Below are 57,671 nucleotides of genomic sequence, written 5' to 3'. Positions count from 1 at the left end.
AAATTGTGAGAACCACAAATAAGTCCAAAATATGCTAAAACCAAATATATATTTTCCCAAATCGTGAAAGTGATCCACAGTCACATATTCAAAATATCCCAAGGTCTTGAAGTAGTGCAACAACAATACTGTCAAAGCCAACATAGATACCAACCAACTAGCCGTTACATACCATGCATACAATGTGCTATACCAATGGGCATCTACTGACATAATCCACAACCAAACCAATGCAGCAGAAGTAAATCCACCGATAGGTAAAAATCCAGCTGACCATTTTTTCAATTTCTGATGGGTTATTCGGCTAAATGTTGTCTGTCCATCTTCAGAGATAGAAAGTGCTCTTATTTTACGTGCAAAGAAATACCATACACCGACAATACCCAAAGTCAACACCGTATATACTCCAGCATTTAAAAACCCAGATTTACCTTGCAATAAAGTATCTGATGCCAAAGATGCAGCATCATTCCAATGATATAGATGATGAAATCCTCCAAACAAACCAACTATAATAATGGCCATTAAAATTAATCCCACTATTAAAAATTGAGTGTATGCTTCCCAAAGTCTTTTAAATACCGTTTGCCAGCCAGAATAGGCTATAAATTTAGCGCAAAGTATAAACAATGCGATAAAAGATATCCCGGTAAAAAATACACTATTAATTAAAAAATTAGACCAAAACCTTGGACGATATGCATCGTCTATAAAGAAGGTGATGATTAAACACAGCAAACCAACGCCCATAAATCCAAATAGTACAGATTTCTGTTTACTCGATATTTCAAATTGCTTCATTATCCTATCTCTTTTTAAAAGCTCTAATTTTATTAATGTGTTCCGTGTTCACTGTGACTGTCTTCATGTTCATCTTCCATAACCACTGATGCAGTCGCCGAATGACTCGCTACCATTTTAGCAGTTTGCGCTTCATTGGGCATAAATGTATTTTTAGTAGGTGAATACTCCAATTTTGCTTCTTTTGCTTGCAAAGAACGGATATAATGTATTACATCCCAACGCTCTTTATAAGACAATTTATCAGCGTAAGAACCCATGGCATTTTTACCATACTCTATGGCGTAATAAAATACACCAGCAGTTGTATCCACAAATTTGGCATCGATTAAATTGGCCGGTGCAACAGGGTATTTACCACCGTCGTCTCTTACCAAATAACCCAATCCATCGGCTTTGTCACCGTGACACAATGCACAGTAAACCGTGTATAAATTTTTACCTATTACTAAAGCTTCATCGGTAATTGGAAAAGGATTTGTTCTGATAGAAGCTATTGCTTCCAATCTACCCTCTTCTGAATTTTCATATTCGGATGGAACTGAACCATTCTCTTCTATATCCATCACAGTAGATGCCATTGCATCACTATACTTTCCGTCTTTCATCGCAAACTGACCGAAAGGAATTGTTCCTTTAACAGGTTCTCTAGGAACCGCCAATTTATAGTAATCTTGGTGATCTCCCCAAGTATTGTAATAATAGTAATCGTCTAGGTTAGCCTCATATGCTATAGAGTGAAACATATCTGGCATATATTCGCTTCCTGGATTATTATCCTTCGCAGGACTACAGCTTTGAAGCAAACCAAGTCCCAACAGGAATAGACTTAATGTATATATTTGAACTAACTTTTTCATCTATATAGTTTTCATTTGTATTTCATCGGCTCCTGTATTCTCCAAGAAAGCCTTGAATTTATTTATTTCATCTTCGGAAGCATTCCCCGCATCAAAGGCAATTGCAAATTTATCATCTGTCAATCGATCGTGTAATACAGGATTGGTTACACCAGGTCCCATACCGTTGATAGCATAATAAGTAATTACCATACCAATAGAGGCAAATAATACTGTCAATTCAAAGGTAATAGGGATAAATGCAGGTACTGACCAGTATGGTTTCCCCCCAAATATCATCGGCCAATCCTTAGTAAAGATCCAAGACATCCCCAAAAAGGCTGTCAATGTACCCACCAAACCGAAACAGAATCCAGCAATATGAAGACGCGATTCTTCAATACCCAACAATGGATCCAATCCATGGATAGGAAATGGTGAAACGACATCGTAAACATCAAGATGCTGACCTTTGGCCTCCTTTAAGGCCTGAAGTACAATTTCTTCGTCATTGTACAAACCAAATAATATACTTTTGTTCGTTGTTTCCATCCCGTATTAATTAATGCTGTTTTACTTTATTGTCTATTGCCTTTTGATAGTGCTTCTCATGTTCTTCAATATATTGATCCCCTGAAGATTTCAATATAGATTTCACCTCTGCAATTGCAACCACTGGAGCAATTCGAGTGAACAACAAATAAAAAGTAAAGAAGATACCAAAGGTGCCTAAATAAATTCCTATCTCCACCCATGTAGGCGTATAATAACTCCAACTTGAAGGCAAATAATCTCTAGCTAGTGTAGTTGCAATAATTACAAAACGCTCAAACCACATACCGATATTCACGAAGATAGACATCACGAATGTCACAAAAATACTTCGACGCATCTTCTTAAACCAGAATATCTGTGGAGACAAAACATTACATGTCATCATCGCAAAATATGCCCACCAATAAACACCAAATGCTCTATTCAGGAAGGCGAATTGCTCGTATACATATCCTGAATACCAAGCGATAAATAACTCAGTTAAATATGCCACACCTACCATAGTACCGGTCAACAAGATTACCTTGTTCATAGATTCTATGTGTTGTAAGGTGATATAATCTTCCAATTTCAATACTTTTCTAGTGATCAACATCAAGGTCTGCACCATGGCGAAACCAGAGAAGATGGCACCAGCCACAAAGTATGGAGGGAATATCGTTGTATGCCAACCAGGAATAACTGAAGTGGCAAAGTCAAAGGATACAATAGTGTGTACTGAAAGTACTAGCGGTGTAGCCAATCCAGCCAAGATCAATGAAAGAGATTCAAATCTAGACCAGTGTTTTGCCGATCCTGTCCAACCAAATGAAAGGAAATTGTAAAATTTCTTACGCAATCCACTTGCTCTGTCTCTCAAAGTTGCAAAATCTGGGACCAAACCAGTATACCAAAACAATAACGAAACTGTAAAGTATGTACTAATGGCAAATAAATCCCACAACAACGGTGAATTAAAGTTTACCCACAATGGACCCCTTGTATTCGGTACTGGGAAGAAAAAGAAAATAACCCACATTCTACCCACGTGTATACCTGGGAACAAGGCGGCACAGATTACCGCAAATATGGTCATGGCCTCAGCGGCTCTATTTACACCAGTACGCCATTTTTGTCTAAACAACAACAAGATGGCTGAAATCAGGGTACCTGCATGACCGATACCTACCCACCATACAAAGTTGGTGATATCCCATCCCCATCCAATGGTTCTATTCAAATTCCAAGACCCTATCCCAAACCAGATAGTCCACAAGATCGAAAAAACACCGAAGCCCAATAGTGTTACGGCTACGATAAAAGCGAATACCCAAGTTAAACTGGGCGCCCTTTCCGATGGGGCACAAATATCTTCCGTAATATCGTGGTAAGATTTTCGACCCGTTATTAAGGGTTCGCGTATGGGTGATACAACTGCACTCATAGTATTATATTCTCAAAATTTATGATTCAATTATTTCTTGCTCAGCAGGTTTATTTAAAACCTTCATTTTATATCCTATCGAAGATCTAGTGTTGACTTCTTCTAAAGCGTAATATGTCAATGGACTTTCCAACAACTCTGACAATTCAGAAGATTTATCATTCATATCTCCGAAAACAATAGCTCCAGTCGGACAAGCCGTTTGACAGGCCGTCTTAATTTCACCATCTTTCAAAGCTCTATTTTCAACTTTAGCCTTCAATTTTCCTTCCTGTATACGCTGTACACACATGCTACATTTTTCTATAACCCCTCTTGATCTAACCGTCACATCTGGATTTAGAACCATTCTCACCAAGTTGTCGGTGTAGAAAGAATCTTCTTCTCCAAATGGATTGTTCTCGTTCACTGGGAATAAATCCGCAGTAGTATAATCCAACCAGTTAAATCTACGTACTTTATAAGGACAGTTATTGGCACAATATCTAGTACCTACACATCTGTTGTAAGCCATTTGATTCAATCCTTCTGAACTGTGATTGGTAGCTGCAACCGGACATACATTCTCACATGGTGCATTGTCACAGTGCTGACACATCATAGGTTGATACACTACATTGGGATTCTCAGCATCTCCAAAGTAATATCTATCTATACGCATCCAAGTCATCTCATGATGTCTATGAACCTCTTCTTTACCAACTATTGGCACATTGTTTTCCGCTACACAAGCTACTTGACAAGCAGAACAACCAATACAAGAAGTTAAATCAACCGACATCCCCCAGTGATGACCTTGTTTGTATTGATAATCGTGATCGGGATATAGTGTTTGCTCATTTAAGTGTTGAGCATGTTCTCTTTCTTTTACTAAATGTTCTACATTTTCTTCCAATTCACTGATGGTCGATTGACGAATGATCGTCCTATCGGTCAATGAACCTTGAAAACCATTGAAGAAATGCATCATTGACTTTTCATCGACATTGATGGTTTTGCCCCCATCAGTTGCATCTTCTCCTCTTACACCCATGGTATGGTGATATTGAACGATGGCAAATTCTTCATCTTTACCATTGGCCTTGCTCACACTTACACCGGGCACATAATATTGTATGTTTCCTTCACCATCAACTGGCAATTGGCTATAGAAATTTTTTCCTACATCTAAACCAGCTTGACCACAAACTTCACGTCCGTATCCCAAAGCTGTAGATACTGTATTTCCTTGTTGTCCAAACTGTTGAACTGTAGGCAATTGAACCGAAGCATCTTTAACTGACACTTCAACCATACTACCATCCTCTTCCAAGTCATTGAATACCTCAAAATGATTGCTACCATCCCAGTGCAAAGGCACTTGTAAAGTATTGTCCCATACTACTCTAGTAATAGGATCTGGCATTTCTTGTAACCAAGGATTATTCGCAAATACTCCATTACCAACACCCATAGATTCAAACAACTTCAATTCTACTTCCTCACTGCTCGGACTAGTAATTTTACCGACTAAGCTTCCCTGAACCGAAGTAGAAACGGATTCCATTTGGCCATTAGTTAAGCTAAATCCATCGTGTACACTATTCTCCCAGAATGATCTGAAAGTATTATAGGTTTGTTGTTTTGGAAACAAATCAGTTTTCCAAGTATCTTTTATAAAACTATAATAAGCTCTTTCGTCTCCTTTTTTAGCATTTTGGATAGCTGAAGCTATTGAATGATTTGCCCACACCAACAATGATTCGGCGGCGCTTCGAGTATCAAACAATCGCTCAATGGTAGGTTGTACTATAGCTAGAAGCCCTTCATTGGGTTGCAAATCACCCCAAGCCTCTAAGTAGTGATCTACTGGAGCCACATAACCAGAACTTTGTGCAGTCTCGTTTATTCTATTACTACAAGAAACTACCAAAGAAACACTGGCCAATGCAGATTGAATTTCTTTACCAAATGGTGTATCGTATACCGGATTGGCATCATCTAAGAAGATAACCGCATCAACCTTATTACCAGCCAATTCGTTTTTGAAATCTTGAATGTCTTTATCTACACCTTGTTTTACATATATAGGTTGGTTTGGTTTTACCGTTTTCCCTATATTCTGTAAACTCTGATTGATTCTATTGATTAATTGCTGCTCTGTAGTATTATTAGAATCAGAAACAACAATTGATGTTTTTGAACTTTTTAATTCTTGTGCTATTCTCTTCAATTTAGCTTCCGCTTTGGGATTGCTAAAACTTCCACCCACTGACACCTTAGGTCCTGCACTCAAGAAATTGTATATGGTGGCTATGGCCATACCTTGCTCTGAAGGTCGAATTAATACTTTTTCATCTGCATTAGAACCGGTCAGAGACATATGTGATTCAACCATGACGAGTTTATTCATCTTGGCACCACTTACTTTGGATATTTTTCTATTTTTATAAATTTCATTGGCAAATTGTACTGGAGAAATCCAAGTACCCAAAACATCTGCTCCGAAACTTAGAATATAGTCGGCTTTAGAGAAATCATATCCAGGAATTACTTTCGCCCCGAAATCCTTTTCACTAGCCAACAAAATAGCAGATGAAGAGATTGGATCATAAGTAACCACCTTAGCTGCAGGATAAGTTGCTTGAAATTCCGCCAACGCTTTTTTATAAGAAGGACTTATGATGGAATTGGTTACAACACGGATATTTTTACTCCCTTTCAATTTTTGTACAACCTCTTTATCCAAATCACTCCAAGTAAGATTTGTCCAATCTTCTCCCGACTTTTTCTTAGGCTGTTGGTATCTACTTCTATCATATAAATCCAACACAGAAGCTTGAACTCTAGCACTGGTTCCACCTCCACAGAAAGTGGAAAGGGCATTCCCTTCTATTTTAATGGGTCTACCTTCTCTGGTTTTTACCAAGACTGGGCAGTAATACCCACCTTGAAAAAACGAAGATGCATAGTAAGTGGCAACACCAGGCACAATAGCATCGGGTTTGGTTACATAAGGAATAGCCTTACGAACCGGAGTCTCACAACTTGCTGCTACAGCTGCTGCACCGACACTAAATCCTACATACTTTAAAAAATCTCTTCTACTGGCACTTTGCACGGGAGTCTGTTGACCACCTTCTTTGCTCAATTCGTTTAAAATTGGAAGATTAAAAAACTCATTTTCTTTTTTCTCTACAAAAGATTCTGAATTCTTTATGTCTTCAGTACCATTCCAAATTTGACCTTTATTCTTTAGACTCATAGTTTGAGTGAATTTAAATTTATTCTTTGGACTATATAATTATGATAAAGCCTAATATATTAATAATGACATTTTTGACACTCAGTACCGCCTATGTCTTCCACGGTAACTCCTCCCCTTGTTCCTGCTTTGATTTCTTCATGATAATGGGTGTACACTTTATAGTACTCATTATTGAAATCAACTTGTGTTTCTCTGTGACAATTGATACACCATCCCATTGACAATGGTGAATGCTGTTTTACAACTTCCATTTCCTCAATGGCTCCATGACAAGTTTGACATGCTACTCCACCAGCCGACACGTGCTGTTCGTGACTAAAATACACGTGATCAGGCAAATTGTGAATTCTCACCCACGGAATAGCGCCTTGTACATTTGGCTTCACATCGGTAGTCAATGAAGACACGATATCATTCCACTGTTGCTGAACCAATTTCTCACCTTTAGAGTCCATACTTCCTTGATCGGCTACGTATTGATCTTCGATCCACGCTGTAAATATAGCCTTCACACTATCTTGAGACAAGTCTTCGTAATCTTCGATATATGCATCTTTCAATGGATCATAACCAATAGAAGCGTAAATTTTTGTAATCTCTGCAGTTCCGTATGTAGAACCTTTACGGATTGCTTTATGACAATTCATACATGTACTTGTGGCAGGGATGACAGAATGCTTACTTCTACGAGCTCCATCGTGACAGTACTGACAATCGATTTTATGCAAACCAGCATGAGTTTCATGTGAAAACTTAATAGGTTGTTCAGGTTGGTAATCTTGCTGTCTATTTAAATCAACAGCACGATTCACGGTAAAATAACTTCCGCATATAATAATAGCAAGTACATATAAACCTATGGCCGACTTACTAGTAAATAATTCTTTCAACGTTGACTTTTGGTAATCCACACCATCTTGTGACGCTTCAACCTCTCTCAGTTTACCCAATATATTCCAAAGGATAAAGACCAATATCAACAATACGAATACTACACCAAAAACCAAATACGTTCTATTGACTCCACTACCACTACTCGCAGTTTCAGCGCCAGCGGCTGCGGCAGCTCCAGCTGGAGGTCCTCCAATCGCACCGCTATACACACCGTCAATATAAGCAAAAATTGATTCAATGTCCGACTCCGTCAAGTTGGGATTCGGTGTCATTACCGTGGGCTTATAGGCATTCCAAAGCTCAACAGCTCTTGGATGACCATTAGCGATCAACTCTTGTGAGTTGCGCACCCAGGCATACAAATCTTCTCTTGGAAATTCACTCCAAGCTTCAATACTAGGCCCCAATGCAGGTCCAGTCAAATCACTTTTCATGTCTTTGTTATGGCATGAATTACAATTTGCCCGAAACAGCTTCTGCCCCAATTGAATATCAACATCCTGCGCAGTAGAAGTCATAGCCCCTAAAAGCAAAAACATGAACACTCCTAAAATATATCTGAATGGCTTAAACATTCTCATATGGCTTTAAATAATTTCTTAAATGTTTTTAACGCTTGGTCAAAGTTTCACAAAAGTACAATTAACTCTATTTTTCACAAACACTCTAGCAAATTCATATTCTATTTAGATTATTTCTAATTAAATAGCCACTTTCGCTTTAATATGTGGATGAAAACGATAGTCTTCTAGTTGAAAATCGTCATAGGTAAATTCAAAAATTGATTTTACCTCTGGATTGATTTTCATCTTAGGTAAACCATATGGTTCTCTTCCCAATTGCAATTTTGCTTGCTCTATATGATTATTATATAAATGTACATCCCCAAAGGTGTGTACAAACTCTCCCAATTTCAAATTTGTTACCTGCGCCATCATCATAGTCAACAATGCATACGATGCAATATTAAATGGCACCCCTAAAAAAACATCAGCGGACCGTTGGTACAATTGACAAGACAATTTGCCATCGGCAACATAAAATTGAAACAAACAATGACATGGACTCAATGCCATTTCTTCCAATTCACCTACGTTCCATGCATTCACCACCAGCCGTCTCGAGTCCGGTTGCTGGTTTATCATATCCACCACTTGAGCAATCTGATCAATTACCGCACCTGTTGGACTAACCCATCTCCTCCATTGCTTACCATAAACTGGTCCTAAATCACCGTTTTCATCTGCCCATTCATTCCATATACGCACCCCATTGTCCTGCAGATATTTTACATTGGTATCTCCTTTTAAAAACCACAATAGTTCATGTATCACAGACTTTAAATGGATTTTCTTTGTAGTAAGTAAGGGGAAACCCTCGTTTAAATCAAAACGAATCTGATGTCCAAACACACTCGAAGTACCAGTACCAGTACGGTCTGATTTTGAGGATCCATGTTGCATAACATGGGACAATAAATCGAGATATTGTTTCATAATGGGGGCAAAGATAATATATATTAATTCCAAAATATGTACATATTGTTAAATAAAATCCAACAATTTTCATTCTATTTTTAAACCAGCTAATTATGTGGAGGTTAGGAGAAAAAAAATTATTAAAATAACTATTTAAAGACATTTATATATTTCAAAATTCAAAATAAAAAGCTGGATAGATGTCATATATATATAAACATAAAATCACAAAAGCCATTACATATATTTCATGACATTCCATATCAATCCGATCTTTTAAATAGATTAAATATCTTTTTGTATTCACTATCATCTTTCCTTCAAGATTTGCACCTGCCTTATTGGTATACAATAGTTCACTCGTATCACTTTCCACAATATTCATAGAATAAATTCGAATACATTGCGATATAGAGGAAAAGATTAGCTTACATCAAAACGATAGTATATATATAACCTTCTAACTTAATGATTTTTGTTGCGTTACAATAAATAATTTTACGGCATTTGAACATTTGAGATATCTGCATTAATATTCTGATTGGAAAACACAAAAACACAAAATAAGTCTAATCTATCTTTGCAATCGATTAGGCAATTTTTATTGATTTTCAAAAATCTTACTGATATTTACCTCTACAAGCAGGGAAATCAAATAAAATTCATTAATATGTTGCCCTAGCTTAAAATTGAACAGATCGGTATGGAGTTACCGAATAAATAACCTTAAAAATTGAAATAAAACAACGATGAAAAAAATTTTATTACTTCTTCTCGTTCTTTGGTCACCATTTAAAATGATGGCTCAGGGTATCGACAAAAAAATCAATGATTTGTTTGCACCTGTTGCCGATGCTTGGGAGACATTTGTTTTAACAGATGTTCCCATTGGGAATGGATTTACGGTTCCTATTGTTCTGATATTACTAGTGGCTGGTGCAGTATTTTTCACTATATATTTCAATTTTGTCAACATTCGACGTTTTCCTTTGGCCATTCGAGTGGTACAAGGAAAATACGATTTTGTTGAAAAAGATGCTCCAGAAGCTCATCCTGGTGATGATTTGGCAACCGTAGATGGAGACATTCCAGATACTATTAAAATAGAAGGCAGACAAGGTGAAGTCAGTCATTTTCAAGCCCTGACCGCTGCCGTTTCAGGAACTGTGGGATTGGGAAATATTGCCGGGGTCGCCGTAGCTATTGCCATGGGTGGACCAGGTGCCACCTTTTGGATGATCATAGCCGGTTTGCTGGGAATGTCATCAAAATTTGTAGAATGTACTCTTGGGGTGAAATACAGAGACGTTGAAAATGGAGTGGTATACGGTGGTCCCATGTACTATTTATCCAAAGGGTTGAAAGAAATGGGTATGAGTAAATTCGGTAAAACCTTGGCCGTTTTATTTGCTGTTCTCGGTGTGGGTGCTTCTTTTGGTGGAGGAAATGCATTCCAAGCCAATCAAGCTGTTGCCCAAGTAGTTACCCAATTTGGATTGGAGTCCGGATTTATCAAAACCGTTCTAGGTTTATTTATAGCTATACTCGTAGGGATTGTAATCATCGGAGGAATTAAACGAATTGCTGTCGTAACAGAAAGAGTAGTTCCTTTTATGGCGGGATTTTATGTATTGGCCTGTGTGATTATCATTGCCATACATTATCAATATATTTTCCCTGCTTTCGGACTGATCTTTAGCGAGGCATTTACCCCAAGTGCAGGATTGGGTGGTCTGGTAGGGGTCTTGATTACAGGATTTCGAAGGGCAGCCTTTTCAAATGAGGCCGGTGTGGGATCTGCCGCCATTGTGCACTCAGCAGTAAAGACCAAGCATCCAGCCAGTGAAGGTGTCGTTTCTTTATTGGAACCATTTATCGACACCGTAGTGATCTGTACTATGACGGCTTTGGTCATTATCCTATTTAATATGGATGGTCAGTTTACTTATGGTGTAATCGACTCGGCTTCAAATGTAATACTCAATGCCGATGGTTCTTCTGTAGGTGGTGTAGATTTGACTTCCAAAGCCTTTGAAGCAGTTATTCCTGGATTTTCCTATGTATTGACCATAGCCATTGTATTATTTGCTTTCTCTACCATGTTGTCATGGTCTTATTATGGATTGCAATCATGGATGTACCTTTTCGGTCGATCAGAAAAAAGTGGATTGACTTATAAAATTTTGTTTTTATTTTTCATCATCATCGGTTCTGCCGCAACTTTAGATGCCGTAATCAAATTTTCAGATGCCATGATTTTAGCCATGGTATTCCCCAATATGATCGGATTAATCATTCTTTCTCCTAAAGTGAAAGTTGAAATGAAAAAATACATTAAAGCAATAAATCAGAAATTTGACAAAGATTTGTAAATATCATTGCTGTGTCCTCGGTTTGGGCTCAAATCTAGGACATCGTTTACAATATTTAACTTCTGCATACAAAGCTATAGAAATGGACCTGGGGAGGATAGTATTATCTTCCCCTGTCTATCAAAGTATGGCTTGGGGATATGAAGATCAAGGTGATTTTTTAAATTCTGTTCTTATGGTGGACACATTACACAGTCCGCTAGAATCATTGAAAATCATTAAAGCCATTGAAAAAAAATTAGGAAGAAAAGTCCGAGATCGTTGGCATCAAAGAGAAATAGATATCGATATAATTTTTTATGACTCACTGGTAATTGAAAAGGACGACCTCATCATTCCTCACCCCCACTACCATTTGAGAAATTTTGTACTCAAACCTTTAATGGATATTCTTCCCAATTATGAAGACCCCCATTTTCACAAACCAATATATCAAATCGATGCCGACTGCCCTGACCAATCGATTGTGGAGCCATTTGCAAAACACTTAGAAGTGTAAAAATCCATTGCGAGAATAATTGATTTTAAAGTCTATCCAAAAATAAATAATGGCTAAGGGATTCATTGATTTTTGAACAAAATATTAAACCGAATTATTTTTAATCAGATAATTATTCTATTTTAATCTAATAGATCACGGATCTGGTCTATTGAATGTTAATAAGTGTTTTTTATTAATTAATATTGCTAGACAAATCAACATAAGAAATATGCGAACTTTCTTTCAATCAGTATTAGGTTCTTGTTTAGGTGTTTTATTGGCCATATTCCTCGTCATCCTCATCGGAATAGGAATGGGATCTGTATTTTATTCTGCAGACAAACAAAAACCAGATATTTCGGCAAATACCGTACTTAAGATAAATTTTAGTGAAGTCGTTCCTGAAAAAAGAAACAATTCAGATGCCCAAGGTTTTGAACAAATCTTCGAACAAGAAGATATTCTCGGCATACACGATTACGCCGCCTTAATCGAGCGAGCTGGAGAAGACAAAAACATTAAAGGTCTCTATCTCAATTTAAAAAATATCAGTCTCGGCCTTACCAAGAGGGAAATCCTTGAAGACGCCATAAAAAAGTTTAAAACTTCTGGCAAATTCGTCATAGCCTACAGTGATTATTATACCAACTCAGCCTATCACCTAGCCAGCAATGCCGATGAGATAGCCATTTTCCCTAACGGCAGTATAGATCTAAGAGGTATGGCTGCAGTAGTGCCGCATTTCAAAAGTCTATCCGACAAAATTGGGGTAGAATTCGAGACCTATTTTGCAGGCAAGTTTAAGAGTGCTACCGAACCATTTAGGTTGTCTAAAATGAGCGAGTCCAACAAATTGCAAACTAGATCTTACCTGGGATCTATGAACAATATTTTATTAGATGATATTGAAGCCAATAGAGGAATAGACAGTATACAACTTCAAAAAATCATCAACGATTACAGCTCTAGAAGTGCTAAACTGGCCTTGGAAAACAATTTGGTTGACAAAATTGGTTATGAGGATGAAGTCATGGCCATGATAAGAGAAAAATTAGGTTTGGCTTCCGATGAAAAAATCAACATGAAATCTCTAGACGATTATTTCACAGCCAAACCATTGACCCATAAATTAACCGAAAAGAATAAAATAGCCGTCGTCTACGCCGAAGGAGAAATCCATGATGGAGAGGAACGCTATGGTAGCATTTCCGGAGACAGTTATGTAAAAACATTGCGAAGTATTAGAGAGGATAACAATGTAAAAGCCGTTGTACTTCGGATTGACTCCCCTGGAGGAAGTGCATTGGCCTCAGAAAAAATATGGCGAGAATTAAAGTTAATTCAGGAGGCTGGCATACCAGTTGTATCTTCCATGGGTACTTATGCAGCATCTGGTGGATATTATATAGCCTCTGGCAGTGAATACATTATCAGTGAACCATCAACAATTACGGGATCCATTGGAGTATTTTTCCTACTTCCCAAAGTCAATCAACTTTTCAATGACAAGTTGGGGATCAATGTAGACACGGTAACAACCAATGAATTTAGTGCATCATTTACGCCGTTTTTCCCATCCTCTGAAAAGGAAAAAGCGGTATTGCAAGATCAAGTTGATGAAATTTATCACACTTTCTTGGAAAGAGTTTCTGCGGCTAGAAAAATGACAATCGACGATGTCAATGAAATAGCCCAGGGCAGAGTTTGGACGGGAATCCAAGCTAAAAACAACGGACTTGTTGATGAATTGGGTGACCTGGATCTAGCCATTGAAAAGGCTGCATCCTTGGCAAATATTGAAAATTATAGAATAAGTGAATACCCAAAAATCAAACAACCACTATACAAGTTGTTAGAAGAATTGACTGGGGAAAATTTCGATGCTAGTATCAACCTAATCAAGGGCAATGCCCATCAACTAATTAAGGATAACTTGGTTAAGGAATTATCTGCCTGGAGCAAACCTCAGGCTCGCATTCCCATGGAAGTGATTTGGGAATAATTCAACGACGGTGACATCTACGTCTAATAGTATTATATAAAATGTAAACCTTGGAGGAAAGAGGCAATCAAGATTCTACCAGCATCAATAAATACATCAGTAGTTCTGGTATGTGTTCTCGAAGAGAGGCCGATGCGTTGATTAAGGAGGGCAAAGTAACCATCAATGGCAAGAAGGCCGAATTGGGGAATAGGGTCATTGACAAGGATATTGTCAAAGTCAACGGTCGAAAAGTAAGCCCCAAGGCCAAAGCCATATATATCGCATACAATAAGCCTGTGGGTATCGTATCGACCACGGATTCCAAAGAACCTAAAAACATCGTCAAGGCTGTAGGTCATAAAGAAAGGTTGTTTCCCATCGGTAGATTGGACAAACCCTCTCAAGGCCTCATCTTTTTAACCAATGACGGCGACATTGTCAACAAGATATTGCGGGCCACCAACCATCACGAGAAGGAATATTTAGTTACGGTAGACAAAGCCATCAACGCCCAATTTATTAAGAAAATGAGCAGTGGCATTCCCATATTGGGAACCACGACCTTGCCCTGTAAGGTAACCCAAATGGATGCCCACAACTTCATCATTGTGCTGACCCAGGGCCTGAATCGTCAAATAAGGAGGATGACGGAGTATTTGGGATATGAGGTGACGCAATTAGAGCGGATAAGGATTATGAACATCACATTGCAAGGTATTAAATCAGGGCAATGGAGGTATTTGAGTTCCAAGGAAGTAAGAGAAATTCAAAATTTAGTGTCCGACTCTACAAAAACGGCCAGTGAAACCCAAGTCGTCACTCGTCCCAAGCGAAAATCCTTGGGTTTTGTGAAAAAATCTGGGCAACAGTCTGGTCGAAAATCAAGCCGACATTCTGGTCGAAAGGTGAATAAAGAAGAAAATGTCCGTTCGAAAAAATACAAAAACCACAAGAAAAAATAAATTATACGAATTACCATGTTTATGGTAATGGATATATTTCGGTAAAGACAATTGTTTATGTTCAAAGGACTGCCTTGAAAGGACGAAATATGTCAGGGCAGGACGAAGTCATGTCTTGTCCTAAAATAGGTTTACACAAAAACAATCAACTGACCACATGAATTAGGGTAATCATGGCGAGAAATAACCATTTTTCACAAAAAATCATGGTTATTTCTGTAAAAAAGACTAACTTATAACTATGGAAAAGGACAATAAAGTAGTCATTATTACCGGAGCTAGCGGAGGCGTAGGTATAGCCTTGGCTCAAGCCCTATCAGAAAGTGGGTACAATCTGGCATTGCAGTACTACAAACACCCCATCCCCCATACCATAAAACTAAATCCTGCTTCCATTATGATGTCCTACAGGGTCAATCTAGAATCTGATGTAGAAATCAAAAATTTTTTAACAAAATGTATTAAAGATTTTGGGAAAATAGATGTATTAATTAACAATGCAGGAGTATATTTGAAAGCTGCATGGCATCATCCTAATAGTTGGATGGATGTATGGAACAAAACCATAAACATCAATTTGAAGGCTGCAGCTTTATTGTCGAGTCTGTGTTTTCTCGAATTTAAAAAACGCGGATCTGGTATCATACTTAATGTTTCCTCTAGAGCAGGCCAACGCGGTGACGACATCGAATACATGGCTTATGCAGCTTCAAAAAGTGGAATGTATGGACTGACCAAAACCATGGCTAGAGCTGGAGCAAAACACAATATATACTGTTATTCCATTTCCCCGGGATGGATAAATACGGCGATGGCTCGACAAAAAATTGAAATAGATGGCCTTCAATCGGTGATTGATGAGCAAGAAATACCAGCGATAATGGAAGTGGAAGATATGATTCCCATGATTCAACTCCTTATCTCTGGACAGGCAGCATATGCCACTGGCAATAATTTCAATATTAATGGCGGAAGTTATATTGTATAATATGAAGATAATTTTAGATATCGTATTAGCCTTTTTGGGCATATCTTATTTATATTGGACCATCCTGGCCGTTATTGTAGCCCTTATTTTCTACATAGTTAATGTGTCTCCCTTGGCCATTCCCAAAAATCCAAATAAGTGGATAATTAAAAAATATATTTTTCATTATGCCCATTGCACAGCATTTTTGGCTATTGGTTGGATGTTTTACAAACTTTGGAAAAACAACTCCTCCAATTGGTTTACTTGGTTCTTGGGTAGCATTGGAATCATTCTTTTCGGGGTATTTATTGTAACTTTGATTTTGGACAGAATTCACATTAAAAAATTAAAAGAATCCAATTCACAAAAAAATTAGAATATGGCGAAAATACATTCTTATGATCTTCAGCTTTCTTGGACTGGAAATCGCGGAGCAGGAACCTATGAATACACAGCATACGATCGAAAATTTACTTTATCAGCCATCAATAAACCAGACATCCTTGGTTCAGCCGATCCAGCCTTTCGAGGCAATAAAGACCGATACAATCCCGAAGAATTATTGATATCCTCTATCGCTTCTTGCCATATGTTGTGGTACCTCCATTTGGCTGCGGCCAATAACTTAGTCGTCATGGACTACAAAGACCATCCCTCAGGAACCATTGAAGTTAAAGAATTTGGACTCGGACGATTTATCGAAGTTACCTTAAGACCAACAGTGACCATTAACAATGAAGATCAATCGGACTTGGCCGTAAAACTACACGAAGAATCACACCAGAAATGTATTATTGCCGATTCCTTTAAATTCGACATCCATATTAAACCCCAAATTATCATCGAAAAATAATCTCTGAAAACCACTATCGAGTCCATGAATCCTATTGAAATTTACGGTGAAAGAATAAACAATCTTTCACAAACCATTGCTATTGCTCAGCGGAAAGTAAACCTCTTTTCTTGGGCTAGATTTATTGTGTTTTTATTGGCAGTATTTGCGTTTTATTACGCCAGTAAACCAGACAACAACAGTTTACTCTATGTTATCATTGGTTTGGCACTGGTGGCTGGTTTTCTATATATAGTCAAAATACACGCCAATGCACAATACGACATTAAAATCCTAAAAAACAAAAAAGAGATTAATGCTGAAGAAATTGAAAGCATTCACCGACGTCCTACAACCTATTTCGATGGCCACATCTATCACCAAGAAGGTAGTTATTCCAACGACCTAGACATCTTTGGTCCTCTATCCCTCTACCATATCATCAATCGCTGCTTTACCAAGACAGGTCAGGAATATCTATCCAATCAATTCCTCAACCAACCATTAGACGACAATACCGCCATGCAAAGGCAGGAGAGTATTGCAGAATCCATCCAATGGTTGGACGTTAGACAATCTTTTTTAGCCCATGGCTTGGAGATACAGAACGACGACAGTATCAAAGCGGAATTTCAGCCAGAAAAGGCTTTAATGTCAATATCTCAAAGCAAAAAAATTAAATATTTAAGATGGTTGCCCATAGTGATTACATTGATTACTATCCTATTTTACACCGTAAATGGAAATAACAATATTCTATTATATGGATTTATTTTTAATATTGTCATTGCTGGACTTTTTTTAAAAAACACTCAGGCTATCATCTTCCGATGCAATGCAGAACTAAAGGGGCTTAAACTATTAATTCCAGCTGTTCAATCCATCTTAAGTCAAAAACCCAATTCGACTGAACTCCAACAATTATTACAATCCTGTTCATCAGGGATGATGGCGACCCAAGAATTGGACAAGTCCCTTAATTTATTGGACAGTAGAAACAATGTTATCGTGGGCTTACTCCTAAACGGAATCTTTGGATTCGATCTTTGGATGACGTATAAAATACACGATTGGCACCGTAAAAACAAAACCAATATCCCTGATTGGAAAGATGCCATCGGTCGATTTGAGACCATATTCTCTCTCGCTAATTTTGCCTATAACAATCCCAGTTATACCTTTCCAAATATTCAGTCGAAAGGACAGGAAATTAAAGGCCACAACATCAGACATCCCTTTATTCCAGACGACAAAAACACTGGCAATTCATTTGAAATAGGTCTTCCTTTTAAAGTAATGTTGGTTACAGGTTCGAATATGTCGGGAAAAAGTACCTTCTTAAGAGCCATAGGGGTCAATCAAATATTGGCCTCATGCGGAAGCGTGGTAGCCGCCGATGAATTCCATACCAGTATTTTGCCCATATACTCTTCCTTTCGAAAATCGGATTCTCTCCAAGAAAACACTTCATTGTTTTTCGATGAAATAAAAAGATTGAAAATGATTGTTGAAGCCGTGGACAAAGTTCAATCAAAGCCTGCACTGGTCCTATTAGATGAAATACTAAGGGGAACCAACTCCGAAGACAAATATTACGGAAGCAAGCAATACATCCTAAAACTTTTGGAGAAAAACGCCTATACCCTATTGGCAACCCATGACTTGGAACTATCCAAATTGGAAGCCAGTCACAGCCCTGGAATACAAAATTACAGTTTTGAAAGTACCATTCAAAAGGATGAACTATTCTTTGATTATAAAATCAAAAAAGGTGTGGCTGTACATAAAAATGCTACGTTTTTAATGGAAAAAATGGGCATTATTTAAGAAAGAACTTAAATAAACATAGAATTATACAAACATATACTTGTATATAAATGCAAAATCCACATGTATAAACAATTCAATATCAATACAAACAAGCGATATCACATCTACATCTAAGTAAAGGATATAATACTGAGGAAATCTAACTTATACTTTAGGTTTTACCGATGGATCAGGTTGATCATCAGCATGGTTTCCCGAATCTGTTGGTGATGAAAGGATTTTTGTATCAAATTTTGTCAACATATACTTTCGCAACCAATGGTAGTTCACACTTACTCCAAATTCTTTCTCCACCCAGTGCTGGGCATCATAATAACTTAAAAATGGGTTTTCGGTATCCTTTAGTTTTTCCTCTAGGCCTTGATGTATTTCTGGAGTAATAATTTTAGAAGAGGTTCGTCGAGGTTTAATATTGGTTAATTCTTCTATTCCATGACTTGAATAAATAGACAACCACTTCTCCAATGTTCTTTTTCCCACACCCAAGTAATTCGCCAGCTGGTTTCGAGTTCCAGAATCACCCCTCTTAATTCTTATCAAAGCCAACACCCTTTTTTCAAACTTTAGGGTAGTTTGAGCACTTTTAATTCTGTTTAAATCCTCTAAAGATTCTTTTATATAAATTTCTTGAATTTTTCCCATGGCGGCAATATACCCTTAAATTCATCGAATACCGCCATTATAGAGTTAAACTTAAAAATCTTGTTGATTTACAGAAAAATATATCCATAATTATATAAAATAATATACATAAAAATAGAAACCTGGTAAGTTTAGATTACATCTTGGCCTTGCGCATGGTAAATCCAAATGTCGTTCCCACTCCTGGAGTAGATCGAACATTGATGGGTTCATTGTGAGCTTCCAAGACATGTTTGACAATAGACAAGCCCAACCCAGATCCACCTTCTTTGCGTGATCTACTCTTATCTACCCGATAAAATCGATCGAAGAGGTGTCGCAAATGTTTTTGTTCAATCCCGATACCATTGTCAGAGACTTCTACCAAGAGATAGCCTTCCATATCGTAAAAACCCACATTGGTTTTTCCTCCTGTTTTACCGTATTTTATAGAATTGCTAATTAAATTATTGAATACCGTTCGAATAGATTCTCTATCCGCGGTTACAATGTAGCCACTACCCGCTCCTTCTTTAAAATTGAGATTAATATCTTTGTTTATGGCCTTCATCTCCAATTCCATAAATACCTCTTCCACTAATTGGCGTATATCGAAATTTTGCATTTCCAAGATCATCTTACCCGACTCCAATTTTGAAATCACATCGAGATCTTCAATCACGGTAATCAATCTTTCCACATTGAGTGCGGCCTTGTTGAGATAGACTTCATTAATGTTTTCGTCTTGTAGGCCACCATCGAGTAAGGTGTGCACATAGCCTTGAATATTAAATACCGGAGTTCTCAATTCATGGGCCACATTGCCAATATATTCTCTCCGATAATTCTCTAACAATCGAAGTTCTTCGATTTCTTTTTGTTTTTGCGCCGTCCATTCCTTGACTTCAAATTCCACATTTTCAAAAACATTAGAATCGACATCGATTTCAGGTTCAATCCCTTTCTTTATTTTCCCCACGCGAAAATCTCGAATGTTTTTATAAATCAATTTTATTTTGCGGAAGATAAACTTCTGAACAACCAATAAAATTATAATGTAGGTAAAAATCAACGACCCAATAAATAAGAAAAGATAATTGACCCAATTGCTGTCGAAATCAAAAAACTGAATGATAAACATCAACAGTAAAGATTCGACAACGGACACAATCAATGCAGTATAAATAGCTATTTGTCTGGGCGTTACATTTTTAAACATACTAAAAATCAAATTTATATCCGATACCCTTTACCGTCTTAATGTATTGTTCTCCTATCTTCTCCCGCAATTTTCGAATATGTACATCTATGGTACGATTGCCCACTATAACATCGGCTCCCCATATTTTTCTAAAAATCACATCGCGTGAAAATACTTTTCCCGGTTTGGACATTAATAATGCCAATATCTGAAATTCTTTTCTAGGCAACTCTAATTCCTCGCCCAATTTTTTAACCAAAAAGGATTCTTCATCCAATTCCAAGTCTCCCAATATAATATGGGCTGGAGCTTCCGTGCTGGCTTTGAATTTAGAGGTTCTTCTCAGAAGTGCATTAATCCTGCTGACCAATACACTGGGTTTAATAGGTTTATTGATAAAATCATCCCCACCTACATCCAAACTAGAAGTGTGAATATAATCTTCACCTCGGGCAGTCAAAAAGGCAATAATGGTTTCATTAAAACGCTCATCTTGTCTCAATAACTTACATACTTCAACCCCATCCATTTCTGGCATCATGATATCGAGGATGATTAAATCGGGCTTTTCTACATTGGCCGTCTTCAATGCATCTCTACCATTGTTGGCTGTGAATACTTGGAAATTTTCTTTCTCTAAATTATAAGAAATAAATTCTAGAATATCCTCCTCATCATCGACGATTAAAATGCTAGGCTTATAATTGCTCATATTATCTGGTTATTTATGTACCAAAGGTAAAGGCTACAATGTTAATTCAGCGTTAATTCTATTTTAAGCAGAATAACCGTAGTTTAAGTCCAGATTATGGGATAGAAAAATTAAATCATTTCAATTTCTATTGTTATTCCAACAATCCACGCCTTTCCATTCCCTCTAATTTCTTATTCATAGAGTCAAAAATTTTTTCATATAACTCTGCATTTTCCATTAATTCATTCATCAATACTTGAAAATCATCATGAGATAAATGATATCGATCTTCTAAAATTTTATAATATTCCATTTTTAAAGAATCGTTCTTTACATCTTGTCGGTTGTAAACCAATCCCAAGGTATGGGCATCCAACATCAAAGACACCAATTCATCATATTCATACCGATCAACCACATATTCATTGCAACTCACCAAGCCACAAAACAAAAACAACCAAGCAAGAAATCGCATATTATCTAAACATTTTGGGGTAAAGATAATGGATTATTTCCGTGTTCTGGACAGAAATATCCTGCCATCTAGTCACTTCGGATTCGAAAAACCCTACAAAGCAAGTCGGTACTCGAATGCTTGAATCCATACTGTGAACAAAATCTTCAATACCAAAATTGTGGGCAAATAGTGCAGGGTGAGATATAGATTCATCAAGGCCTTGCACATGTCGCCATATCGTAGCTGCTGAAGGCAAGTATAGATCGTCGGAAGATTTTCGGATCAAACCGGAATGCCCCAAAATTTCTTCAAAAATATTTTCTGTCTGCTTGGCTCTTAAAGCCGTAGAATAGAGATGCATATCGAATACCACACGGTCTTTATGTAATATATCGGCCATCATATAGGCATCGGATCGACCGCGCTTGTGCAAAGGACGATCAAAATCCCCGTAGGACAGGTGATCTCTATCGGATTTGGCGTGTCTAATTAGGCAAAAATTCTTCATCTGTTAATTTATTTGGCAAGTTTGTGGTTAAATATATTGAAAATTAGTTTCCGATTCCGTAATTTAGCTGATTCTATTTGATTATTAACGATTTATAAGGTAGAATATGGCACTGTCTACATAAAATTTGCGTTAGTAATACAACGAGTAAAAAGCAATATACCATATAGTGACATATACTAGATTCTATAAGGATAGATCTTGCACCATTTATTCTTACTAAAAATTACAAAAACCCATGAAAAAGCGACTGGATATCCAGTCCTTATTGGCTAAATGCAGTAAGGAAGACATCGATTATTTTTTGAAGGCTCATTTCAAAAAGAATAAAGCATTAGAAACCGAGTTTCTCATACATTTTGCTGGCAGTTTTGACCTTGAAGAAGATCAATTTACTGCCATTATCCATAGAATGGAAAAAATATTGCCCAGATATAGTAAGAAAATTAATCTCAAAGCCGAACTTAAGTTGTTGGATTATCAATTCAATCTAATAGAACAAGCTAGAGATTGTCTGTACTCCAAAAATTTTAGTCAATCATTTATCATTCTCTCCCAGAGCAATAAACTGATAGAGAAAGTGTGGCCTTCCATGCCAGATCAACCGAAGATTAAGGAATATTTAGCTGAGATATATCGAATCATGTATTTGGTACACAGTGAATCTCCAGCCCAAGCCTTAAAAGATAAAATTGAGAAACACCTTCTATCTATTATTCATGAAGATGAATGTCATATTTCACATTATGTGCACAACCCTTATTACCTTTTATTTCAAATCAATTCAGTAAAACATGGCAAGACCTTACTACCTGCCATGACTGAAGGACTTAAGAAAGGATTCGAAGATCGAAAAATACTTTTGGAGAGTCTTTGTCATATCATATGTCAACTCAAAGATTGGACATCCTTAGTTCAATTACTAGAAGAATATCCAGACAAAAAGGAGGTATATACCGTTATGGATCAATACAATAAGGCTAAATTTTTTCCCAGCGAAATATTATCGGCACTAGAAAGCAATTATAAGCCCAGCCTACCCAGTAGTATCCAAAAGCAAATCTTTCATCTCATTAGTTCTCAAGCGGATCAATCCGATCAACTGCTAAACCTAGCCATTGCTGAGTATTATAGAACTGGACAAATAGAAACATTAACCTCATTGGCCATATTTAAGAGAAAACCAAAATACTGTATAGGGAAAGCCGTAAAATACTTTAAAAAACAATCCAATATTCGCCCTCAAATCCTATATCAACTGTTGGAAGAACTCGAAGAATTAGATCTTTTAAAGCAGCATCTGGCCAAAGAGGACAACATATTTGTTTTTATCGATCATGCCATTGCCTTGAAAGAAAATGAAAAGACTTTTATTAAAAACAAAATATGGGATTTGACCAATAACCATCTTTCTCAACATTTTGGACGACCAGCCGTTGAATGGTTGGACCAAGTGACCCATGTTTTAATAAAAAACAACTTTTCCTACCTCCAAGATTTCCTTTTTACAAACATTAAGAATAATTTCGGCCATCGAAGACATTTTCAAAAATTAATGAAAGAAATCGCCTAATGAAATTGGGATTGTGGGCTATAGGCAAAATCAAATCATCTTATTTAGAACAGGGAATACGAGATTACCAAAAACGGACATCTAGATATCAAGCATTGGAAATGGTGGATATAATAATCAAGCAAAAATCCAACCAACCAGGATTGGTCAAAAAAATAGAAGCCGAGAAAATATTGGCTAAGGTACCAGCCCAAGCCCATCTTGTATTGTTAGATGAAGGAGGGAAAAAAATGAATTCCATGGCCTTCTCATCCTTTATTCAAGATCAGATGTTGGCCAGCACTCAACATTTAATATTCTTAATAGGCGGTCCATTCGGATTCGATGAATCTGTATACCAAAGAGCCAATGACAAGATTAGCCTTTCTGCCCTAACCTTTCCTCATGACTTAGCCAAATACATATTAGCAGAACAAATTTATAGAGCATACACCATTTTAAATAACACTCCATACCACCATCAATGATTACCATTACCAAAACCTTATGTGTCCTTATTTTTATAATTTCAGTTTGGGCTTGGAATGACCGTAAAATTTTCAATGGTTTTATGCACTTCCCCTTTAAAGAAAATAGAGATCAATCCTATTACCGATTGTTTACGTCCATTTTTCTACATGGATCGTGGTTGCATTTACTGGTCAATCTTTTTGTCCTATATTCTTTCGGCGAGGCGATAGAATATCAATTTATTCAAATATTTGGCCTAACTCAAGGCAGGATTTACTTTTTAATCCTATTTCTACTTTCTGGAATTTTAGCCGATATACCCACCTTGAAAAAGTATAAAGACGATGTACATTTTAGATCGGTTGGTGCTTCGGGGTCAATCTCTGGGATTATGTTTGCCTATGTATTATTCTATCCTTGGAATCTACTCTACCTCTATGGAATTATACCCATTCCAGGAATAGTAGCTGGTATTGGATACATTTGGTATTCTCGTTATGCGGCCAAGAAAGAAGGCGGGAGAATCGATCACAATGCCCACCTATTTGGAGCCATTGCAGGATTGGTTATTACCATTTTAATGTACCCAGCCGTACTGCCGTCCTTTTTCAATCAATTGATCAATGGGCTGCCATAAGAAAAGATTGGAAAAAGGAATATTTGACCACTAACAACACGGTAATTCCCAAGGCGAAAACAATAAATTCTCTACCGGGGATGTATTGACGCCAGTGAATCTGTTTGATATACTGCAAGTAGACAATAGATACCAGTAGCTCTATGCCATGGGCTATCAGTGTGGCCAATATCAACCCTGTGATTCCCCAAATCCTATGAAAAAAATAACTGGCGATAAAGTTGATAATCAATTCCATCAGCGATATCCAAACCAATGGCCTATTCCATTCTTGCCCCATATAAATAGATCGAACAAAGACCACTCGCACTACCACAATCCAGAGGTATAAATCAAAGATAACAGCAGAGGATTGAAATGCAGGGCTGTATACCCATTGGAATAAATAAGTACTGGAAAAAAGTAACAAAATTACAGCTGGCCAAAATCCTCTTATAAACCGTCTACTTCCTTCCTTTATTCTCGATAATTCACTGGTCAAATCTTTGTTATTGGAAGCCAATCCAATAGCAAAGGTAGCAAATGATGATGTGAGTATGATAAACAGAGGAAATTCCCGACCACCATATCGAAAGTAGGTAAACCACTCTCCGATACCGTAGTAATACTGAACCCACCATCCATCTGACCAAATACTTAAATAGCCTATCCATTGAATCAGCACCAACGCAGACAATCCCTTCCAATTGAGTTTAAATTTTTTATCAATCTTCCAAATTTTACTCTCAATTACCCAATACAAAAGAAAGGGCAAAGCGACATAAGCCAGTAAGACAAAAACATCTTCCAATCTATAATCAGTCCAAAACAATGTAGTAAAAGCGAAAATATAGAGACTTACGTAAAACACTCCAAATACATACATGGCTATGACCTTATTCAGTAACATGTATTTATAAACCAACATATAGCTACCACTTAAAACAAAATGGAAGAACAAATAATGAAAAAAACCTGAAGGCATAGATTCAAATTGGAGATAAGCCAACCATGTAGATCCCCATTGATAAAAGCAGAAAAAAAGCAAAATCATACTGAGGATTAACAGCATTGAAAAACGCTGAAAATAATGATTGATCATTTCCACCTCTCCCCCTCTGCTATGTACGACAAAAGATTGAACTATACCATTTAACCATACGCTGGTTAAAATAGAAGCCAAATACCATACATATTCATAAGATCCTATCGTTGATATATCTATGGAGGATTTGACCAATAAAATGGAAACCAAAAAATACCCACTATACCGCATAAGATTTACAAATTGAATAGCAGTTGCTGCTCCTTTCAATCTGGCGATATATTGACGATATAATAGGTCTATTTTTTTCAATCAATAGTTAATTTTCAATTAAAAATAAATTATAATTAATATTAATATATTATATTTGTACAAATAGCATTTACTATGATTTGCCATACAAAAAATATTCTAACCGCATTATTACTCACTATTTCAGTTCTTTCATATGGCCAAGTCGATGGATTAGAAATAAAGGTAAATGAATACCATCAACCTTATATCATACATACTTTGGCAGCTGGTCAAACCCTATATGGAGTCTCTAAGACCTACCAAATCTCTGTCGATGATTTAATGAAGCAAAATGAGGAATTAGAACCAGAAAATCTAAAAATAGGACAAGATATTTTTGTTCCTATTTTTAAAAAAGACATCTGTTACTTATCTGAAAAATGTCAGGGTCAAAATATGGTTGCCCTAAAATACAAAATTTTACCCCAAGATAATTTATTTAGAATAGCGAGAATATATTTTGACACCAGTATCAATCAGCTAAAAATAATTAATCGAATGGACAGGAATCACATTACTCCTGGAGAACACCTTCTCATTGGTTGGATTCCTTATTCTGATTACCTAAATACATATTTACAGCCGGAACACATCGCTGTAGTCAATCAAGTAACTCCTGAAGAAACCGCTATATTGACTGATGAAGAAGATGAGCCCAGCGAAGAAATTAGCTACAGTCCGAAACCACAGAAAGTATATACCAATAGTACCGATGTAGAAACCACAGTTTCTTCCCATAGCAATAACACAGAAGCCATTCTTCCTGCCGAAGAAGACGGCGAAACAGCATCTACATCCAATATGGATATCGTCTGGGACAACAATATAAATCACCATACCGAGGATGCAAGTTCCAATGAAGATGACCATGCGAATATGGTTATCGAAGGGGCTACAGCGTATTGGAATAAAAATAAAAGTTCGAAAAAAGGAAAATTTATTCTTCACAAAACTTTGCCCCTCGATTCGATGGTAGAAATTTATAATCCTGTAACCCATGCATCGGTAGTCGCCAAGGTAGTGGGGAACATTCCAGACAACATCTATTCACCTGAAATTGAACTTGTGGTAACCACCGAAATTGCCAATGCTTTGGGTGCATTAGACAAAAAGTTTTACACCAAAATTAGATACAGTAAGAATTAAGAAAAATTAATTTTCTATTTTAGCGCCCAGATTAAAATCCAACAACAAAGTAATATGGGCAAAAAAGTATTTCAAAACATTTTAGAGACTATTGGAGACACTCCATTAGTGCGACTGAATAAGGTATTCAAAGACTGTCCCGCAGATATCTATGTTAAAGTAGAATATTTCAATCCAGGTCATTCTATTAAAGATCGGATTGGGATTAAAATGATTGAGGATGCAGAGAAGGCTGGTAAAATAGTAGAAGGCGGTACCATCATCGAATGTACTTCTGGTAATACCGGTATGGGAATAGCCTTGGCCTCTATCGTAAAAGGGTATAAATGTATATTCACAACTACTGATAAGCAATCCAAAGAAAAATTGGATCTCTTGAGAGCATTGGGTGCGGAAGTAGTGGTATGCCCTACAGATGTAGAGCCCAAAGATCCTCGATCTTATTACTCTGTTGCTGAAAAATTAAGCAAAGAAATCCCCAATTCATACTGGTGTAACCAATATGACAACCTCAGTAATAGAGAGGCTCACTATCTATCTACTGGTCCTGAGATATGGGAACAAACCGACGGAAAAATCACCCATTTTGTAGTACCTGTAGGTACAGGAGGTACCATTTCTGGTACAGCTAAATATTTAAAAGAAAAAAATCCGAATATTAAAGTTTGGGGTATTGATTCCTATGGATCGGTATTTAAAAAATATTTGGAAACTGGAATTTTCGATAAAAATGAAATTTATCCCTACTTATTGGAAGGTGTGGGAGAAGATATATTACCTGAAAATGTGGACTTTGACCTTATCGACCTTTTCGAGAAAGTATCTGATAAGGATGCAGCCATAATGGCAAGAAAAATGGCGAGAGAGGAAGGAATCCTTACAGGTTATTCTGCTGGCTCGGCCATCCAGGGAATAGAACAACTCAAAGGATCACTTGCAGAAGGCGACGTAGTAGTAGCCATCCTCCACGATCACGGTAGTCGGTATATCAATAAAATATACAATGACGATTGGATGATGGAGAGAGGATTTTTGCAACGCGGCAAGAAATTGCGTCACGTTATAGAAACCAAGATTCAAAAAGATCTGATCTCTGTAGCTCCTAACGACAAATTGAAAAATGTCCTCAATAAGATTACAGAAACTGGGATTTCGCAAATGCCAGTCTTCGAAGATGGTAAGCCAGTAGGATCTATCCATGAAAACGATATATTGATGTTTGTGATGGGAGATCAAAGCAAGCTGGAACAGACTGTGGAGAAAGTAATGCAACCTCCTTTTCCAACCATCGATTACGACAAAGATGTGTCCGATGTGGTTAAATATTTGACCCGCAAAAATCCTGCAGTTATGACCCAAGATCGCAGTGGAAGCTATCATATTGTAACAACTTATGATTTGGTGAAAAATTTAAATGATTGATTTACGTTGAATTCTAAGACGATAAATAGAATCTATGATTAGAATCAACTTAAGTTATATTTTATTTTTTTTAATCTGTTTATATTCGGTATCAAGTAAGGGGCAAGATTTCAGCTATACGCAGTCTTTTGCCCATACTTCTACCCTCAATCCCGCCATGACGGGATTGCACAATGGACAATATAAACTCAGTTTACTCAATAGGAATCAGTGGATAAAAGCAACTGAGCAGCCTTTTAATATGGTGGGAGGTTACTTCGATTTTCGATCGAAACTTCCCCTTAAGGTGGCGAGTAAAGATGCATTTGGTATGGGATTGGGCTTTGTGAGTGAGACTCAGGGTATCCTCGATTTCAAGAAAAATGCATTTCATCTAAACCTCGCCTATCACAAAGCGTTGGATCCTAGAGGAGATCAATTTTTGTCGGTAGGCTTTCAACTCGGGTTTTTACAGCATGCTCTAGGTTATGAAAACGTTACTTTTTTTGACCAATTTGACGGTACTGGATTCAATCTATCTACATCGGAGAATTTACCTCAAAATTCATTTAACACTACCGATGTTTCACTGGGCCTCTCCTATCAAAACAGCATCAGTGACTACCAACTGTTTGCAATAGGATTGGCAATGTTTCACGTCAACGCACCCAATATAGCTTTTCACGGAAACGATATTGCTACCTTTGACGAAACCGAGAACAACCTCTATGCAAAGTACATTTTCTATACTTATTATTCTTGGGCTTTATCAAGTGATCTATCGTTGACACCTCGAATCATTACCAAGGTTCAAGGCCCCAATTCACTTACTTCTCTAGGAGGAACAGCTCGATTAAAATTGAAGGGCTATCAAGAACAAGCCATGCATTTAGGACTATTCTTACATAGTGGCAAGACCATTAATTCCAGTTTTACACCTCATACCCTAAGTTTGTTGGTAGGCTACGAATTGAACAATTTCAACCTTGGATTAAGCTATGATGTCGGTGTGGTTAATAGATATAATTGGTCACAAAATGTTGGGAATTTCGAATTATCCTTAACATATTTTGGATTTTTACAGAATGGTTCTGGGGCAGGATGTCCAATTTTTTAAAAATATATTATAAATTCACGCTCAAGTTGAATTTATGACCATTGATAAAAAGTCTTCTATAATTTATGTGATAGCCATCATAATTGTGGCCATCAATCTCAGGGCAGGCATAACCTGCGTTGGGCCCATCCTAAGCTTAATCAATGAGGATTTACATCTCAGCTATACCCAAATGGGTTTTTTGACTACTCTGCCACTCATTGCCTTTGCGACGGTATCTATTTTGGTTACACAGTTGTATCGAAAACTGGGATTAGAGAAAGTCATTATTTTGGGTATTATTCTCATCGCCTTAGGGACTTATGGAAGAACATTATCTGGCTGGACGCTTCTTCTTATTTGCACTTTTGCCATGGGTAGTGGAATAGCCATTTGTAATGTGGCTTTAATCCCCTTTATCAAAAAACATTTTAAGAATAATTATGCTGAGGTCACCGGTGCCTATACCTTATTTATGAGTGTATTTGCGGCATTGGGATCAGGTTTTTCTGCTCCATTAGCATTGGAATATGGTATGGGCTGGAGGGGTTCTATGGCATTTTGGAGTTATTTTACAATAATAGCCATAGTTTTTTGGATATATATTTGGACTAGGGGCATCTCAAAAAGACCAGAGGCTATGCCTACAGATTATTCTATTTGGAAATCGAATAAAGCATGGCACATTACTATTTTCATGGGACTGCAGTCATTGTTATTCTATTCATTTGCCGCATGGGGCCCGGAAATACTACAGACCAAGGGCTTCTCGATTAGCGAAAGTGGATGGGCCATATTCTACTTACAGATTATATCTTTACCCGCCGTGTTTTTAGTCCCGGTTTGGGCCAAAAACAAGAAGTATTTACCCACCATCGTATGGGCGATGTCCTTTGGATACCTCATAGCATTTACATCGATGTTTTTCAATGAAAAATATATTATTTACTTCGGTCTAACCATTATGGGATGGGCCATGGGAGGCAGTATTAGTTTTGCCTATTTTTTAATCAATACCAAGACTAAAAAGCCAGAAACCACGATTCGCCTATCGGCCATGACACAGTCTTTTGGTTATTTATTGGCCGCAGTAGGACCTTTTATTGTAGGATGGGTGTTTGACCTTGTCCAAAACTGGAATTTCATTATTGTAGGTTTTCTGGTCTTCAGCATAGCCTATTTCTATTTCAGTGTTCGATCTAGCCAACTGGAAGCCATTTAAAGATCACTTTGCAATGGTTAATGGTTAATTGTTAATGGTTAATGGTTAATGTGACTGAGCAAAGTTGTCCTTCGGACAACCAAATGCCGTAAATCGGCATTTGGCGAAGATGACTGAACGAAATACGAAGTATCCAATCGAATAAATGTCGATTGGGTGAAGGAACCGAAACCACCGTGTTTCGGGTGTGACCGAGCGAAATGCGAAGCATCATTGATCCTAAATGGATCAATGGCGAGGATGACTGAATGAAGCTCGGAGAGCCATTGACCGTAAATCGGTCAATGATGAAAGAACCGAAACCTCCGTGTTTCGGGTGGGTAGGCCACTGTGCCGAGGATGGGTAGACATTGCGACTCAATTAGATTGTTTCGGGAGACGCAAGATTTTGCGCCTCTACAATTTGCGTGACTGCCCAATAAATCCTATGGAAAATTCCTTTATATTGAGAATGGGTTGACCTTGCGTCTCAATTAGGTGGTTTCGGGAGACGCAAGATTTTGCGCCTCTACAATTTGCGTGACTGCCCAATAAATCATATGGAAAATTCCATTATATTGAGAATGGGTTGACCTTGCGTCTCAATTAGGTGGTTTTGGGAGACGCAAGATTTTGCGCCTCTACAATTTGCGTGACTGCCCAATAAATCATATGGAAAATTCCATTATATTGAGAATGGGTTGACCTTGCGTCTCAATTAGGTGGTTTTGGGAGACGCAAGGCATTGCGTCTCTACGTTAAGGCATGATTGCCCCGTAATTCGATTGGATTTTAGCAAATGCCCTCCGGCTGTGAACGAATGTAGTTGCTCAAAGAGCAACTTTATTCAGTCGTGCACTTCACTCGTTCAACCTCAGTGTCGTGACAACACTATATGAAAGTTGACAAATATTAACTAGATTTTACCGTAATACTTAAATTGTATTTACATCCATGGCCAAGGCTGTTCACCACAGTGTGGTCACAAAGAACATAAAGATAGTAGTGGGTATTAACCAGTCCACCCTAAGCCTACATTGATAGCGCGATTCTAAATCAATTCAAAGAAGTAATACTCCAGAAATTAACAAATTCCATTGGCCGCCGTCAATACTATAGGTTTGTCATCGGTGATCAGAATAGTGTGTTCGTGTTGTGCCACATAGCCACCGCGATTTCCTACCAAGGTCCAACCATCCTCTTGCTCAATCGCTAGAGAAGAATGAGTGGAAATAAAGGTCTCTACTGCCACTACAGAATAAAAACCAAATTTCTCTTTATTCCATCTATCCTTATAATTTAAGATACTGTCCGGCGCCTCATGTAAACTCCGCCCTACGCCATGACCGGAAAGATTCCTAATCACTCGAAATCCTCTTTTCTTGGCTTCCCCTTCGATGATACTCCCCACCTGTGCTATTCTCACTCCAGCTTTGACCTCGTCTATGGCCATTAATAAGATCTCTTTAGATGCCTCTACTAGGGAATTGTGACCATGTATGTCTTCTCCCAAAACAAACGAACTCCCGTTATCTGACCAGAAACCATCCAACTCGGCAGAAACATCGATATTGATCAAATCACCAGATTGCAATATTTTGTTGGAAGACGGTATACCATGAGCTATCTCGTTTTTGATACTGATACAGGTATAGCCCGGAAAACGATAGGTCTCATAAGGTGCAGATTTAGCTCCATACTCCTTTAATAATTGACCTCCATATTCGTCCAACTCCTTGGTAGACATCCCCACTTCTGCATAATCCCGCATCCGCTTAAGAGTCATACCAACGACTTCACTTATGGCCTTCATTCCCAATAATTCAACTTCTGTAGTGATAGACATAATTATTCATTTATAAAAAAAATAGACAATACTGGACGGACTATAGATCAAAACATCAGATCTTCATCAAAGCTCAACCCAAAAGATTCAACAATCCCTACTGGGCCAATGGGATAAATTCCGTTATTTCCAATCCGTATCCATCCAAGGCAATTCTTTTTCGCGGATGTTCAGTCAATAATTTCATTTTTCGAACTCCCATGTCCAACAAGATTTGCGCCCCAATACCAAAATCTCGTTGATTCTGCATTTCCTTGGCCTCTACTTTATCGTCACCGGCAAATTGATGTATTAAGGAAACGGGATCCTTATCTTTTTCTTTATGCCTCATGATCAACAACAAACCTTTGCCTTCTTCACTGATTTGACTCAATGCCCGTTGGATTTCTAATGGATTATCTTGAAATATTTGATCAAAAATTCCATCTTTCCAATCCGAATGAGATTGTACTCTGACCAATACATCTTCTTCTGTTGACCAATTCCCCTTAGATATTACCAAATGCTCGTCGTTGGTAGTCAACTGATTGTAAACTGAAAAATTCAATGCTCCAAACGGAGAATCGATGGTTTGTCCGTATTTTTTCACGACCAATTTCTCCTTCAGCAAGCGATAAGATACAAGATCTTTTATGGTAATCAATTTGAGATCGTGTTTCTCCGCGATCTTGGACAATTCGGGCAACCGAGCCATGGTACCATCTTCGTTTAATATCTCAACCAATACACCGGCTGGATTAAACCCGGCCAACCGAGCCAAATCAATAGCTGCTTCGGTATGTCCTGTTCTGCGCAATACTCCACCGTTTTTGGCTTTTAATGGAAATATATGACCTGGTTTAGCAAATTCTTCCGGCGCAGTAGATTTATCTACCAATTTACGAATACCAGTTGCCCTATCATAGGCAGAAATTCCGGTACTGCATCCGTGACCAATTAAATCCACCGATATGGTAAAGGCGGTTTCATGCATGGCGGTATTGTTGCCCACCATGGGATATAGATTTAGCTCTTGAGCTCGCTGTTCGGTGATGGGCGCACAAATCAATCCTCGACCATAGGTGGCCATAAAATTTATAATCTCCGGCGTTATTTTCTCCGCCGCACAAATAAAATCTCCCTCATTTTCACGATCTTCATCGTCTACCACTATCACCACCTTGCCCGCTCTTATATCCTCTATGGCTGATTCAATGGTATCTATCGAAATTCCATTGATGGTTTTTTCTTGCATCATCAATTATTAGTTTTAATTTTCCACATTGTATTTCCCATGAAAGTTCCTTTTTTAGAACGTCTAAGTGTAACTTTTGTTCGGAATTAGGTAACGCAGTTTCTTGTAAATTTATATATTGTTTTAAATACTCTTCTTTTGTATCCGCCGTCCTTACATAATTTCTCAACATTGGCATGGCATCTATGACATGACTGCTGCATATTACATCTCGAGAACAAGCCAATGCCTCCAACACCTTATTCTGCATTCCACTACCCAAAAACAAGGGAGCAATAAATACTTTGGCCGAATAATAAGCCTCCCTTATATCTTCATACCAACCGTGAAATATAATGTTGGGATTGGTATTTTTCTCCTTCCACTTTTCGGCCCCCTTCCCTCCTATTAATATTTTTAACTCAATGTTATTTTCTTTAAAATAAGGCCAGAGCTTTTCTTGAATAAAATGTACAGCCTCTTGATTGGGTCTATATTCAATATTTCCAATAAAGGCCATGTCAAAGGTATCTCTATTGACTGAAGAATCATAATTATTAAAATAAGATACCGCTATTCCGTTCCGTATTATTTCCAGTTTATCTGAAGAAATATGTCCAATTTTCCCCGCATCACGCTCTGAAATAATGGTAAATTGACTAAACTTATCCTGAATTTTGGCTTCAAATTCCTTTAACAACTTGGTTTCAGTTTTCCAAAACCATCGTTCTAGCCAATGGCGGGCATTCTGCGATTGTAGGTCAGCTATCGTGCTAAATGAGTCCATAATATCCAATACCTTGGGAGCATTCACTTTATCCAGATATGGAACCATTCTATAAAGTTGACAAAAAATGACGTCTGGATTTTGCATAATCAAATCAGATAGCAATTGTTCCCTTGTCTTTCCAGATAAAAAATAATTTACTTGGCCAGGTAATTTATTAAAAAATCCCTTGACCACCCGGATCTTTCGCTGAAAATTGGATTCGGTATATACCTGAATATAAGTACAGTATTTTTTAATTTCCCGATAATGATCTTCCCCAACCTCATGATCGGATAGAGAAAATAAAAAGATCTCATAACTCTCCGACAAATACTTGATTTGATAATATAGGCGCAACTTATCCCCCTTTTCCAACGGATAAGGAAATCTAGATGCTAATATGGCCAATCGAGGTCGCTGATTCATGATGGCACAAAAATATCAATTCACACGATATTAGCTACCATTATTCTCTAGTTTAATGTTCAGTTCCCAATTTAAGTCATATCAAGGATAAATACCATAACTTCTTTAAACACATTTAGATTAATTCAGAAGACCAAAATATAACTAGTGCCTTGTGATTATATCAACTCTCTAGTGCCATAAATTATCCCCTATATTAACTATGTAAAACAACCAATAAAGATCTATTATCTACTTCAAGACCTAATCTTTCTTTAGGACAGATTCGATCATTTCTTAAGTACAAATACCGTTATATGTTAATTATTTAGCTAAAATATTGCACAACAAGTATCCACTTCAATACTTAATCACCCAAGACATTCGTATTTAAAATAAAAATAACAACAAACACAAAAAAGTTTTAATAAAAACAAACCGTGTTAAATTAATATTTTTTATTCTACCTTTGATTTAATGATTTGTCGAGAAAACATAGCGATTTTGTTTTTTAGCTTATCTGCTGAATGTGAAATTCAACGGAAGACATGGTTAAAAAAGGGCTCTAGGAAAAGTAATCTTTCTATAGCACGCCTGTTTAATACCTACAACAAATCAATACTGAAACAAACAGGTCTTTCCATTCATCACTATGATGAAAGACAGCAAATCGGTCAAAATTTTGGTGAACGATTGGCCAATGCCCATCAAAAAATATTCGATCAAGGCTATGAAGCCATTATTACCGTGGGTAACGATTGCTTAGAATTGAATCGTCTTGACTGGGAAAATATCATTCAAAACATCAGTGCAGGTCGATCTGTCCTTGGACCTTCTTTGAGAGACGGTGCTTATTTAATCGGTTTAACTAAAACCGCTTTTAACTATATAGATTTTCAGATCCTACCTTGGCAGACCAATCAATTGTATACAGCCCTCAATGAGTATATACACGAAAATACTCAACAATACTTTGAACTTCCAAGACTAAGAGATATCAACAATGGTCAAGATCTATGGACAATCACCCATGGCTCAACCATCAGTGTTAGGCTCAAAATCAATCTATTAAGATTATTAGCCGTTACACACTGCCCTCTATTCATTCAATCCTTTCCTCCGACCTTATTCTATTGGTTAAAGGACAATTCTCTCAGAGCACCACCACAGAACTCACTAGTTTGATGTTTTAGAAATCAAACTTCTTCTACCAGCATTTTATATATACTCACTTTGTGATTTGGGCATTCCGTCGATAATTATTTTCGGTAGGCCAACGATAGCATTTTAAAACATATGAAGAAAAATATCTGGTATATATTACTGGTTTTCAGCCTTTGGTCTGCTTGTCAGTCATCACAGGAAAAACCAAGTTTAGATCTATCCAACACCGAATGGTCGGCTATAGTGGAACAAGCCAAAGGTTCCGATCTCCACTTTATGATGTGGCAAGGTTCTCCAGAGATCAATCATTACATCTTGGAATTTGTCAAACCGCGATTGAAAGCCAACTACGATATTGAATTAAATGTCATTGGAGGTCAAGGGCCAGAGATTGTGCAATTGATGATGGGCGAAAAACAAGCCAATGTGGAGTCTGGACAGGTAGACATGGTATGGATTAACGGTGAAACCTTCTTTCAACTTCGACAAATACAAGGACTATGGGGCCCATTTGTCGAAAGTCTTCCCAATGCACAATATGTAGACTTCGAAGATCCATTTATCAGCATAGACTTCCAACAACCAGTCAATTATATGGAATGTCCTTGGACCATCAGCCAATTTGCTATGGTATACGATTCAGCCAAAATAAGCAATCCGCCCACCAACCTCGACGAATTGAAAACCTATGTTCAAGAATATCCGGGAACATTCACCATATCCAATGATTTCTCTGGAATGACTTTATTGAAGTCTTTTTTAGCTGAAATAAGTGGATCTTCCCAAGGTCTAAACGGTCCTTTTAATGAAGATAATTACCTAGAATGGTCGGGAAAGTTATGGGACTTTATTGAAGAAATACGACCATACTTATGGAAAGCAGGCAGTACTTTTCCCAAAGAGCAAACCAAGATGGACCAAATGTTTGCCAATGGAGAAATCTATTTGGGTTTTGGATTTGGCGAAGGTGCTATCGATGATAAAATCCATCAGGGACTTTTTCCCAACACTACTAGAGCATATCCTTGGGCCAACGGAACTATTAAAAACACCAATTATCTCGGTATAGCCTACAATGCTCCCAATAAAGAAGCGGCATTGGTGGCTATAAATTATATGTTGTCGCCAGAAGCACAATTACAAAAAGCCGATCCCAAAGGCATGGATGCCAATACCGTATTGGATATCGACCAACTGCCAGATGAGTGGAAAACCAAATTTCAAAATATAACCCGACGTGAATACGGTATTTCGATGAATGATATGAAAGAATATGCTATCCAAGAACCCGACCCTAGGTATATGATTAGATTGTATGAAGACTTTAGAAAATATATCATTGAGAACTAAATATCAAAATATAGGCTTATTGTTTTTCGCAGTTTTGGGCATCATCCCCTTTGCGCTATCCTTTATCTATGCCCTATTGTATAGTTTGGGACTGGTAGGTGTGGCCAATAGCGGATTCACCATAGAGCACTGGCAAGAAATCCTAGAATCGGGAGAATTTATTAAATCTTTTGGATTTAGTGCCTTTATGGCATTGATAGCCATGGTATTTTCCGTGGGTATTGCCCTATGGTTGACCCTGCTGTTTCACAAAAAGATTCAACATAAGACGATATCATTTTTACTCTACTTACCGCTGGCATTGCCCGGTGTTGTATCTGCCTTTTTTGCCGTTCAGATATTGAGTAAATCAGGTTACTTTTCAAGATGGTTCTACCAAATAGGGTGGATTAAAGATATCCAAGAATTTCCCGACCTCATCAACGACGATTTTGGCTTCGGCATCATACTTACCTTTGTCAGCGTAGTGATGCCCTTTTTTCTACTCTTGTTCATCGGGGTTTTTAAAACGGAACGCATTGCAGAATTAGAATCTTTAGCCGCTTCACTGGGAAGTCGTCCGAATCAAATCATACGTCGTATCACTATCCCATTGCTACTGCATAAAACCTGGCCATTGATAGCCTTGTATTATATATTTCTCTTAGGAGCTTATGAAATTCCGCTAATTCTAGGTCAAGAATCCCCTCAAATGTTATCCGTCCTCATAGTCAGGGAACTCAAACAATTTGATTTAACCAAAATATCAGAAGGTTATGTAGTAGCCGTAATTTATACCGTACTGGTAACCATCATGACTCTTTTTCTTTTTTTAAGACGAAAATCAATACGAATAGATGGTTAAAGTAAAAAATATAGCTTTGGGAATCTATATCGCTTTGATTGCTTTCCCCTTTATATATCTATTGATATTGTCATTTTCTGCAGATTGGCGATTTCCAGAACTTTGGCCTCAATATTTTGGTCTCAGAAACTGGTCTCGAGTCATCAGCGGTGAAACTGGATTGCTGTCTAGTTTTGTCCTCTCTCTAGTGATTTCTCTTTCGGTAGCCACTTCCGCTACCCTTACTGGTTTTTTTATTAGTCGATATGTCAATTATCATCCCAAAAAACGACTGTGGACATTGATCACCTACTTTCCCTATGTATTAGCACCAGTGGTCTTTGGAGCCTGCTTGAGTTTTTACTTCATTAAAGTAGGCTTATTTGGAAATACTGCAGGAGTCATTCTGTCTCAATTTATTATAGCTTTTCCCTACGCCCTAATATTTTTCAGCAGTTATTGGGGAGAGCAAACCCGTGAATACGAAAACCTTGTGGCTACTCTGGGCGGCAATCCTTGGACGACTTATACCAAAGTATTAATCCCCATGGCCGGTCCACTAATGATGATTTGCTTTTTTCAAACCTTTTTAATCTCATGGTTTGAATATGGTTTAACTTCCATTATCGGTGTAGGCAAGGTGGAAACATTGACCATAAAGGTGTTTCTATTTATTAAAGAAGCCAATTTTTACTACGGTGCCATGAGCTGTTGTCTACTTATTCTACCACCAGCCCTGTTAATCTATTTCAATAAAAAATATGTATTCAACAAATTGATATGAGTTTCTTACACATTGAAAATATAAACAAAGCATTTGGCAGCGATTCCATCGTCAAGAATCTTCAACTCACCTTAGAGAACAATCGAACTTTAAGCATTTTGGGTAAATCCGGTTGTGGCAAAACGACAATGCTAAAGATTATCGCAGGTCTAATCAAACCAGATTCTGGAACTATTCGTCTAAACAATAAAACCATTACCGAACAACCAGCAGCAAAGAGGAATATCGTATATCTATATCAAGAAGACTTGCTGTTTCCACATCTCACCGTCTTTGAAAACATCGCTTTCGGCCTTCGGATACAGAAGAAATCCAAAGATGAAATTCAAGACCAAGTGGAATCTATGATCAACAGTTTAGAGTTGTCCGGCCATAAGCACAAAATGCCGCAACAGTTATCAGGCGGGCAACGCCAACGCGTATCTTTTGGTCGAGCCATCATCACCAATCCTTCCCTCCTACTGTTAGACGAACCTTTTGGGAGTTTGGATAGCATGACTAGGCAAAACATGCAGTCATTGTTTAAATCTTTGGCCCAGCAATTTCACATTACCTCGCTATTTGTGACCCACGACCTCAAAGAAGCCTTATTAATGGGAGATGAAATAGCCTATATGGATGCTGGATACCTCAAGGTGTACAAGGAAAAATCTGACTTTATGAAGGACAAATCGACAGGAGTGCTAGCAGAAGTCGAATTCTGGAATGGGATAGCAAGCGATCTTTCATCCAATTTTATTTCATCATAAATAACGGTAAGAGCAAAATAATAAAATACAAATCTATGACTACAAATAAAAAGAAAATCTGGATCGACACCGATTTATCCGTCGGCATGAAAAGGCATCATCGCAGTGGCTATTGCGATGTCGACGATGGATATGCGGTGTGGCAATTGATGCGTTCTTCTAGCGTCCATATTGCTGGCATTAGTGCCGTATTTGGCAATACTCTTATAGACAACGCCTATGCTTTATCTGTGGAAATGAGTGAAAAATTTGCCACTTATTCCATCCCGGTATTCAAAGGATATGGCCAAGCTATAGACTTGGCAAAAATAGAACACAATGAGGCTGTCGACGCCCTAGCTGAAGAGCTTAAACGAGGCCCAATGACAATAATGGCCATTGGTCCAGCGACCAATATAGGAGTCTTATTACTTCAATATCCCGAGCTCAAGGATCAAATACAAGAAGTAGTTTTGGTAGCCGGCAGAAGATCACCTACCGACTATTTCAGCATAGGCAATCGCGGAAATAGAGCTCGAGACCTCAACTTTGATCTCGACAATCAGGCATTTCAAATCATGTTTCAAGCGGGAGTTTCCATTACCCTTTGTCCATTTGAAATATCGAATAAGGTTTGGATTACCGCTCGAGATTTGGATTTATTGAAGACTGGAGATGCGGGCTGTCAATATTTGGAAAAGCACTCTAGAAATTGGTTGGCACAGTGGATCGATCAGGGAGCTGAAGGATTCAATCCTTTCGATGTATTAGCCAGCCATTACATCATTGCTCCAGAAGATATTATTTCGGAAAATTTAAACGCCAGACTCGAAATCCATATAGACGATACCATCGTAGATAATGATAAAGAAAGCTTTAAAAATTATTTACTCTGTGATCATCAACCTGGATATGGGGTAAAATATTGCTACGATGTCGTACCAGAATATCATAGAAACTTAATGCAAACATTATTATAAATTTTTTCAAACCCAAAAAACAGAATCAAATGATTTACACTCACTTAACCATCAACAATTCTGAAATTCAAAATTACTTACAATCACAATCTTGGTTACAAGATGGTGAAACCGTAGATGTGGTAGAAGTACCCGGCGAAGGAAATATGAATTTCACCGCTCGCGTAGTCACTTCTATCCGAACATTTATCATTAAACAGAGCCGACCTTATGTTGAAAAATATCCCCAAGTTCCAGCTCCAGAAGATCGAATTCAATCAGAAGCGACTTTTTACCAACTCGTTCAAACCGATGAAGTACTCAGCTCCCAAACACCAAGCATCCTAGAATCCGACGTTGAAAACAATGTTCTATTATTGGAAGATCTAGGTGCTGCCAGTGATTTTACTCACTTGTACAAGGCTGGGACTAAAATCGACAAAATAGATCTCACAGCCATTGTATCATTTATTGCCAGGCTTCATCAACAATTTAAGGTTGATCATTCTCCACTTGTTATCCACAATAGAGAAATGAGGAAACTAAATCACGAGCATATTTTTCATTATCCATTTATTATGGACAATGGATTGGATTTGGACAACATCACTCCTGGTTTGGCGGAAGTAGCGATGAATTACAAAACCGATACCGCTCTTAAAAGCAAAATTGAAGAATTGGGTCAGCGGTATTTGGCCGATGGCGACACGCTACTCCATGGAGACTATTTTCCCGGTAGCTGGCTAAAGACCAATAGTGGTATTTACATAATAGATCCTGAGTTTTGTTTTTTTGGATTTCCCGAATTCGAAGTTGGGGTATTATTGGCCCACTTAATGATGGCCGATCAAAACCAAGCGACCATCGATGCAGCAATTAAGCTCTATCAAACCGAAGCTCCCCTCGACGTCGATCTCTGTCTGGCTTGTGCTGGAGTAGAGGTTATGAGACGGCTATTGGGTTTGGCTCAATTACCCCTAAATCTTGATCTCAACCGCAAAACCCAGTTGTTGAAACAAGCTTATCAATACATCAATTTAAAATGACGATAACTTTAAAATCAGTTTTTATGAAAACGTATATATTATTCTTGCTCACATTGACAGCAGGTACATTGTTTTCACAAACTATTAACTATCGATCTACCGTAGTCGACAATCAAGGCCAGCCCTTGATTGGGGCTTCGGTCCAGATCGTCGATCAATCTATCTACGCCATCACCGATGATGTAGGACAATTTACCTTGACTACAGATTTACAAGATTTTCAAATCATTGTCTCCTATGTAGGGTACAACAAGGTCCTACTCACTATCGAAAATGGATTGTTTCCCGACCGCTTAATGATGGAAACAGCTTACGGCCAAATTGACGAAATTGTAGTGACTGCCATTGGCATCAAGCGGGAAAGACAAGCCCTCTCCTCATCGGTTGAAAAACTGGGCGCAGAAGCATTTACCCAAGTGCCCATGACCAATATGGTCAATAGTTTGGCAGGACAGGTAGCAGGACTACAGGTAACCAATGGCTCATCTGGAGTAGGATCTTCGTCACGCATCATTATTCGGGGTGAAAATTCACTGAGTGGTGACAACCAAGCCCTCTTTGTAGTCGATGGCATCCCCATCAGCAACCAACTAATCACCAGCGACTTGAGCAATGACGGCGCCCTACAAGAAGTTGACTTTGGCAATGGGGCTGCGGAAATCAGTCCAGAAGATATCGAATCCATCTCGGTGTTAAAAGGAGCGGGATCTGCTGCCCTTTATGGATCCAGAGCAGCCAACGGTGTGGTTGTTATTAATACTAAACGAGGAGGTGAGAAAAAAGGTATGGGTATAACCCTATCCAGTTCACTGACCTTTGAAACCCTATTGACCTTGCCCGATTATCAAAATGAATACGGTGGAGGTTCTGGCGGCCAATACGCCTTTGTCAATGGAAGTGGAGCCGGTATCAGCGATGGGGGATTATCGAGTTTTGGTCCCAAGTTGGATGCTGGTTTGATGATTCCCCAATTCGACAGCCCATCGACCGATATCAATGGCCAAGTAGTACGGGCAGGCGATATTCTCTCTCGACAACTAGCCGACGGTAGTTATACTCCTGTGACACCGACACCATGGATATCGAGACCAGATAATATTAGAGATTTTTTTGAAACCGGAGTCACCAATCAAAATCATATTTCTTTTCAATCTCAAGGTGATAATGGATCAATTAGAGCCGCCTACCACAACTTGCGCAACAATGGGATTTTGCCTAATACCGACCTCAAAAGAGATGGTATATCTATAGGTATTCACCAACAGTTACATCTCAAACTTCAATTTGACAGTTATGTCAGTTTTGTCAATAGTAGAAGCAACAACAGACCGAATCTGGGCTATGGTTATGAAAATGTAATTTACGGATTCAATTGGACGGGGAGGCAGACCAATATCGCCTCAATGGCAAATTACTGGCAAGCCGGATATGAAGGACTAGAACATTATGACATCAATTATCTATGGCTCACCAATCCCTACCTTACGTTATTTGAAAACACCAATAGTTTCAATAAAAATAGAGTATTGGGCAATGGTAGTCTCAACTATGACATTACCGAACATTTGAGTTTGAGAACTAGATATGGATTGGATATTTATCATGACAATAGATATTTCCAAAGGGCAGTCAGTACAAACCGAAATCCATTCGGCAGTTATCGAGAAGATCAGATACAATACCGAGAGACCAATGCCGACCTACTCCTTACCTATGCCAATAATATAGCAGATAAAATCAATTATTCGATTTCCGCTGGGGGCAATAGATTTGACCAAAAAATCGATTATCAATTTGCCGAAGCTTCGCAACTTTCCATCCCCGGTATTTACTCACTGGCCAACTCGAGAAATCCCTTGGTTGGAAATAGTCAATATTTCACCAAAAGAATCAATAGTCTTTACGGTTTAATCAATTTGAGTTATTTATCCTCATTGTATTTGGACATGTCATTGCGCAACGATTGGAGCAGTACCTTACCTATAGATGACAATTCCTTTGCCTATTATTCGATGGGATTGAGTTTTATAGTATCCAATACCTTTGAACTTCCTGAGGATATTTCTTTCCTCAAATTAAGGGTAAATATGTCAAGTGCAGGAAATGATACCGATCCCTATCAACTGAACAATACTTTTTTATTTAATCAAAATTACGGATCAAATTTTAGAGTAACCAATGAGACCATCCTCAAGAATGCAGAGTTAAAACCAGAGCGACTCAACGCCTTGGAAGCAGGGATGGAATTGTGGATGTTTGGCAATCGGATTCAAACCGAAATTTCCATTTATGAAAATACCAGTATCAATCAAATCATCGGTCGTCCCATTTCCCAATCGACGGGATTTGGCAATATTATTGAAAATGGGGGTATTGTTGTGACCAAAGGACTTGAAGCTCGAATTGGTGGTGGCTTGATACGCAACAATGATATTCAATGGAATGCCTATATCAATTTTTCCACATATGAGAGTGTGGTTTCTGAATTGCCCAATGGAGTCGATCAATTTGTCACTGGATCTGCCAAGATCTTCGGAGGTGATGGCGGATCCAACGAGGTATTCTATATAGCCAAGGAAGGAGGACGTGTTGGCGACATGTACGGTACAGGATTTGTAGAAGTCGATGGCCGCACGCTATACGGTAGTAATGGTTTGCCGGTTCAGGATGGTCAACTGCGGTTATTGGGCAATTACAATCCCGATTTCGCTTTGGGACTGGGCAATGAAGTGATTTATAAGAATTTTTCATTTAATCTATTATTCGATTGGCGTCAGGGAGGGACTATCGTATCGCGAACCAAGGCCCTAGGCAGTACCGCTGGTGTTTTGGCGGAAACCCTAGTGGGGCGTGAAAATGGTATTATTGGCGATGGCGTAGTGAATATAGGCAGTGATGAAAATCCCCAATACGTTGAAAACACTACTGTAGTTCCGGCGAGTACATATTACAATAATTACTATGATCGAGGCAATGAAGCTTCGGCTCTCTATGATGCCAGTTATATAAAATTACGGCAAATAGGAATTTATTATAGCTTTTCTGAAGAGATCTGTGCCGCCATTGGATTCCAAAGTTTAAAATTGGGATTTTTGGGCAGTAATTTATGGCTATGGACAGAAAATCCACATTTTGATCCTGAGCTCAATGCTGTACAAGAGCGCAATTTCACCTATGGTGTAGAGGACATGTCTTATCCTTCTACTCGAAGTTTTGGAATTAGTTTAAAGAGTGAATTTTAAAGTTAATACCATGAAAAACCATATTGTATTTCTCATTATATTTTTTGGAATTGGAATTTCTTGCAGTCGTGATTTTGAAAGCATCAATCAAAATCCCAATGCGTCGGAGTCCATCGATCCACAGTTTTTATTATCCAATGTAATATCAGTATTAGCGGATGAAAACACCTATAATCAAGGATTTAGGTTAGCGAGTTATTTAGCCCAATTTTCAGCAAGTGTAGAGTTTGAGCGCATCGATCGATACGAATTGGGAAGTAATGCCACTTATTGGAATTTACTTTACCACTTATTGGCCGATATTGAATCCATGCAGACGGTAGAAGCCAGCAATGAGGCCTATGAAGCGGTTGGGGATATTTTAAAGTCTTATATTTATTCACAGCTTACCGATTTATGGGGTGATGTACCTTATACTGAGGCCTTGAAGGTAGGTGTAGGTATCACCACACCCCAATACGACAGGCAGGAAGATATATATTTAGATGATGAAAATGGGTTATTGGCTATTTTAAATCGGGCGGCCAGCACCCTATCTTCAACTACGGCGCGTATACAAGGTGATGTGATGTATGGCAATGATTTAGATCAATGGATTCGATTGGCCAATGCATTGCAGGTCAGATATTACTTGCGTATTTCCAATAAAATAGACGACTTCAGTGTTTTGGAGGATCTAGCTAATTCGGCTCCACTTATGCGTGGCAATGGGGACAATGCCGTTGTTCCCTATCTCGGAGCGGCTCCGAATCAGTTTCCGTTGTCCCAAGCTGGACTGGGTATATATCAAGAGCATCGGATGACACGAACGGTGGATTCGATTTTACATTCATGGGATGATCCGCGAATGGCTATTTTATACAAACCAACGGCGGCCAGCATCAGTGCGAAGAATCCCCAATACAAGGGATTACTCAATGGTCAAAACAGAGAGACTATAGCGGCCAATCAAATTGATTTAAACGACATATCGTTATTTGGATCTATATACAGGGATGTAGCCGATGGTGTAGACGGTCAAATAATGTTGTATTCAGAGCTTCAATTTGCCTTAGCCGAAGCGGTGGAACGTGGATTAATCGATGGGGATGTAGAGGAGTATTATGTAAATGGGATTACGGCACATTTTGAATATTTAGGAGCAGATATCCCAGAAGATTATTTTACGAGGGAGAATATAGCATTAAATGGAGAGCAACATTTAGACAAAATACTGACACAGAAATGGTTGAGTTTAATCAGCAATGGTCACGAAGCATGGTTTAATGTACGTCGAACTGGGATTCCGCATTTAAAACCTGGTCCTGACAATCTCAATGGAGGTCGGTATCCAGCGAGATATTTATATCCTGAATCTGAGCAAGCCGTCAATCAGGCGAATTATCAAGCTGCGATTCAGCGTATGGGCCCTGACAACATCAACACAAAAGTCTGGTGGATGACCGAATGAAGTTGCCTTTTAGGGCAACCAAAGGTCGTAAATCGACCTTTGATGAGGGAACCGGAGCCACTGCGCTCCGGCGTGATTGCACCGAAAATTGAAAGCAAATCTACCTCCGGCGTGATTGCACCGAAAATTGAAAGCAAATCTACCTCCGGCGTGATTGCACCGTAAATTGTAAGGAAATCTAGCTCCGGCGTGATTGCACCGTAAACCAACAGAGAATCTCGCTCCGGCGTGATTGTACCGAAAATTGTAAGGAAAATTCCAATGTGCCGAGTCGTGATTGCCCTTAAATCGTCAGCGAATCTTATGTAATCTCGTCATGCCAAAGTGGACTTGACTAGAATTTATGAAAACTGACATGCCTCCATAGGAGGGGAATTGTCGTGAATGACAATTAACAATTAACCATTGTCCATTAATAATTAACCAACACTCCTCAATTTCATTCGTTCATGCTCCGGCGTGATTGCACCGTAAATCAACAGAGAATCTCACTCCGGCGTGATTACACCACGTATCAACAGGAAGTCTAGCTCCGGCGTGATTGGACCGTAAATCAACAGAGAATCTCGCTCCGGCGTGATTGCACCGAAAATTGTAAGGAAAATTCCACTGCGCTCCGGCGTGATTGCACCGAAAATTGTAAGGAAATCTACCTCCGGCGTGATTGCACCGTAAACCAACAGAGAATCTCGCTCCGGCGTGATTGCACCACAAATCAACAGTGAAATCTCGCTCCGGCGTGATTGCACCGAAAATTGTAAGGAAAATTCCAATGTGCCGAGTCGTGATTGCCCTTAAATCGTCAGCGAATCTTATGTAATCTCGTCATGCCAAAGTGGACTTGACTAGAATTTATGAAAACTGACATGCCTCCATAGGAGGGGAATTGTCGTGAATGACAATTAACAATTAACCATTGTCCATTAATAATTAACCAACACTCCTCAATTTCATTCGTTCATGCTCCGGCGTGATTGCACCGTAAATCAACAGAGAATCTCACTCCGGCGTGATTACACCACATATCAACAGGAAGTCTAGCTCCGGCGTGATTGGACCGTAAATCAACAGAGAATCTTATGTAATCTCGTCATACCACAGTGGGCATGGCTAGTATTTATGAAAACTGACGGTTTGGTTCGATTGAAAAAAATTAATTTTTAATATTTCCTACAGAATTTCCAAACCACCCCGTCAGTAATCTGACACCCCTCCAAAGGAGTGGAATTGTCGTGATTGAACGAATGAAGTTGCACAAAGGACAACTATTCTCAGTCACATCATTGACCATTGACCATTAACCATTAACCATTAATAATTAGCCACTCCCCTTCAATTATTCGTTCCGCCTTTTATCAACAAAGCCAAATTTATTACCTGCATATTATTTAAAAATAAATAATTATTCATATATTTAAGGATATCTATTCCATTAGATTGAAACATTACTTAATCTTAAATTCGATTTAACATTCAATATCAAAATTATGGGAAAGAAAAATTACCAATGCTACTTCTGCAATGAATTAATTAATGAAAATGATATCATCTGCCAACACTGTGGTTCGGCAGTGGATATAGACAGTTCAGATTACTCATCAAACGCCGATATAGCCATTTCAAAAGATGAAAAAACGTCAACTAAAACGGCTATGCTATTGGCCATCCTAATTCCTGGTGGTGGCTATATGTACTATGGACAATCATTAATGGCATCCATTTGTCTCATTCTGATCATATACCTATTATTTACAATTCCTGTATACGCTATCCTATTGTATTTACTCAGTATAATCAGTGTTGGCTTTAAATGAATCCCTTAATAATTGTTGATTCAATTCGCAACTCGAACAAAATTATACAAAGTATTAAAATACAAACATTGAATACTATTTTAATGGTTAATATTCAATGTTTGTCTCTTCCCCTTTAATAGTTACCTATAACAACTTTTCTATTGATTAAATAACATGCCCAAGGTAATAGCAAAGCTAGACCTACCTTTTTTAAAAGCGATCGACGGTGTCATAAAGAATTTATCTAATCCCAGTGTCCCCCCTAAGGAGAAACTAAGACCACTAACACTTTCTTCTCCATAACCATCTAAATTTAATTGTGATCTAGACCAAGAAAATCCAAAATAAGGAACAAAGGCTATTTTACTCGATGACTGTATTACATGAGAGACGTTACTTCCTAAAGAGAAGGTATTTGCAGTTAATTCATCTAAATCCTTGAAAATATTGTATTGATAGGCTCCTCCAATATATACATTTACCGGCATATCATTTTCTCCTTGTTTGACCACAAGATAGCCGATGTAAGGTCTTACCGCCGTAGAACTTATATCGTACTCATTATTCTCCTCCAATCCAAGAGTAATTCCCAAATCAAGTTTGCCATTGGAAATATACCCTGCACTTACCCCGACAATACTGGATTCATCTGCAGATACAAATTGGGGTCCTAAATAAAAGGCATTTTGTCCTAAATCAGTCACCGTAACCTGTCCATAGCCTAATGTTATACAAAAAGTTACCACTGCAGTCATTAAAAAAGATTTTGTCATTGCTTTCATTCGTATTTGATTTTATATATTTACAATTCATCTGATCCACGTTTTTTCATCAATTTTTCGACACAACCAATAGTGTCGATCTGTTGCGTGAATTAGAATGCAATACTAAGAAGCAAGTCTGCAGCTTTACTGCAGAGAACAATAAGCAGTGAATTTATTTAGATGAGATCGGAATTTTGACCAAGTAATAAAGGGTGCTACCAGTATTCATTATAATATTATTATAGTTGACAACTATACTTGCATAAAATAGAAAAAGAGGCTTACAAATAAATGTAAAACCTCTTCCTAATTATTACTTATAATACCAATGGCTATTTAATATAGTCTGCCATCATGGCTATTACAGACTTATGGGGTCTATTCACTATTTTTTCAAAATCTGAGTTTTTATCATAGGCTCCGATTTGGATACCTTCATATATACCAGCGATGACACCACCTATAAAATCACCCAAAGCCTCCTTCCTATCTTTTTCGTAATCGGCCACCGATACTGAACGATAACTTAGATTGGTAAGATAAGCTTGGTTGAGAAAATCTGCCAATTCAGATTGACTTATAGGCTTACCGGCAAGGTTGTAAATCTGTCCATTTAGATTATCATTGAGCAATAGTTGAGTATAAGCAATGGCCAATTCACTTCGACTGGTATATCCACATTTTCCATTTTCAGCACAATTTACTATCTCTCCCATCCGCTTGTATTCATCAATATACTCGAGGTCTGGCTCAATATATATACCATTTCTACCAATAGCCCATTGAAGTCCAGAATCCTGAATATCTTTTTCGGTTTGACGATTACTTCGTACAATGGGACTAAATGCAGTCCTGTTTTCCTCACCTATTATACTGGTATATACGATCTTCCGTACCTTATTCTGTTTGGCAGCTTCGATAATATTTCGATGTTGTTGGATCCTTTTTTGCGGATCATCCATACCTGAGATTAAAAGCAGAACATCCACTCCTATTAAAGCTTTGTCAAACTCTTGTCGATTATTGTAATCTCCTTGACGAAGTTGAATGGCGAGATGACTTGCCTTAGTCGGCGTACGAGCAATTCCAATAACATTTTCTCTACCAATTTCATTAATTAATTGGTTGACAATGGTGGATCCCAATTGTCCATTAGCTGCAGTAACCGCGACTTTCATAGGTATTATTTTAGTTTGGATTTAATAGCTTCTAACTCCTTTTCAAGTTGTTCGGCTTTTGCTTTAAATTTTTCCATGCCATGTTTTAATTGACCAATTTTTTTAAACGCTTCTTCATCTTGAACCGCCTGATAAGTAATCACACCATCTTTTTCTTTTATTTTCGATTTACTGCCACATTTGGGGCAAAGAGATATAGTACTCATATATTTTTTGTTTTCAAATCCTTATCTCCTATAGAATAACTATAAAACAAGGTATTTTAATATTTTTTTATGGAAATAATTTTAAACAATTACTCTATAAATCTCTAATTTTCAACAGAGTATTTATACATCATATCTGGTAATAATCAAATATGGAGACAATTCTGTTTTTCACCGCTATTAGGTATAACAGTATAGATTTAGAACCAATCAGCCCCTGGATCACCGGGAAAGAAAGCATCGGGAAGGGATAGAAAGAGCCCACCTTCGGAATAATTGGGATAGAGTAAATTCAATTCATCGACAACATCTTGCTGACTAGTAGCTGCATTACCATTTGTCAACATCTGACTGCCGGTAATTAGAACTTGGGCTTGTTGTAAATAATCAATATTTTCATCGATAACACTTTCTATATCAGAACGACTACCATTGTGTCCTACGAATATATGACTATAGTCTGCGAAGTCAGTTTTCAAAACATTTAATCCCGCCAACCAATTATCTATCTCATCTAAACCATCTTTAGGACTGTATTCTCTCAAATAGGGATGGGCTAAATTGTAAATTAGATCACCGGAAAATAAAATCTTATGTTCTTCATTATAGAAATAACCATTTTCCCCTGTTTCGGCATTGGAAACTTTATCAAAAGTAAAATTCAAACTTCCAATTTTCTTATTTCCACTGACAGCAATCACGGTCTTACCATATAAATTGGTAAAATCTTCAGTGTTGTTTAGCTGGTCAGCGACCTCAGATTGTGCGTAAAAATCTAAATTTGTAAAATTACTTGCCCCACCATAGTGATCTCCATGGTTGTGTGTAATAATCACGGATCCATTTTTGTTAATGGCATCAACATATGTTTTTAATTCATCCGCAAATATCGGAGCTGGTCCCAAATCCACGATAACTATGTCGTTTTCAGTTTCTACTATAGTCACGGTATATGGAGCCGAATCAAAATCAATGGTATGGTATCTCACCGTACTTTCTGTTATTACATTGACCCTACCAGTGGTAATGATCGTAGCCGCTGGAGGATTTTCAAAATCTACTACATTGGACTGAATATCCTCATCATCACTACAAGAAACCAATAGAATCACTGCCAAAAAAGTCAATAAACTCATATTTAAGTACTTCATCATTTTCACATTTTATTTTAATGATTTAATACTGCAAATTTATAGGGAGATCTAGGGTCGGAAGCAATACAAATGATGCTTAAAATGGTAAAAATGATACCAGATGGTGATGTTAACAGCAATATTTTTTTGTGGCTGCTATATTTGACTTTACGGATTTGAATCCTCTTTTTTGGAATACACTACCAATCATCAATCTAAAGCGAGAAATTTTAAGTGATGTCCTCCCTTCAGGACTTAATTTCAATGTAACAAAACTACGACAGGACTTCGTCCTGCCCTGACATACCTTGACCCTTCAGGACTTTTTTTATAATATTTGTATTTACACTCATAGTCAGTCGTATTCACCACAAAGACCACGACGGTTTGCACAAAGCTCAGGAGGAAAGCATCGGCTACTTATATAATTGATTATTAATGGGTAAAAATAATAAATCTAGCAAAATCGAACGACCTATCCAAAGCCAAAATTAGATTCGCTTACAAAAGAAAGCCCTGTTCGGTCGGGGTAGTCGAAGGAACATTTTCATCGTCAATCATTTCGAGTAAATCAATTTCTATTCCCCTAGTAATCGATGTTATCGGCACATCGTTGTAACTGCCCTCGAATGGATTCTCAGAATAGTCCCCAATTTTTTCCATTAAAAAAAAGATCCATATGACTAACCCGCTTAAAAATGGCATAATAAAATACCCCAAAACATCGTCATGATCAAACATTGTAGTCATCCCAAATGGAACAAATGCCGCGAAAACAATGGTCAACCACAATGCCGTAGACGCATACTGCCGTGGAAATGGAAAATTTTTAATACGTTCAGCCCTACCTTGCTCTGAATAAAGATTGGCCAATAAACTGTGAAACTCTATATGACGAAAATCTTCGTAATAATCCAAATCGCGCAATTCCTGTAATCTCCTAGATTGATTGGCCATAATATGAACGGCAGAATTGGACTTCGACTTAATACCTTCCAACTCCGACTTTTCAATATATCGCGCCAAATCTCTATCCAATAAATCTTTATAATCAGCACAATTACTCTCTGACACTACACCGGGCAAACGCAATTCAGTATGCTCCCAAGGCCTACTCAATCGCAACTGATGCCGCAAGGTGATTAACCATGCTATATGTCGGTATATCAATTCACGCTGAACATCTTTCGCTCCCTCCCCTTGTACAAAAGAAACTACGGCCGCTCCAAAAGTACGACTGTTATTGACTATTCCCCCCCATATTTTGCGAGCTTCCCAAGTCCTATCATAGGAACTGTTGTTCTTAAAACCCAAATAAAAAGCCACAGCAATACCTATAACACTAATGGGTTGCCAAGGGATGTAAAAACTAAAATTAATTAGTTTTAAACCAAATTGAACCAAAATCGCATAGACAACCCCTAGGATAAATGGTTTTTTGGACCACATAAAGGTTTGAACAAAACCGTAATTTCTTTTTGCGTACATCACTTTTATATTTAAATGGATAAATCCATACTTTAACAATCAAATTTAATCGACTATCATTAATCCTCTAAGTAGCCAAATCGGCCCAAATTGTAATCCTGCATAGCTTCCATCAATTGCTCTCTGGTATTCATCACAAAGGGTCCCTGTGCCGCTATTGGTTCGTTAAATGGCTCTCCACTTAATACCAATACTATAGACTCCTCCTTCGCTTCTACCGTAAAGTCCTCCCCTTGGTTTTCAAATAATACAAAGTGATCACTATTGACGACTTCATCGCCATTGATCAAAACACTACCAGATACCACAACTACAGCAGTATTGTAATGCGAAGGGAAAGAAAATCGACCTTTACCTCCGGTATTCAATTTGGCATTCATTAAATTGACCGGTGAAAACGTCGAAGCAGCACCAGCTACACCATTGTACTCACCAGCAATTACCTCAATGACACCGCCTTCATCGTCCAAGGTTACAACAGGTATATTTTCGTGAACCAGGGATTGGTACTTAGGCGTAGTCATCTTGTCCTTGGCAGGAAGATTGACCCATAATTGAACCATTTGAAAATAACCTCCAGCCTTACTGAAATTGGTTTCGTGATATTCTTTATGCAATACACCTGATCCAGCCGTCATCCACTGAACATCACCTTCTTTGATAATGCCTCCACCACCACTGCTGTCATGGTGAGCTACACTGCCCTGATAAGCAATGGTTACCGTCTCAAATCCACGATGTGGATGTACACCCACACCACGAGGTCGATCTGAAGGTGGAAAATAATGAGGAGAATTGTAATCCATTAAAATAAAAGGATCCATTCTTTTCATATCTAAACGATTAGAAATGGGAATAAAAGTTTGCACTCTAAATCCATCTCCAACATAATGAGGCGATCTAGGACTGACGACCATTTCAATTCTTTTAGTTTTCATCTATTTACACTTTTCTGTTTTACAATAGTACAAATCTAAATCATGTCACCATCCTGTCCATTGATCTATGATAAGATCGACTAATACTACATGAATTATATTGGAACAGGCAAAAGTTTAAATATGAGCAAATCTTAGGAATATCATGTTTATTAGAATCATTAATCGCGGAAGGAAGATACCATCTATCATGTTAGCAAATCTTTTTAACCATAGAATCAAATTATTTCAGTGATGAATACTCTTCATACCCTCCTAAACCACTTTTTCTTCTGCATAAGTTACTAATTTTTAGAATAAAAAATGAAATCATTAGGAGATTGTCTTGATTTAATACGAAATACATTTTCGCAATGATAAAAAAGTTTGAAAAATGACAGAATGAAGTTGCTCTATTGAGCAATCCAATGGGCTAAATGTCCATTGAATGCCTCTCCTTGGGCGAGTCGAAGGGCGGGAACCGAATCTCACGCGTTTTGAGTGAGACCAAAAGTGATACGAACCACCCAATCCGTTGTATTAAGAGTTGGATGAAATTATCTAAATGAGATATAATAATTGCGGTTAAAAAAACTTAGGCAATGACAATCTACAGAACAATCATTGATTATAAACCCATTAAATATTAATAACTTTTAAAATTTCTCTTAGCTAAATCCCGCCTAACCCTACTTAAACTCTCCGGAGTCACCCCCAAATAAGATGCCATCATCCATTGAGGTACTCGTAAAGTCAAATCTGGATAAAGATTTATAAACTCCAAATACCTCTCCTCTGCTGTCTCCGCCATTAAACCGTGAATCCGCTTCTGTAAATGCCGTATATGATTGTGCAACAATCTCTCATTAATTCGTTGAAAACTAGGATTTACTTCGATAATACCATCTACAAAACCCTTATCCAACATCACAACTACAGAATCTTCAATAGCATCGATAAAATAATCAGAGGATTCGTCAAAATAGGCACTAGATCGATCGCTCAATAACCAGTTTTCGCAAGCAAATTGCACAATGTGTTCCTTGCCCTGACCATCGATAGCATACATTCTAATCAATCCACTTTCCACAAAAAAAGTATGGTGACAATGACCTCCTTCCCTCAATAAAAAATCTCCTTTCTTTACTTCCTCTCTGTGATATAGAGACTTCAATGACTCCATTTCCTCCATTGAAATCTTCCCATTGGCTTGAAAAAAATGATAAAAGTTATTCAGCATTGATCGATTTTGATTTTTTTAGAATACATTAATACATACTGTGTTATATTTTTGTCTAGAACCACTTTTTCTTCTTAAAATACCATATACATATTAAAGCCACTACAACCATCAGCCCCCAGAGATAAAAATATCCGTTTTTGAGTTCAAGTTCGGGTATATATTTAAAATTCATACCATATATCCCTGCCATAAAAGTAAGGGGTATGAAAATAACGGAAAATATAGTCAAAGTCTTCATCACTTCATTTAGACGTTGACCCTGATAACTAAACATAAGATTGAGCATAGACTCTTGTTCCTGCAATTCAAAATCTATATCTGATAGCAAATGGTTATTTTGTTCTTTTAATTCTGAAAAATATTTGCCTTTAAAGCCCATGACTTGATTCTTTTCAAGCTTGCTAATGGTGTCCCTCAGACTGCTGGCCGCCTTTTTAAATTTAAACAAATTGTGCTTCCTCATCTCTATCTTTTCTGCAAAAGCAGGACTGGCGTCGGCGGAAAAGATAGACAAATCCCCTTCTTCCTCTTTTGAAAATTTATCGAAGACTAAATTGTAGTTGTCCAAAACCGATTCCAAAATTAAATACAACAAATAATCGGCCTTTTTTTTGCGGGCAATTCCAATATTGTTCTCCAATCGCTCCCGAATCCAATCAAAATAATCTCCTTTTTTCTCTTGAATACTCCAAAGCATATTACTACTGACAATAAAGATCATCTGTTCACTGGAAAAAGATAAATTCTCGTGGATCAATATTCGAGCTGAGACAAAGAGTACGTCTTCGAGTTGAATTACCTTATTGGGATGTTCATCGTCCATCATTAATTTAATCAAAAAATCATCTATTTGACTCTCACTAATGACTTGAAATATTTCACTTTCATAATCCAATCCATAGGTATTGAACCATTTTATTCCTACCCCCTGCTCTACAAGTTTGATCTCAGATATATTGTTAAAGGTAATTTTTTCCACCTTATTAGGCGAATATTGTATTAATGAGGTTTCATTAAGAAATCCAGACTCCATAGTATTGTGTTTTGGATAAAATCGAGGAAGGTCAACCATTCCAACTTATCGTCGTTTTAAAGATAATAAAAATACAATGATAACCACAAGACATAATAATACGTCCATAACGCCTACTTCATTAAGCGCTGATTAAAACAACTTTGGCTAGGGAATATACTACTTTAATTTCTTGGGATATTGAGGAAGAGCATAGGTTATCTCTTCTAAAAATCGAATTAATTTCTCAGAGATTATTTTTGTTGAAAAATTGTCTTCCATAAATGAGGCCGCATTTCGACCGATAATATCACAGCCCAATTGCCCTTCGATAATCCGGCTAAATGAATGAATAAAATCCTCTTTAGTATCGGCAAGTAAAAACTCCTTATCTGCAGTTGCAGGAATTCCCTCAATACCCAAGGAAGTACTCAAAACCACCTTCCCCAATGCCATGGCTTCCAATATCTTAACCCGCATTCCACTGCCGGAAAACAGCGGGACTATAAAATATGGAAACTGATTGATATAATCGATGGCATGATCTACTTCACCGTGAATCACAATGTTGTCACAGGCTTTCGCCTTAATATAATCTGGCATATTTCGACCGGCCAAATGAACTCTAATTTTATTGCCAAACCGCTTTTTCAATTGTGGCAATACTTCTGACAAAAACCAATTTAATCCCTCTACATTGGGCATCCAATCGAGTGAACCTATAAATCCTACTTCAATGTTTTTGGTCTTCCTCAGCCATTTCTTATATGGATATTGAGACAAATCCAATCCCAAAGGCAAAGTTAAGATCCTTCCTTTATAACCGTAGTCAATATATTTTTGATGATCTATCTCACTAATAGGCAATAAATAATCGACATTATTTAATTGTTCTAATTCGTAGTTTTTTAAACTTTTTGCCAACTTCTTGAGATACCAGCGCTGCAGAGGATTTTTATTATTTTCAGCCAATCGATCCCATATTTCAAATTCAATATTATGCGATCGCAATACAATCTTGGCCTGACTATTTTGTTTTAAGACATCTAAATAAGGAATCATATATAGACTCTCCAACAAAATCACATCATAATCATCCCCAAGTAATAATTCTTTAATACTATCGGAAAAATCCGAAGAAATAAATCGTTTGATATGATATGAGCTTCCTTCTATTAAACTGC

Annotated in this window: 51 protein-coding genes (2 of these 51 running past the window's edge); 26 read left to right on the top strand and 25 right to left on the bottom strand. The window is 37.7% G+C overall.

Annotated elements, in window-relative coordinates; all coding sequences use genetic code 11:
* From LVD51_RS02460 to LVD51_RS02430, 7 genes are all read right to left on the bottom strand, one after another.
* On the bottom strand, positions 1–801 hold the 5' portion of the coding sequence (locus LVD51_RS02460; protein ID WP_236969596.1) for a hypothetical protein. Its footprint begins 510 nt before the window's first position; the window shows 801 of its 1,311 coding nt (coding positions 1–801); it begins with the start codon at positions 799–801; its stop codon lies beyond the left edge, outside the window.
* 32 nt (positions 802–833) lie between these two features.
* Entirely contained in the window at positions 834–1,661 is an 828-nt protein-coding gene (locus LVD51_RS02455; RefSeq protein ID WP_236969594.1) for a c-type cytochrome, read from the bottom strand.
* Positions 1,662–2,192: a DUF3341 domain-containing protein gene (locus LVD51_RS02450; RefSeq protein WP_236969593.1), complete on the bottom strand. Its 531-nt coding sequence runs from the start codon at positions 2,190–2,192 to the stop codon at positions 1,662–1,664. It abuts the gene before it with no gap.
* A 10-nt stretch (positions 2,193–2,202) separates the two neighbouring features.
* Positions 2,203–3,618, bottom strand: coding sequence for an NrfD/PsrC family molybdoenzyme membrane anchor subunit (gene nrfD, locus LVD51_RS02445; protein WP_236969592.1), 1,416 nt, complete (start codon positions 3,616–3,618; stop codon positions 2,203–2,205).
* A 19-nt stretch (positions 3,619–3,637) separates the two neighbouring features.
* Entirely contained in the window at positions 3,638–6,862 is a 3,225-nt protein-coding gene (locus LVD51_RS02440; RefSeq protein WP_236969591.1) for a TAT-variant-translocated molybdopterin oxidoreductase, read from the bottom strand.
* 59 nt (positions 6,863–6,921) lie between these two features.
* Complete coding sequence (locus LVD51_RS02435) at positions 6,922–8,334, bottom strand: cytochrome c3 family protein (RefSeq protein WP_236969590.1); 1,413 nt, start codon at positions 8,332–8,334, stop codon at positions 6,922–6,924.
* Positions 8,335–8,460: 126 nt separating this feature from the next.
* Positions 8,461–9,255: a thymidylate synthase gene (locus tag LVD51_RS02430; protein WP_236969612.1), complete on the bottom strand. Its 795-nt coding sequence runs from the start codon at positions 9,253–9,255 to the stop codon at positions 8,461–8,463.
* A 731-nt stretch (positions 9,256–9,986) separates the two neighbouring features.
* On the opposite strand from LVD51_RS02430, the gene LVD51_RS02425 reads away from it, so the two are divergent.
* The 8 genes from LVD51_RS02425 to LVD51_RS02390 all read left to right on the top strand — a co-directional run bounded on the left by LVD51_RS02425 (position 9,987) and on the right by LVD51_RS02390 (position 18,665).
* The gene (locus tag LVD51_RS02425) at positions 9,987–11,609 is read left to right on the top strand and encodes an alanine/glycine:cation symporter family protein (RefSeq protein WP_236969589.1); all 1,623 of its coding nucleotides are present in this window, start codon (positions 9,987–9,989) and stop codon (positions 11,607–11,609) included.
* Positions 11,593–12,108 (top strand): 2-amino-4-hydroxy-6-hydroxymethyldihydropteridine diphosphokinase, encoded by a 516-nt coding sequence (folK, locus tag LVD51_RS02420; RefSeq protein ID WP_236969588.1) that lies wholly within the window; start codon positions 11,593–11,595, stop codon positions 12,106–12,108. The genes LVD51_RS02425 and folK overlap by 17 nt, the downstream gene beginning before the upstream one ends.
* Positions 12,109–12,319: 211 nt before the next feature.
* Entirely contained in the window at positions 12,320–14,092 is a 1,773-nt protein-coding gene (gene sppA, locus LVD51_RS02415; RefSeq protein ID WP_236969587.1) for a signal peptide peptidase SppA, read from the top strand.
* A 50-nt stretch (positions 14,093–14,142) separates the two neighbouring features.
* Positions 14,143–15,036, top strand: a complete 894-nt coding sequence (gene rluF / locus LVD51_RS02410) for a 23S rRNA pseudouridine(2604) synthase RluF (RefSeq protein ID WP_236969586.1) — start codon at positions 14,143–14,145, stop codon at positions 15,034–15,036.
* A gap of 241 nt (positions 15,037–15,277) precedes the next feature.
* Positions 15,278–16,024 carry an SDR family NAD(P)-dependent oxidoreductase gene (locus LVD51_RS02405; protein WP_236969585.1) on the top strand — a complete coding sequence of 249 codons (747 nt, stop codon included), beginning with the start codon at positions 15,278–15,280 and terminating at the stop codon, positions 16,022–16,024.
* 1 nt (position 16,025) lies between these two features.
* A complete protein-coding gene (locus LVD51_RS02400; protein ID WP_236969584.1) occupies positions 16,026–16,382 on the top strand; it encodes a hypothetical protein in 357 nt (118 codons plus the stop codon).
* A 3-nt stretch (positions 16,383–16,385) separates the two neighbouring features.
* Entirely contained in the window at positions 16,386–16,859 is a 474-nt protein-coding gene (locus LVD51_RS02395) for an OsmC family protein (RefSeq protein WP_236969583.1), read from the top strand.
* 24 nt (positions 16,860–16,883) lie between these two features.
* Complete coding sequence (locus tag LVD51_RS02390; protein WP_236969582.1) at positions 16,884–18,665, top strand: MutS-related protein; 1,782 nt, start codon at positions 16,884–16,886, stop codon at positions 18,663–18,665.
* A 147-nt stretch (positions 18,666–18,812) separates the two neighbouring features.
* Here LVD51_RS02390 and LVD51_RS02385 read toward each other — a convergent pair whose 3' ends face one another.
* The 5 genes from LVD51_RS02385 to LVD51_RS02365 all read right to left on the bottom strand — a co-directional run bounded on the left by LVD51_RS02385 (position 18,813) and on the right by LVD51_RS02365 (position 22,149).
* Complete coding sequence (locus LVD51_RS02385) at positions 18,813–19,310, bottom strand: helix-turn-helix domain-containing protein (RefSeq protein WP_236969581.1); 498 nt, start codon at positions 19,308–19,310, stop codon at positions 18,813–18,815.
* 136 nt (positions 19,311–19,446) lie between these two features.
* Positions 19,447–20,508 (bottom strand): sensor histidine kinase, encoded by a 1,062-nt coding sequence (locus tag LVD51_RS02380; RefSeq protein WP_236969580.1) that lies wholly within the window; start codon positions 20,506–20,508, stop codon positions 19,447–19,449.
* A gap of 1 nt (position 20,509) precedes the next feature.
* A complete protein-coding gene (locus LVD51_RS02375) occupies positions 20,510–21,202 on the bottom strand; it encodes a response regulator transcription factor (protein ID WP_236969579.1) in 693 nt (230 codons plus the stop codon).
* A 133-nt stretch (positions 21,203–21,335) separates the two neighbouring features.
* Positions 21,336–21,659: a hypothetical protein gene (locus LVD51_RS02370; RefSeq protein WP_236969578.1), complete on the bottom strand. Its 324-nt coding sequence runs from the start codon at positions 21,657–21,659 to the stop codon at positions 21,336–21,338.
* 1 nt (position 21,660) lies between these two features.
* Positions 21,661–22,149 (bottom strand): SixA phosphatase family protein, encoded by a 489-nt coding sequence (locus LVD51_RS02365; protein WP_236969577.1) that lies wholly within the window; start codon positions 22,147–22,149, stop codon positions 21,661–21,663.
* 238 nt (positions 22,150–22,387) lie between these two features.
* Between LVD51_RS02365 and LVD51_RS02360 the strand changes: the two genes are divergently transcribed.
* From LVD51_RS02360 to LVD51_RS02350, 3 genes are read left to right on the top strand one after another with little or no spacing between them, the layout of a single operon-like run.
* A complete protein-coding gene (locus LVD51_RS02360; RefSeq protein WP_236969576.1) occupies positions 22,388–23,722 on the top strand; it encodes a hypothetical protein in 1,335 nt (444 codons plus the stop codon).
* Entirely contained in the window at positions 23,722–24,189 is a 468-nt protein-coding gene (locus LVD51_RS02355) for a 23S rRNA (pseudouridine(1915)-N(3))-methyltransferase RlmH (RefSeq protein WP_236969574.1), read from the top strand. Before LVD51_RS02360 ends, LVD51_RS02355 begins: the two co-directional genes overlap by 1 nt.
* Positions 24,186–24,809 carry a rhomboid family intramembrane serine protease gene (locus LVD51_RS02350; RefSeq protein WP_236969573.1) on the top strand — a complete coding sequence of 208 codons (624 nt, stop codon included), beginning with the start codon at positions 24,186–24,188 and terminating at the stop codon, positions 24,807–24,809. The genes LVD51_RS02355 and LVD51_RS02350 overlap by 4 nt, the downstream gene beginning before the upstream one ends.
* Here LVD51_RS02350 and LVD51_RS02345 read toward each other — a convergent pair.
* Positions 24,793–26,145 carry a polysaccharide biosynthesis protein gene (locus tag LVD51_RS02345; RefSeq protein ID WP_236969571.1) on the bottom strand — a complete coding sequence of 451 codons (1,353 nt, stop codon included), beginning with the start codon at positions 26,143–26,145 and terminating at the stop codon, positions 24,793–24,795. The two genes, LVD51_RS02350 and LVD51_RS02345, sit on opposite strands and share 17 nt — an antisense overlap.
* Before the next feature lie 75 nt (positions 26,146–26,220).
* Here LVD51_RS02345 and LVD51_RS02340 point away from each other — a divergent pair, with 75 nt between their 5' ends.
* The 4 genes from LVD51_RS02340 to LVD51_RS02325 are packed head-to-tail and all read left to right on the top strand — an operon-like array spanning position 26,221 to position 30,992.
* On the top strand, positions 26,221–27,273 hold the full coding sequence (locus LVD51_RS02340; protein WP_236969570.1) for a LysM peptidoglycan-binding domain-containing protein: 1,053 nt from the start codon (positions 26,221–26,223) through the stop codon (positions 27,271–27,273).
* A gap of 54 nt (positions 27,274–27,327) precedes the next feature.
* Positions 27,328–28,695 carry a pyridoxal-phosphate dependent enzyme gene (locus LVD51_RS02335; RefSeq protein WP_236969569.1) on the top strand — a complete coding sequence of 456 codons (1,368 nt, stop codon included), beginning with the start codon at positions 27,328–27,330 and terminating at the stop codon, positions 28,693–28,695.
* Positions 28,696–28,729: 34 nt separating this feature from the next.
* Positions 28,730–29,791, top strand: a complete 1,062-nt coding sequence (locus tag LVD51_RS02330) for a PorP/SprF family type IX secretion system membrane protein (protein ID WP_236969568.1) — start codon at positions 28,730–28,732, stop codon at positions 29,789–29,791.
* 34 nt (positions 29,792–29,825) lie between these two features.
* Positions 29,826–30,992, top strand: a complete 1,167-nt coding sequence (locus tag LVD51_RS02325) for an MFS transporter (RefSeq protein ID WP_236969567.1) — start codon at positions 29,826–29,828, stop codon at positions 30,990–30,992.
* A gap of 1,063 nt (positions 30,993–32,055) precedes the next feature.
* On the opposite strand, the gene map is transcribed toward LVD51_RS02325, so the two are convergent.
* The 3 genes from map to LVD51_RS02310 form a co-directional block, all read right to left on the bottom strand.
* A complete protein-coding gene (gene map, locus LVD51_RS02320; RefSeq protein ID WP_236969566.1) occupies positions 32,056–32,817 on the bottom strand; it encodes a type I methionyl aminopeptidase in 762 nt (253 codons plus the stop codon).
* A gap of 97 nt (positions 32,818–32,914) precedes the next feature.
* Positions 32,915–34,054 carry a 3,4-dihydroxy-2-butanone-4-phosphate synthase gene (gene ribB, locus LVD51_RS02315; RefSeq protein ID WP_236969565.1) on the bottom strand — a complete coding sequence of 380 codons (1,140 nt, stop codon included), beginning with the start codon at positions 34,052–34,054 and terminating at the stop codon, positions 32,915–32,917.
* Positions 34,008–35,225, bottom strand: a complete 1,218-nt coding sequence (locus LVD51_RS02310; protein ID WP_236969564.1) for a glycosyltransferase — start codon at positions 35,223–35,225, stop codon at positions 34,008–34,010. The genes ribB and LVD51_RS02310 overlap by 47 nt, the downstream gene beginning before the upstream one ends.
* 483 nt (positions 35,226–35,708) lie before the next feature.
* Between LVD51_RS02310 and LVD51_RS02305 the strand changes: the two genes are divergently transcribed.
* The 11 genes from LVD51_RS02305 to LVD51_RS02260 all read left to right on the top strand — a co-directional run bounded on the left by LVD51_RS02305 (position 35,709) and on the right by LVD51_RS02260 (position 48,564).
* A complete protein-coding gene (locus LVD51_RS02305) occupies positions 35,709–36,389 on the top strand; it encodes a DUF2064 domain-containing protein (protein WP_236969563.1) in 681 nt (226 codons plus the stop codon).
* Between the two features lie 111 nt (positions 36,390–36,500).
* A complete protein-coding gene (locus tag LVD51_RS02300) occupies positions 36,501–37,718 on the top strand; it encodes an ABC transporter substrate-binding protein (protein ID WP_236969562.1) in 1,218 nt (405 codons plus the stop codon).
* Complete coding sequence (locus tag LVD51_RS02295) at positions 37,684–38,562, top strand: ABC transporter permease (RefSeq protein WP_236969561.1); 879 nt, start codon at positions 37,684–37,686, stop codon at positions 38,560–38,562. The genes LVD51_RS02300 and LVD51_RS02295 overlap by 35 nt, the downstream gene beginning before the upstream one ends.
* Positions 38,555–39,325 (top strand): ABC transporter permease, encoded by a 771-nt coding sequence (locus LVD51_RS02290; RefSeq protein WP_236969560.1) that lies wholly within the window; start codon positions 38,555–38,557, stop codon positions 39,323–39,325. The genes LVD51_RS02295 and LVD51_RS02290 overlap by 8 nt, the downstream gene beginning before the upstream one ends.
* The gene (locus LVD51_RS02285) at positions 39,322–40,074 is read left to right on the top strand and encodes an ABC transporter ATP-binding protein (RefSeq protein WP_236969559.1); all 753 of its coding nucleotides are present in this window, start codon (positions 39,322–39,324) and stop codon (positions 40,072–40,074) included. Before LVD51_RS02290 ends, LVD51_RS02285 begins: the two co-directional genes overlap by 4 nt.
* A gap of 35 nt (positions 40,075–40,109) precedes the next feature.
* On the top strand, positions 40,110–41,033 hold the full coding sequence (locus LVD51_RS02280; protein WP_236969558.1) for a nucleoside hydrolase: 924 nt from the start codon (positions 40,110–40,112) through the stop codon (positions 41,031–41,033).
* A 29-nt stretch (positions 41,034–41,062) separates the two neighbouring features.
* On the top strand, positions 41,063–42,058 hold the full coding sequence (locus tag LVD51_RS02275; RefSeq protein WP_236969557.1) for a phosphotransferase: 996 nt from the start codon (positions 41,063–41,065) through the stop codon (positions 42,056–42,058).
* 23 nt (positions 42,059–42,081) lie between these two features.
* Entirely contained in the window at positions 42,082–45,300 is a 3,219-nt protein-coding gene (locus tag LVD51_RS02270; protein ID WP_236969556.1) for a SusC/RagA family TonB-linked outer membrane protein, read from the top strand.
* Between the two features lie 10 nt (positions 45,301–45,310).
* Positions 45,311–46,750, top strand: a complete 1,440-nt coding sequence (locus LVD51_RS02265) for a SusD/RagB family nutrient-binding outer membrane lipoprotein (RefSeq protein WP_236969555.1) — start codon at positions 45,311–45,313, stop codon at positions 46,748–46,750.
* A 42-nt stretch (positions 46,751–46,792) separates the two neighbouring features.
* Entirely contained in the window at positions 46,793–46,915 is a 123-nt protein-coding gene (locus LVD51_RS19955) for a hypothetical protein (protein WP_262912699.1), read from the top strand.
* Between the two features lie 1,322 nt (positions 46,916–48,237).
* On the top strand, positions 48,238–48,564 hold the full coding sequence (locus LVD51_RS02260) for a hypothetical protein (RefSeq protein WP_236969554.1): 327 nt from the start codon (positions 48,238–48,240) through the stop codon (positions 48,562–48,564).
* Positions 48,565–48,704: 140 nt separating this feature from the next.
* Here LVD51_RS02260 and LVD51_RS02255 read toward each other — a convergent pair whose 3' ends face one another.
* From LVD51_RS02255 to LVD51_RS02215, 9 genes are all read right to left on the bottom strand, one after another.
* Positions 48,705–49,328 (bottom strand): hypothetical protein, encoded by a 624-nt coding sequence (locus LVD51_RS02255; protein ID WP_236969553.1) that lies wholly within the window; start codon positions 49,326–49,328, stop codon positions 48,705–48,707.
* Between the two features lie 314 nt (positions 49,329–49,642).
* Positions 49,643–50,488 carry an NAD(P)H-binding protein gene (locus LVD51_RS02250; protein WP_236969552.1) on the bottom strand — a complete coding sequence of 282 codons (846 nt, stop codon included), beginning with the start codon at positions 50,486–50,488 and terminating at the stop codon, positions 49,643–49,645.
* 5 nt (positions 50,489–50,493) lie between these two features.
* The gene (locus LVD51_RS02245) at positions 50,494–50,694 is read right to left on the bottom strand and encodes a hypothetical protein (RefSeq protein WP_236969551.1); all 201 of its coding nucleotides are present in this window, start codon (positions 50,692–50,694) and stop codon (positions 50,494–50,496) included.
* A gap of 200 nt (positions 50,695–50,894) precedes the next feature.
* Entirely contained in the window at positions 50,895–51,848 is a 954-nt protein-coding gene (locus LVD51_RS02240) for an MBL fold metallo-hydrolase (RefSeq protein ID WP_236969550.1), read from the bottom strand.
* A 480-nt stretch (positions 51,849–52,328) separates the two neighbouring features.
* Entirely contained in the window at positions 52,329–53,315 is a 987-nt protein-coding gene (locus tag LVD51_RS02235) for a bestrophin family protein (RefSeq protein WP_236969549.1), read from the bottom strand.
* A gap of 59 nt (positions 53,316–53,374) precedes the next feature.
* Positions 53,375–54,253: a pirin family protein gene (locus tag LVD51_RS02230; protein ID WP_236969548.1), complete on the bottom strand. Its 879-nt coding sequence runs from the start codon at positions 54,251–54,253 to the stop codon at positions 53,375–53,377.
* A 625-nt stretch (positions 54,254–54,878) separates the two neighbouring features.
* Positions 54,879–55,472, bottom strand: a complete 594-nt coding sequence (locus LVD51_RS02225; protein ID WP_236969547.1) for a Crp/Fnr family transcriptional regulator — start codon at positions 55,470–55,472, stop codon at positions 54,879–54,881.
* Between the two features lie 55 nt (positions 55,473–55,527).
* The gene (locus tag LVD51_RS02220) at positions 55,528–56,508 is read right to left on the bottom strand and encodes a CorA family divalent cation transporter (RefSeq protein ID WP_236969546.1); all 981 of its coding nucleotides are present in this window, start codon (positions 56,506–56,508) and stop codon (positions 55,528–55,530) included.
* 159 nt (positions 56,509–56,667) lie between these two features.
* Positions 56,668–57,671, bottom strand: partial view of a glycosyltransferase family 4 protein gene (locus LVD51_RS02215; protein WP_236969545.1) — the 3' portion only. 238 nt of this gene lie beyond the right edge of the window; only the last 1,004 of its 1,242 coding nucleotides appear in the window; its start codon lies off the right edge, out of view — the gene reads right to left on this strand; it ends in the stop codon at positions 56,668–56,670.

This window comes from Membranihabitans marinus, assembly GCF_021729155.1.
In the GTDB taxonomy this organism is placed as follows: domain Bacteria; phylum Bacteroidota; class Bacteroidia; order Chitinophagales; family Saprospiraceae; genus Membranihabitans; species Membranihabitans marinus.
The sequence above is the reverse complement of the archived record's forward strand: the minus strand, read 5'-3'. Positions and strand labels throughout refer to the sequence as shown.

Coding starts and splice junctions, on each gene's coding strand:
- LVD51_RS02455 (WP_236969594.1), bottom strand. CDS start 1,661: ATGAAAAAGTTAGTTCAAATATATACATTAAGTCTATTCCTGTTGGGA.
- LVD51_RS02250 (WP_236969552.1), bottom strand. CDS start 50,488: ATGAAAGTCGCGGTTACTGCAGCTAATGGACAATTGGGATCCACCATT.
- LVD51_RS02390 (WP_236969582.1), top strand. CDS start 16,884: ATGAATCCTATTGAAATTTACGGTGAAAGAATAAACAATCTTTCACAA.
- LVD51_RS02435 (WP_236969590.1), bottom strand. CDS start 8,334: ATGTTTAAGCCATTCAGATATATTTTAGGAGTGTTCATGTTTTTGCTT.
- LVD51_RS02220 (WP_236969546.1), bottom strand. CDS start 56,508: ATGGAGTCTGGATTTCTTAATGAAACCTCATTAATACAATATTCGCCT.
- LVD51_RS02450 (WP_236969593.1), bottom strand. CDS start 2,192: ATGGAAACAACGAACAAAAGTATATTATTTGGTTTGTACAATGACGAA.
- LVD51_RS02405 (WP_236969585.1), top strand. CDS start 15,278: ATGGAAAAGGACAATAAAGTAGTCATTATTACCGGAGCTAGCGGAGGC.
- LVD51_RS02295 (WP_236969561.1), top strand. CDS start 37,684: ATGAAGACTTTAGAAAATATATCATTGAGAACTAAATATCAAAATATA.
- LVD51_RS02285 (WP_236969559.1), top strand. CDS start 39,322: ATGAGTTTCTTACACATTGAAAATATAAACAAAGCATTTGGCAGCGAT.
- LVD51_RS02360 (WP_236969576.1), top strand. CDS start 22,388: ATGAAAAAGCGACTGGATATCCAGTCCTTATTGGCTAAATGCAGTAAG.
- LVD51_RS02290 (WP_236969560.1), top strand. CDS start 38,555: ATGGTTAAAGTAAAAAATATAGCTTTGGGAATCTATATCGCTTTGATT.
- LVD51_RS02245 (WP_236969551.1), bottom strand. CDS start 50,694: ATGAGTACTATATCTCTTTGCCCCAAATGTGGCAGTAAATCGAAAATA.
- LVD51_RS02235 (WP_236969549.1), bottom strand. CDS start 53,315: ATGTACGCAAAAAGAAATTACGGTTTTGTTCAAACCTTTATGTGGTCC.
- LVD51_RS02330 (WP_236969568.1), top strand. CDS start 28,730: ATGATTAGAATCAACTTAAGTTATATTTTATTTTTTTTAATCTGTTTA.
- LVD51_RS19955 (WP_262912699.1), top strand. CDS start 46,793: ATGAGGGAACCGGAGCCACTGCGCTCCGGCGTGATTGCACCGAAAATT.
- LVD51_RS02265 (WP_236969555.1), top strand. CDS start 45,311: ATGAAAAACCATATTGTATTTCTCATTATATTTTTTGGAATTGGAATT.
- LVD51_RS02340 (WP_236969570.1), top strand. CDS start 26,221: ATGATTTGCCATACAAAAAATATTCTAACCGCATTATTACTCACTATT.
- ribB (WP_236969565.1), bottom strand. CDS start 34,054: ATGATGCAAGAAAAAACCATCAATGGAATTTCGATAGATACCATTGAA.
- LVD51_RS02275 (WP_236969557.1), top strand. CDS start 41,063: ATGATTTACACTCACTTAACCATCAACAATTCTGAAATTCAAAATTAC.
- LVD51_RS02365 (WP_236969577.1), bottom strand. CDS start 22,149: ATGAAGAATTTTTGCCTAATTAGACACGCCAAATCCGATAGAGATCAC.
- LVD51_RS02230 (WP_236969548.1), bottom strand. CDS start 54,253: ATGAAAACTAAAAGAATTGAAATGGTCGTCAGTCCTAGATCGCCTCAT.
- LVD51_RS02310 (WP_236969564.1), bottom strand. CDS start 35,225: ATGAATCAGCGACCTCGATTGGCCATATTAGCATCTAGATTTCCTTAT.
- LVD51_RS02395 (WP_236969583.1), top strand. CDS start 16,386: ATGGCGAAAATACATTCTTATGATCTTCAGCTTTCTTGGACTGGAAAT.
- LVD51_RS02430 (WP_236969612.1), bottom strand. CDS start 9,255: ATGAAACAATATCTCGATTTATTGTCCCATGTTATGCAACATGGATCC.
- map (WP_236969566.1), bottom strand. CDS start 32,817: ATGTCTATCACTACAGAAGTTGAATTATTGGGAATGAAGGCCATAAGT.
- LVD51_RS02280 (WP_236969558.1), top strand. CDS start 40,110: ATGACTACAAATAAAAAGAAAATCTGGATCGACACCGATTTATCCGTC.
- LVD51_RS02335 (WP_236969569.1), top strand. CDS start 27,328: ATGGGCAAAAAAGTATTTCAAAACATTTTAGAGACTATTGGAGACACT.
- LVD51_RS02440 (WP_236969591.1), bottom strand. CDS start 6,862: ATGAGTCTAAAGAATAAAGGTCAAATTTGGAATGGTACTGAAGACATA.
- LVD51_RS02355 (WP_236969574.1), top strand. CDS start 23,722: ATGAAATTGGGATTGTGGGCTATAGGCAAAATCAAATCATCTTATTTA.
- LVD51_RS02370 (WP_236969578.1), bottom strand. CDS start 21,659: ATGCGATTTCTTGCTTGGTTGTTTTTGTTTTGTGGCTTGGTGAGTTGC.
- LVD51_RS02240 (WP_236969550.1), bottom strand. CDS start 51,848: ATGATGAAGTACTTAAATATGAGTTTATTGACTTTTTTGGCAGTGATT.
- LVD51_RS02225 (WP_236969547.1), bottom strand. CDS start 55,472: ATGCTGAATAACTTTTATCATTTTTTTCAAGCCAATGGGAAGATTTCA.
- nrfD (WP_236969592.1), bottom strand. CDS start 3,618: ATGAGTGCAGTTGTATCACCCATACGCGAACCCTTAATAACGGGTCGA.
- LVD51_RS02255 (WP_236969553.1), bottom strand. CDS start 49,328: ATGAAAGCAATGACAAAATCTTTTTTAATGACTGCAGTGGTAACTTTT.
- LVD51_RS02425 (WP_236969589.1), top strand. CDS start 9,987: ATGAAAAAAATTTTATTACTTCTTCTCGTTCTTTGGTCACCATTTAAA.
- LVD51_RS02260 (WP_236969554.1), top strand. CDS start 48,238: ATGGGAAAGAAAAATTACCAATGCTACTTCTGCAATGAATTAATTAAT.
- LVD51_RS02350 (WP_236969573.1), top strand. CDS start 24,186: ATGATTACCATTACCAAAACCTTATGTGTCCTTATTTTTATAATTTCA.
- LVD51_RS02385 (WP_236969581.1), bottom strand. CDS start 19,310: ATGGGAAAAATTCAAGAAATTTATATAAAAGAATCTTTAGAGGATTTA.
- LVD51_RS02375 (WP_236969579.1), bottom strand. CDS start 21,202: ATGAGCAATTATAAGCCTAGCATTTTAATCGTCGATGATGAGGAGGAT.
- LVD51_RS02380 (WP_236969580.1), bottom strand. CDS start 20,508: ATGTTTAAAAATGTAACGCCCAGACAAATAGCTATTTATACTGCATTG.
- sppA (WP_236969587.1), top strand. CDS start 12,320: ATGCGAACTTTCTTTCAATCAGTATTAGGTTCTTGTTTAGGTGTTTTA.
- LVD51_RS02270 (WP_236969556.1), top strand. CDS start 42,082: ATGAAAACGTATATATTATTCTTGCTCACATTGACAGCAGGTACATTG.
- LVD51_RS02400 (WP_236969584.1), top strand. CDS start 16,026: ATGAAGATAATTTTAGATATCGTATTAGCCTTTTTGGGCATATCTTAT.
- LVD51_RS02325 (WP_236969567.1), top strand. CDS start 29,826: ATGACCATTGATAAAAAGTCTTCTATAATTTATGTGATAGCCATCATA.
- LVD51_RS02300 (WP_236969562.1), top strand. CDS start 36,501: ATGAAGAAAAATATCTGGTATATATTACTGGTTTTCAGCCTTTGGTCT.